This window comes from Natranaeroarchaeum sulfidigenes, from assembly GCF_017094485.1.
GTDB classification, from domain to species: Archaea; Halobacteriota; Halobacteria; order Halobacteriales; family Natronoarchaeaceae; genus Natranaeroarchaeum; species Natranaeroarchaeum sulfidigenes.
The window spans coordinates 1,508,570-1,564,795 of record NZ_CP064786.1 but is presented as its reverse complement, the minus strand read 5'-3'; the positions used below and the strand labels follow the sequence as shown (position 1 = coordinate 1,564,795).

The 56,226-nt window shown below is 52.1% G+C and carries 57 protein-coding genes and 2 pseudogenes (2 of these 59 only partly in view); 16 read left to right on the top strand and 43 right to left on the bottom strand.

All coding sequences use genetic code 11. From position 1 onward, the window contains the following. A protein-coding gene (locus AArcS_RS08230) for an ATP-binding protein (RefSeq protein WP_238476930.1) crosses the window boundary here: on the top strand, positions 1 to 989 show its end. The gene continues 2,494 nt to the left of window position 1, outside the view; the window shows 989 of its 3,483 coding nt (coding positions 2,495-3,483); its start codon lies off the left edge, out of view; it ends in the stop codon at positions 987 to 989. Positions 990 to 1,143: 154 nt separating this feature from the next. Beyond that, the gene (locus AArcS_RS08225) at positions 1,144 to 1,512 is read left to right on the top strand and encodes a hypothetical protein (RefSeq protein WP_238476929.1); all 369 of its coding nucleotides are present in this window, start codon (positions 1,144 to 1,146) and stop codon (positions 1,510 to 1,512) included. 236 nt (positions 1,513 to 1,748) lie between these two features. Here the strand turns inward: AArcS_RS08225 and AArcS_RS08220 are convergent, their stop codons facing one another. Together AArcS_RS08220 and AArcS_RS08215 are read right to left on the bottom strand one after the other, a co-directional pair. Continuing rightward, a complete protein-coding gene (locus AArcS_RS08220; protein WP_238476928.1) occupies positions 1,749 to 2,165 on the bottom strand; it encodes a PIN domain-containing protein in 417 nt (138 codons plus the stop codon). Between the two features lie 9 nt (positions 2,166 to 2,174). Continuing rightward, complete coding sequence (locus AArcS_RS08215; protein ID WP_238476926.1) at positions 2,175 to 2,405, bottom strand: AF_0619 family ribbon-helix-helix protein; 231 nt, start codon at positions 2,403 to 2,405, stop codon at positions 2,175 to 2,177. Between the two features lie 387 nt (positions 2,406 to 2,792). Here AArcS_RS08215 and AArcS_RS08210 point away from each other — a divergent pair, with 387 nt between their 5' ends. Both AArcS_RS08210 and AArcS_RS08205 read left to right on the top strand, forming a co-directional pair. After that, on the top strand, positions 2,793 to 4,886 hold the full coding sequence (locus AArcS_RS08210) for an Eco57I restriction-modification methylase domain-containing protein (protein ID WP_238476925.1): 2,094 nt from the start codon (positions 2,793 to 2,795) through the stop codon (positions 4,884 to 4,886). A 68-nt stretch (positions 4,887 to 4,954) separates the two neighbouring features. Then, positions 4,955 to 5,101, top strand: coding sequence for a hypothetical protein (locus AArcS_RS08205; protein ID WP_238476924.1), 147 nt, complete (start codon positions 4,955 to 4,957; stop codon positions 5,099 to 5,101). Between the two features lie 177 nt (positions 5,102 to 5,278). Here AArcS_RS08205 and AArcS_RS08200 read toward each other — a convergent pair. From AArcS_RS08200 to AArcS_RS08170, 8 genes and pseudogenes are all read right to left on the bottom strand, one after another. Further along, positions 5,279 to 5,649 (bottom strand): annotated as a pseudogene (locus AArcS_RS08200) (MarR family transcriptional regulator). Positions 5,650 to 5,886: 237 nt separating this feature from the next. Then, positions 5,887 to 6,321 (bottom strand): DUF6653 family protein, encoded by a 435-nt coding sequence (locus AArcS_RS08195; protein ID WP_238476922.1) that lies wholly within the window; start codon positions 6,319 to 6,321, stop codon positions 5,887 to 5,889. Positions 6,322 to 6,480: 159 nt separating this feature from the next. Continuing rightward, complete coding sequence (locus AArcS_RS08190) at positions 6,481 to 6,996, bottom strand: DUF7437 domain-containing protein (protein ID WP_238476921.1); 516 nt, start codon at positions 6,994 to 6,996, stop codon at positions 6,481 to 6,483. Between the two features lie 76 nt (positions 6,997 to 7,072). Next, a complete protein-coding gene (locus tag AArcS_RS15950) occupies positions 7,073 to 7,540 on the bottom strand; it encodes a DUF5793 family protein (RefSeq protein ID WP_375139598.1) in 468 nt (155 codons plus the stop codon). A 669-nt stretch (positions 7,541 to 8,209) separates the two neighbouring features. Further along, the gene (locus AArcS_RS08185; protein WP_238476920.1) at positions 8,210 to 8,395 is read right to left on the bottom strand and encodes a hypothetical protein; all 186 of its coding nucleotides are present in this window, start codon (positions 8,393 to 8,395) and stop codon (positions 8,210 to 8,212) included. Beyond that, positions 8,392 to 8,742 (bottom strand): HalOD1 output domain-containing protein, encoded by a 351-nt coding sequence (locus tag AArcS_RS08180; RefSeq protein ID WP_238476919.1) that lies wholly within the window; start codon positions 8,740 to 8,742, stop codon positions 8,392 to 8,394. The genes AArcS_RS08185 and AArcS_RS08180 overlap by 4 nt, the downstream gene beginning before the upstream one ends. A gap of 82 nt (positions 8,743 to 8,824) precedes the next feature. After that, positions 8,825 to 9,469 (bottom strand): helix-turn-helix domain-containing protein, encoded by a 645-nt coding sequence (locus AArcS_RS08175; RefSeq protein ID WP_375139655.1) that lies wholly within the window; start codon positions 9,467 to 9,469, stop codon positions 8,825 to 8,827. Positions 9,470 to 9,621: 152 nt separating this feature from the next. Next, positions 9,622 to 10,263 carry a helix-turn-helix domain-containing protein gene (locus AArcS_RS08170; protein ID WP_238476916.1) on the bottom strand — a complete coding sequence of 214 codons (642 nt, stop codon included), beginning with the start codon at positions 10,261 to 10,263 and terminating at the stop codon, positions 9,622 to 9,624. A 188-nt stretch (positions 10,264 to 10,451) separates the two neighbouring features. Here AArcS_RS08170 and AArcS_RS08165 point away from each other — a divergent pair, with 188 nt between their 5' ends. Then, positions 10,452 to 11,108, top strand: a complete 657-nt coding sequence (locus AArcS_RS08165) for a helix-turn-helix domain-containing protein (RefSeq protein ID WP_238476915.1) — start codon at positions 10,452 to 10,454, stop codon at positions 11,106 to 11,108. A gap of 67 nt (positions 11,109 to 11,175) precedes the next feature. Continuing rightward, a complete protein-coding gene (locus AArcS_RS08160; RefSeq protein WP_238476914.1) occupies positions 11,176 to 11,583 on the top strand; it encodes a DUF7344 domain-containing protein in 408 nt (135 codons plus the stop codon). Positions 11,584 to 11,770: 187 nt separating this feature from the next. Here AArcS_RS08160 and AArcS_RS08155 read toward each other — a convergent pair whose 3' ends face one another. After that, positions 11,771 to 12,076, bottom strand: a complete 306-nt coding sequence (locus tag AArcS_RS08155; RefSeq protein WP_238476913.1) for a HalOD1 output domain-containing protein — start codon at positions 12,074 to 12,076, stop codon at positions 11,771 to 11,773. Between the two features lie 280 nt (positions 12,077 to 12,356). Next, positions 12,357 to 12,500: a rubrerythrin-like domain-containing protein gene (locus AArcS_RS15945; protein ID WP_375139654.1), complete on the bottom strand. Its 144-nt coding sequence runs from the start codon at positions 12,498 to 12,500 to the stop codon at positions 12,357 to 12,359. Between the two features lie 501 nt (positions 12,501 to 13,001). On the opposite strand from AArcS_RS15945, the gene AArcS_RS16000 reads away from it, so the two are divergent. Both AArcS_RS16000 and AArcS_RS08150 read left to right on the top strand, forming a co-directional pair. Then, complete coding sequence (locus AArcS_RS16000) at positions 13,002 to 13,154, top strand: DUF7837 family putative zinc-binding protein (RefSeq protein WP_445668768.1); 153 nt, start codon at positions 13,002 to 13,004, stop codon at positions 13,152 to 13,154. Positions 13,155 to 13,208: 54 nt separating this feature from the next. Then, positions 13,209 to 13,622, top strand: coding sequence for a TRAM domain-containing protein (locus AArcS_RS08150; RefSeq protein WP_238476912.1), 414 nt, complete (start codon positions 13,209 to 13,211; stop codon positions 13,620 to 13,622). A gap of 24 nt (positions 13,623 to 13,646) precedes the next feature. Here the strand turns inward: AArcS_RS08150 and AArcS_RS08145 are convergent, their stop codons facing one another. From AArcS_RS08145 to AArcS_RS08135, 3 genes are all read right to left on the bottom strand, one after another. Continuing rightward, positions 13,647 to 14,255, bottom strand: coding sequence for a hypothetical protein (locus tag AArcS_RS08145; protein ID WP_238476911.1), 609 nt, complete (start codon positions 14,253 to 14,255; stop codon positions 13,647 to 13,649). Positions 14,256 to 14,257: 2 nt separating this feature from the next. Continuing rightward, positions 14,258 to 14,566, bottom strand: coding sequence for a DUF8065 family protein (locus AArcS_RS08140; protein ID WP_238476910.1), 309 nt, complete (start codon positions 14,564 to 14,566; stop codon positions 14,258 to 14,260). 270 nt (positions 14,567 to 14,836) lie between these two features. Continuing rightward, positions 14,837 to 14,998, bottom strand: coding sequence for a hydrogenase maturation nickel metallochaperone HypA (locus tag AArcS_RS08135; RefSeq protein ID WP_238476909.1), 162 nt, complete (start codon positions 14,996 to 14,998; stop codon positions 14,837 to 14,839). A 729-nt stretch (positions 14,999 to 15,727) separates the two neighbouring features. On the opposite strand from AArcS_RS08135, the pseudogene AArcS_RS08130 reads away from it, so the two are divergent. Next, positions 15,728 to 16,854 (top strand): annotated as a pseudogene (locus AArcS_RS08130) (tyrosine-type recombinase/integrase). Here the strand turns inward: AArcS_RS08130 and AArcS_RS08120 are convergent. Continuing rightward, positions 16,851 to 18,230, bottom strand: a complete 1,380-nt coding sequence (locus AArcS_RS08120) for a tyrosine-type recombinase/integrase (protein WP_238476902.1) — start codon at positions 18,228 to 18,230, stop codon at positions 16,851 to 16,853. The pseudogene AArcS_RS08130 and the gene AArcS_RS08120 sit on opposite strands and share 4 nt — an antisense overlap. 438 nt (positions 18,231 to 18,668) lie before the next feature. Between AArcS_RS08120 and AArcS_RS08115 the strand changes: the two genes are divergently transcribed. Beyond that, complete coding sequence (locus tag AArcS_RS08115; RefSeq protein WP_238476901.1) at positions 18,669 to 19,304, top strand: HNH endonuclease; 636 nt, start codon at positions 18,669 to 18,671, stop codon at positions 19,302 to 19,304. Positions 19,305 to 19,588: 284 nt separating this feature from the next. Here AArcS_RS08115 and AArcS_RS08110 read toward each other — a convergent pair whose 3' ends face one another. The 7 genes from AArcS_RS08110 to xseA all read right to left on the bottom strand — a co-directional run bounded on the left by AArcS_RS08110 (position 19,589) and on the right by xseA (position 26,572). Then, on the bottom strand, positions 19,589 to 21,853 hold the full coding sequence (locus tag AArcS_RS08110) for an HsdM family class I SAM-dependent methyltransferase (protein ID WP_238476900.1): 2,265 nt from the start codon (positions 21,851 to 21,853) through the stop codon (positions 19,589 to 19,591). Between the two features lie 81 nt (positions 21,854 to 21,934). Beyond that, complete coding sequence (locus tag AArcS_RS08105; protein WP_238476899.1) at positions 21,935 to 22,270, bottom strand: hypothetical protein; 336 nt, start codon at positions 22,268 to 22,270, stop codon at positions 21,935 to 21,937. Positions 22,271 to 22,805: 535 nt separating this feature from the next. Next, the gene (locus tag AArcS_RS08100) at positions 22,806 to 23,378 is read right to left on the bottom strand and encodes a hypothetical protein (protein ID WP_238476897.1); all 573 of its coding nucleotides are present in this window, start codon (positions 23,376 to 23,378) and stop codon (positions 22,806 to 22,808) included. Beyond that, positions 23,375 to 23,740 carry a ribbon-helix-helix domain-containing protein gene (locus tag AArcS_RS08095; protein ID WP_238476895.1) on the bottom strand — a complete coding sequence of 122 codons (366 nt, stop codon included), beginning with the start codon at positions 23,738 to 23,740 and terminating at the stop codon, positions 23,375 to 23,377. The genes AArcS_RS08100 and AArcS_RS08095 overlap by 4 nt, the downstream gene beginning before the upstream one ends. A 219-nt stretch (positions 23,741 to 23,959) precedes the next feature. Next, positions 23,960 to 24,877, bottom strand: a complete 918-nt coding sequence (locus tag AArcS_RS08090) for a metallophosphoesterase (RefSeq protein ID WP_259372663.1) — start codon at positions 24,875 to 24,877, stop codon at positions 23,960 to 23,962. Between the two features lie 55 nt (positions 24,878 to 24,932). Beyond that, the gene (locus AArcS_RS08085) at positions 24,933 to 25,148 is read right to left on the bottom strand and encodes an exodeoxyribonuclease VII small subunit (protein WP_238476893.1); all 216 of its coding nucleotides are present in this window, start codon (positions 25,146 to 25,148) and stop codon (positions 24,933 to 24,935) included. Positions 25,149 to 25,195: 47 nt separating this feature from the next. Then, on the bottom strand, positions 25,196 to 26,572 hold the full coding sequence (gene xseA, locus AArcS_RS08080; RefSeq protein WP_238476892.1) for an exodeoxyribonuclease VII large subunit: 1,377 nt from the start codon (positions 26,570 to 26,572) through the stop codon (positions 25,196 to 25,198). A 137-nt stretch (positions 26,573 to 26,709) separates the two neighbouring features. Here xseA and AArcS_RS08075 point away from each other — a divergent pair, with 137 nt between their 5' ends. Then, a complete protein-coding gene (locus AArcS_RS08075) occupies positions 26,710 to 26,856 on the top strand; it encodes a hypothetical protein (protein ID WP_238476891.1) in 147 nt (48 codons plus the stop codon). A 181-nt stretch (positions 26,857 to 27,037) separates the two neighbouring features. On the opposite strand, the gene AArcS_RS08070 is transcribed toward AArcS_RS08075, so the two are convergent. The 3 genes from AArcS_RS08070 to AArcS_RS08060 all read right to left on the bottom strand — a co-directional run bounded on the left by AArcS_RS08070 (position 27,038) and on the right by AArcS_RS08060 (position 28,289). Next, positions 27,038 to 27,550, bottom strand: coding sequence for a PIN domain-containing protein (locus tag AArcS_RS08070; protein WP_238476890.1), 513 nt, complete (start codon positions 27,548 to 27,550; stop codon positions 27,038 to 27,040). Continuing rightward, complete coding sequence (locus AArcS_RS08065) at positions 27,551 to 27,853, bottom strand: hypothetical protein (protein WP_238476889.1); 303 nt, start codon at positions 27,851 to 27,853, stop codon at positions 27,551 to 27,553. A 130-nt stretch (positions 27,854 to 27,983) separates the two neighbouring features. Then, positions 27,984 to 28,289 (bottom strand): hypothetical protein, encoded by a 306-nt coding sequence (locus AArcS_RS08060; RefSeq protein ID WP_238476888.1) that lies wholly within the window; start codon positions 28,287 to 28,289, stop codon positions 27,984 to 27,986. 241 nt (positions 28,290 to 28,530) lie between these two features. Here AArcS_RS08060 and AArcS_RS08055 point away from each other — a divergent pair, with 241 nt between their 5' ends. Continuing rightward, positions 28,531 to 29,730: a homing endonuclease associated repeat-containing protein gene (locus tag AArcS_RS08055; RefSeq protein WP_238476887.1), complete on the top strand. Its 1,200-nt coding sequence runs from the start codon at positions 28,531 to 28,533 to the stop codon at positions 29,728 to 29,730. Between the two features lie 68 nt (positions 29,731 to 29,798). On the opposite strand, the gene queC is transcribed toward AArcS_RS08055, so the two are convergent. The 4 genes from queC to AArcS_RS08035 form a co-directional block, all read right to left on the bottom strand. Then, on the bottom strand, positions 29,799 to 30,488 hold the full coding sequence (gene queC / locus AArcS_RS08050) for a 7-cyano-7-deazaguanine synthase QueC (RefSeq protein WP_238476885.1): 690 nt from the start codon (positions 30,486 to 30,488) through the stop codon (positions 29,799 to 29,801). A 111-nt stretch (positions 30,489 to 30,599) separates the two neighbouring features. Continuing rightward, positions 30,600 to 31,376, bottom strand: a complete 777-nt coding sequence (locus AArcS_RS08045) for a 7-carboxy-7-deazaguanine synthase QueE (RefSeq protein ID WP_238476883.1) — start codon at positions 31,374 to 31,376, stop codon at positions 30,600 to 30,602. Further along, positions 31,376 to 31,837 (bottom strand): 6-pyruvoyl trahydropterin synthase family protein, encoded by a 462-nt coding sequence (locus tag AArcS_RS08040; protein ID WP_238476882.1) that lies wholly within the window; start codon positions 31,835 to 31,837, stop codon positions 31,376 to 31,378. The genes AArcS_RS08045 and AArcS_RS08040 overlap by 1 nt, the downstream gene beginning before the upstream one ends. Positions 31,838 to 32,214: 377 nt before the next feature. Next, positions 32,215 to 32,442, bottom strand: coding sequence for a DUF7344 domain-containing protein (locus AArcS_RS08035; protein WP_238476881.1), 228 nt, complete (start codon positions 32,440 to 32,442; stop codon positions 32,215 to 32,217). A 570-nt stretch (positions 32,443 to 33,012) separates the two neighbouring features. Between AArcS_RS08035 and AArcS_RS15940 the strand changes: the two genes are divergently transcribed. The 4 genes from AArcS_RS15940 to AArcS_RS08020 all read left to right on the top strand — a co-directional run bounded on the left by AArcS_RS15940 (position 33,013) and on the right by AArcS_RS08020 (position 36,408). Further along, the gene (locus tag AArcS_RS15940; RefSeq protein WP_375139597.1) at positions 33,013 to 33,954 is read left to right on the top strand and encodes a transcription initiation factor IIB; all 942 of its coding nucleotides are present in this window, start codon (positions 33,013 to 33,015) and stop codon (positions 33,952 to 33,954) included. 134 nt (positions 33,955 to 34,088) lie between these two features. Then, positions 34,089 to 35,303 carry a DUF8098 family protein gene (locus AArcS_RS08030; RefSeq protein ID WP_238476880.1) on the top strand — a complete coding sequence of 405 codons (1,215 nt, stop codon included), beginning with the start codon at positions 34,089 to 34,091 and terminating at the stop codon, positions 35,301 to 35,303. After that, positions 35,293 to 35,967, top strand: coding sequence for a DUF8169 family protein (locus AArcS_RS08025; protein WP_238476879.1), 675 nt, complete (start codon positions 35,293 to 35,295; stop codon positions 35,965 to 35,967). Before AArcS_RS08030 ends, AArcS_RS08025 begins: the two co-directional genes overlap by 11 nt. Before the next feature lie 24 nt (positions 35,968 to 35,991). Then, complete coding sequence (locus AArcS_RS08020; protein ID WP_238476878.1) at positions 35,992 to 36,408, top strand: hypothetical protein; 417 nt, start codon at positions 35,992 to 35,994, stop codon at positions 36,406 to 36,408. Positions 36,409 to 36,583: 175 nt separating this feature from the next. Here AArcS_RS08020 and AArcS_RS08015 read toward each other — a convergent pair whose 3' ends face one another. The 13 genes from AArcS_RS08015 to AArcS_RS07955 form a co-directional block, all read right to left on the bottom strand. Beyond that, complete coding sequence (locus tag AArcS_RS08015) at positions 36,584 to 37,309, bottom strand: Nmad3 family putative nucleotide modification protein (protein WP_238476877.1); 726 nt, start codon at positions 37,307 to 37,309, stop codon at positions 36,584 to 36,586. Next, positions 37,309 to 38,199, bottom strand: coding sequence for a hypothetical protein (locus tag AArcS_RS08010; protein ID WP_238476876.1), 891 nt, complete (start codon positions 38,197 to 38,199; stop codon positions 37,309 to 37,311). Before AArcS_RS08010 ends, AArcS_RS08015 begins: the two co-directional genes overlap by 1 nt. Before the next feature lie 270 nt (positions 38,200 to 38,469). Beyond that, positions 38,470 to 39,111, bottom strand: a complete 642-nt coding sequence (locus AArcS_RS08005; protein ID WP_238476875.1) for a vWA domain-containing protein — start codon at positions 39,109 to 39,111, stop codon at positions 38,470 to 38,472. 26 nt (positions 39,112 to 39,137) lie between these two features. Continuing rightward, positions 39,138 to 39,734: an IS6 family transposase gene (locus tag AArcS_RS08000; RefSeq protein ID WP_238479991.1), complete on the bottom strand. Its 597-nt coding sequence runs from the start codon at positions 39,732 to 39,734 to the stop codon at positions 39,138 to 39,140. A 152-nt stretch (positions 39,735 to 39,886) separates the two neighbouring features. After that, positions 39,887 to 40,450, bottom strand: a complete 564-nt coding sequence (locus AArcS_RS07995; protein WP_238476873.1) for a GIY-YIG nuclease family protein — start codon at positions 40,448 to 40,450, stop codon at positions 39,887 to 39,889. 483 nt (positions 40,451 to 40,933) lie between these two features. Further along, a complete protein-coding gene (locus AArcS_RS07990; protein ID WP_238476872.1) occupies positions 40,934 to 43,966 on the bottom strand; it encodes a DUF262 domain-containing protein in 3,033 nt (1,010 codons plus the stop codon). A gap of 226 nt (positions 43,967 to 44,192) precedes the next feature. Beyond that, positions 44,193 to 44,636, bottom strand: coding sequence for a phospholipase D-like domain-containing protein (locus AArcS_RS07985; protein ID WP_238479956.1), 444 nt, complete (start codon positions 44,634 to 44,636; stop codon positions 44,193 to 44,195). Beyond that, a complete protein-coding gene (locus AArcS_RS07980) occupies positions 44,608 to 48,693 on the bottom strand; it encodes a DEAD/DEAH box helicase (protein ID WP_238479955.1) in 4,086 nt (1,361 codons plus the stop codon). Before AArcS_RS07980 ends, AArcS_RS07985 begins: the two co-directional genes overlap by 29 nt. A 148-nt stretch (positions 48,694 to 48,841) precedes the next feature. Continuing rightward, positions 48,842 to 49,537: a hypothetical protein gene (locus tag AArcS_RS07975; RefSeq protein ID WP_238479954.1), complete on the bottom strand. Its 696-nt coding sequence runs from the start codon at positions 49,535 to 49,537 to the stop codon at positions 48,842 to 48,844. After that, entirely contained in the window at positions 49,527 to 52,424 is a 2,898-nt protein-coding gene (locus AArcS_RS07970; protein WP_238479953.1) for an ATP-binding protein, read from the bottom strand. The genes AArcS_RS07975 and AArcS_RS07970 overlap by 11 nt, the downstream gene beginning before the upstream one ends. Next, the gene (locus AArcS_RS07965; RefSeq protein ID WP_238479952.1) at positions 52,421 to 53,254 is read right to left on the bottom strand and encodes a hypothetical protein; all 834 of its coding nucleotides are present in this window, start codon (positions 53,252 to 53,254) and stop codon (positions 52,421 to 52,423) included. The genes AArcS_RS07970 and AArcS_RS07965 overlap by 4 nt, the downstream gene beginning before the upstream one ends. Next, positions 53,251 to 54,168: a hypothetical protein gene (locus tag AArcS_RS07960; RefSeq protein WP_238479951.1), complete on the bottom strand. Its 918-nt coding sequence runs from the start codon at positions 54,166 to 54,168 to the stop codon at positions 53,251 to 53,253. Before AArcS_RS07960 ends, AArcS_RS07965 begins: the two co-directional genes overlap by 4 nt. Further along, on the bottom strand, positions 54,165 to 56,226 hold the 3' end of the coding sequence (locus AArcS_RS07955; RefSeq protein WP_238479950.1) for a DEAD/DEAH box helicase. Its footprint extends 2,645 nt past the window's final position; 2,062 of the gene's 4,707 nt are visible here — the last part of the coding sequence; the start codon falls outside the window, past its right edge; the stop codon is at positions 54,165 to 54,167. The genes AArcS_RS07960 and AArcS_RS07955 overlap by 4 nt, the downstream gene beginning before the upstream one ends.

Genomic DNA, 56,226 nt, shown 5'->3' with positions numbered 1-56,226 from the left:
AACAGAAGGGGTTCGCTCTTGAGAAGTTGTCGAGCGGGACGCGCGTCCAAGTGTTGCTGGCTGTCCGGTTAGCTTTTGTAGAGCAGCAAGAGCAGGGTGCTAAGCTGCCTATCCTTCTTGACGAGACACTGGCGAATACGGATGATTTGCGTGCGGAAGTGATCATTGAGTCGCTTATTGAGTTGGCGAAAGAGGGCAGACAGATCTTCTACTTCACTGCCCAAGGTGATGAGGTGGCGAAATGGCGTGTAGCGCTAGAAGAGACATCTGATGTGGAGTGGACGACGATCGATCTGGCTGAAGTGCAAGATTTGAGTGAATCAGTTCAGGTTCCGACAGTCGACAGCATTGAGAGTCTTACTCCGAGCCCGGCCGAGCCGGATGCGGACGATCACGAGTCTTACGGCGATGTGCTTGGCGTGGAGCCATTCAATCCGTACGATGGGGCTGGGACGGCCCACCTGTGGTACGTAGTGGAGGACATCGAGGTGCTGTATGACCTCCTGGAACTCGGGATTGAACGAGTTGGGCAATTGCAGAACCTGCTTGAGCGAGACCGATCTGGCTTCGTGCCGGCAGAGCCTAAGACACTCGATGAAGTTCAGCAGAATATCGCAGCGCTTGAAGAGTTTGCTCAGGCGTGGCAGATCGGTCGAGGCGATCCAGTCGATCGATCTGTACTCGAAGTCGCTGACGGAGTAAGTGATACGTACATCGAGCGTGTTTCAGAGCTCGCTGAAGAACTCGGTGGTGATGCGGAACAACTCGTCGAGGCGTTGTATTCAGGTGACGTAGATCGGTTCCGGCGTAACAAAGCTGAAGAGCTTGAGGACTACTTACAGGCTCACGGGTATATTGTTTCGAGGGAACCGTTAGCAGACGACGATATCCGTATCCGCATGATCGAGCGGTTGGTGGAAGCGGGTGTTGACCGAGATGACGCAGCTGGAAGAGCTGCCGAGTTGCTCGAAAGAGTGACAGAAAAATAGAACGCATCTGAAGGAGTGCAGCACCAACTTCGTTTGTTTCAGTCCACTACCAGTGATTCAGCCGTTAGGTAGCCCTGCAAATTGAACGAATCGATACTCAGCCCATCGCGTAACCTTGGATAAACACTTATATCCGCTATTTAATCTTCCTAACATGAAGCGACGCTCTCTCCTGGCTGGTGTTACTACGGGAATGGCTGGTTTCGCTGGCTGTGTTGATCCAGACTCACCAACCCGTAGCGTCACTATATTCAACCGAACACCGGATCCTATTGAAGTGTCTATCTGCATCGTTAGTACTAACGACGATGATGTGGTGGTCTCAGGTACCGAGACGGTTGATCCAGACGGCTCAGAAACCTTCGGGCCATTTCCGAAAAGGGATGTCGTAGAGGGAACTCAACTATATATACAACTCAATAACGAGGAAAGAGAACCTATTGAGGTTGATTTTAGCATTGGATATGTTGACCTTGCCATTGATGACGACGGAAACATTGATGTCAACTATGCAGAGATATGACGTTCATCACCTTCACATTTAGGTAGCGTTAGAATGATTATTTGGTATGAGGCGTAGATCCCTACTTGGAACAACACTCCTCCCACTCAATTGGAGGCTTGCAGAAATCTAAACTGGCAAGTTGGGGTAGTGAGTGTTCATTGTCTCACCTGTATTGACCGACTTCAGTCCTGTACTGATTGATCGACGATTGTCTTCATAGACAGTCGGAGAATCCGTGGGGTTGCTGTCCCGGGCTAGCGTGTATCGAATGAGTCGAGTACGTCGCTCGTTGAATAGACCGCAACCAGCCCCTGCTCGTCGAAATCGGAATCGTCACTCCAGATGGCCGAATCACAGCCGATCGCACACGCCAGGTACAGTACGTCGTCAGGGTCGGTATCGCCGATTGCTTCGTCTGCGCTCTCGATAGCCGGATAGAACTCGCTGGCAGGCACAACATCGATATACTGGAACAGAAGGTCGATGAACTGTGAGACTCGATCTGGTTCCATTCCGGACTTCTCGACGATCAGTTCCTGGTAGTTTTCGATCTCGTCGTGGACGAACGCGGGAGTCAGCAGGTCAGGTTCAAGCGTAACGATGAGCTCCCGTGTTTTCGAATCAGCGATGAGCGCGGAGATGACGACATTGGCGTCGATGACCAGCTTCATTCGTCGTCTCTACACCGATTCCTCGTCAACGTGCTTGCGCCCACTTTCGTTGATCTTTTGAGCGATTTCTTGCACATCGCTCTCAGTGAGGTCGCTCTCGCTGGTGAGTTCGTCCATCACTTCCAGCGTATCGACTTTCTCCTGGATAGCCTGCCGGGTGACCTCACTCCAGTTGATTTCCGGGTGGTTTTCCATGCGCTCTTTGAGGTCGTCGTCCACGTTGACGGTGATACTAGGCATATAGATTCCTATGGGTACACAGATTACTGTGTCTTTCGGTGTGTCTCGGATCGGCCGATTATTTTCTCTTCTAACGACTCCACGAAAACCGAAATCCGAGCTCCGGACCCGCATGAAGACGCTGGGTTTCAACGTCGCCCCATCCAAGGCTTACCCTTTTAAACGACCAGTAAAATATACTGTTTTACCTATATGGTACGCGCAAATTCGGGAACTGAGTCAGTCAGTCGGTTACGACTGCCGACTGGTGATTGCTACGGCTCTCAAGACGCTGACCCGGTGCCCGTAACGCAGACTACGACGGTCGGGGAACGTGTCACGCCGCCTCGTGCTGACGCACCGAGTGACAGTGATTGGGTGCATGTGCCGGATCGGTTTGACGAGCATATGCATGATGCTCTCGTCGAGAGGCTTGAGACGGCAGCCGATGCCGTTACCGGTGCGATCGATACTGGTGTTCCTGAGTCACTACGCGAAGCAATTACAGAGTGGTGTGCACTCCACGGGGTTGATGATCCACCTGCTGAGCACACTCAAACGATCATTGCTCGGCAAGCCGTGTTAAACGTCCTCCTTAAAGCAACACTCTACGAGTGGCATCATCAGTACGATGACCTTCCACAGCTTGCTACCGACACACGAGCGGCACTGCGACGAGCGGCGGAGCAAACAGGAAATCCAGCGTTTGACGAATACTTCCTCGATGAGATTGTCTGGCTCGCTGACGACGCCGATCTCGAACCGGTACTCGACGCTCGTGACTGGTTGCTAGATTCAGGCGAACCGGCTGAAGCTATCGGCCGACTCTATGCGGACCTGATGTCGACCGATGACCGGCAAATGCTCGGCCAGTTTCGAACGCCTCCGTCCATTAGTTCGCTCATGCGGACGTGGGCAGCCAGTGGGGATGACAACGTGCTCGACCCGGGGATGGGTGCAGGTGTGCTTTCGGGCCCGTTCCATCCACTATGGGATGTGAGCACGGAGCCATCTCACGTTAACGGGATTGATCGGAGTCGTCTCTCACGTCTTATGGGGACCACCGCACTCACACTGTACCGGCAGGCGCACGACACGCAGGTGACTGACTTTCTTGAACTCTCCGTAGATGATCTGGACCGAGATGTCGACGCGATTGTCTGCAACCCGCCGTATGTGAAAGGAGATGTACTGGAAGACACCTACAAGAATCGAGTCAATACGCAAATGGAGAGGATTACGGGACTCGATATCAGTGCTCGATCACCGCTGTACACGTATTTTATGTACCACGCTCGGTCGTTCCTTGCGCCTGGAGACTGCGCAGCTTTTCTGACACCAGATAGTTTCATGGCTACTGATTACGGTGAATCACTCAAACAGTTCTTGTTAGACGAGTTTAGCATTACTGCTTTCGTGCAGTTTGACACTGAAGGAGACTCGGTGTTTGAGGACGCCCAAGTCACGGCCCTCCTGAGCTTCATCGAAGCTAAAACGACGGATACTGCGGGCGGAATGACGCGGTTCATTCGCGTCGATAAGTCGATTGAGGCGAGTACTCTGCGACACGCACTACGGAACGGTGAACAAGGCGAAACCGAGTGGGGATACATCAATCATGTGCAGCAAGGAGAACTCGCTCCTGAGAACAACTGGACAGCACGACTCGCGCCCAGTGATATCGACACAAGTGGGCTCACGCCGCTCGGTGAGTTCGTTAGCATCGACCGAGGTAAATCAACCGGGGACGTTGAAGTATTCTGTCTCAGCCAGAGCGATGTCGATGCGTATGGTATTCCCGACCAAGATCTGTCTCGACTCATCAGACGGCCACAGGTCACAGAAGGATATGATATCTGTGAAAGCGACTGGGAGGAATTACGGGCATCTGAGAAAGAAGCGTGGTTACTTGATCCGGACGAACTCCCAACGGTTCCAGAGTCAGACCTAGCCTTCAAGCGACAGGTGGAGAATGGGACAGTCGCAGTGCCAAATGACGAAGCTGACAGAGCGAATACCGTCGCGTACCTACAGAACGCGATAACTGAGCGGGACCTTGCCGGGACTACAGTACTCCAAAACCGGCCATACTGGTATCGACCTCGGAGACAATCATCACCTCGCGTTCTTGTCCCAGATGCTGATCGGGATGGATTCGCTTTCCTGCTAAACGAGACGACCGCGAGGCACATCCATAATTTCCGAGGGTTCTACGACGTAGCGGTGAGCGAAACTGAGTTGAAGGCGTTACTCGCGTACCTAAATAGCCCCATTGGCCAGCGAGTAATCCAGACACAGACTCAACCGCAACAAGGCGGTTATGAAAAACTCAGTATCAGCGCACTCGAATCACTCCCTGTAATCGACCCAACATCACTAGACAACTCAACTGTGGCAGCCCTCGCTGACTTATTCGATGAATTACGGGAGAATGCTAGAAAAGACCGGAATTGCGAGGTAGTGTTGAACCGACTCGATGGCCTGCTGCAACGAGTGATGTGACCCCTACTACTCATGCAATATCGATTCAGTCAGTTAGATTCATACGGATGACTCACTTAGCATTCGGTATGTCTACTGAATTCGCTCGGGAGCCCACCCAGCATGATGGGGACGATGACCCCCACGTCCCGGTGGAGGTTCTCGAAGCGATTGAGAATCTTGCAGAGGATAACACCGCTAGTAAGGAAGAAATCGAATCTGTTCTCAAGTTTTAACCAACAAGCTCAACAGACGTTGGAGATGATTACAGATTTTGAATCTGTCGAAGATCTTGAAGCATATCTTGAGACCCATAATTCGCTAACTGCCGATGACTTGGATGAGCTTCTATACCGGTAGATCATCACGGTAGACGACATCACCGCGCTCGAAGATCGGTGTCTCTTCGTCGGTCACTGTTCGTCCTCGACGCTCGGTGTGGCTTCTGCGGTGCATGCTCACGCCAAGACTCTTTCTCCTCCGCACCCAACTGGTCGTTGAACAGAGCCGTTGTTCGTTCATACCCGCTGTATCTGTCAAGCCGCTCAGCGTCGTCAGTCACCGCCCAGTATGTCGCCTTGTGTTCGATCAGACTGCGGTCCTTCAACCGTGAGAGTGCGGTGCTAACTGCACCCTCGTCAACGCTGAGGTGGGAGGCGATTTCGCGCGCCTTGAACGCCCGGTCCTGATTGGCAACGAGAAACCCAAGCACCTGATCCGGGACCGAAAGATCAGCGAGTTCGTTTTCGCTCGTGTTCTCGAAGGTATCACGATCGATTGACATTGTTGAGTGGGGGTACGTCAGCCACTGTGAAGAGTGTTAGGAGTGAAAGCTACGAAAGCCTTGAAAGATACAAGTCACTGTCGGCACAAGCGGTTTGAGAACCGTAGCCATCGAAGAACCGGTCTCAACTACTGTGATCGGGAGTATAATCAAGTAGGATATCAAGTGCCAGTCCAACGAACTCTGTATCCGCTTTTTCGACGCGATCCTCAGATTGATCGCTGGTGCGTATTCTTCCTACGAATTGACTTCTTCGTAGTACTCGATGATCTCTTTCAAACACCACTGGTTGAGGCCTATCGATGCGAGCGTGCAAACCAACGTTGGGACAGGCTTGCGTTTGTACGCCGCGTAGAGACCATACATCCCGATTGGAATACTCGCGGTGTTTAGAATCTGGGGATAGTCGAAACCGATGAAGCGGTGCCCGTCATTAGTCCAGCGTTCTTCAGCACGGACGACCTTGTACATCCAGTCATCCAACTCTTCACTTGGTTCGGGGAATAGCACCGGATTGATGAGTAAAAACAGGAGAGTGAGTCCCAACAACTTCCATTGCCGATGGTAGAGTGCGCCCACGGCCACGAACGCTGCGGCCATTCGACTCCATCCGCTCTTCGGATTAGAGTGTCTTCCCCACATATTCGTTATCTCCGCCACCTCTTTGAGCATATCAACTATCTCCAAAGAGAGACGTTCTACTATCACATTAGTATCCCGGCACGACGTTCAGTAAACACTCTCCACTTAACCGCTAATTCACCGGCTTCAAGCCGAAACATCCGAAGTCTCCGTGCTGAACTCATCCGCTCTGTTGCGTTCCATACCGGGTCAATCCACGACGATGGGGCGAAGCGCGTCCAGAATGACGCCTGCTTCTACGGGTGCGAGTTCTTGTTCACGAGCCATAATCTGGTGTGTGACTGTCCCGTCGGCGTACTCACAGGCATAGTCGAGTGCGACGGCGAGACCATCAAGCCCGTGCCGATCGATGTACGTATCGATGTCGTCATCACGAAGCCGACGGGCAATTGCTTCGACTAGCTCCGACGTAATTCGTCGTTCTGCATCGCCTTCGACCAGCTGGAGATCGATTTCGTGCGCCGTATACTCTGCTGGCCGGCCGTCATTTGACTGGTCGATGAATCCTGCGGCTTCGAGATCGTCGACATACTCGTACACCGTGCGCTCCGGGAGATCAAGCGTCTCAACAATATCCTGAACCGTCGTTTCCGCGTGATGGTTGACATAGGTGTAGATCCATGCTTTACGGGCGTTTCCGAAGAGCTCGAACGCCTCGCCACCAGTATCGAGTGGGGTCCCCCAGTTTGCTTCTCCCGTCACCATTCTAGTAGCGAATTGCACGCAAATTGCAATCAGTCTTGTTGAGACAGAGTTGTCACTACCACGACGGTAGCTGCTGTCACAACTCGATATGTCCTGGGACCACACTCCGTTCTCGGAGCAGCTCGTTTTCTGCGTTGTAGACGATGAATATCCGTTTCTCAAACGAGGTAGCGATGGTCCCCTCACACTGCAATTCGACCGTGTATTTGCGGTCATTACCAGTCCGAGCAGCGTACTGGCGAACCGCGGACACGAACCGTTCAATTACCGAAGCGCTGACAACCGCTTCAAGCAACAGATCCCCTGTCAGCCGGTCACTTATCGTGAGAATTCCATCCTCAACAGCAGCTCGGGAGGAGGACCGATCACGGAAATACAGATCAAGGTCAGAGGGACGATACGTCGATCCGTCCCCCGGCTGAAAGCGTTCTGCCAGGTCGTCGGAAGTCAGTGTAATATGGAGACGTAGACACGGTTGGCTCGGCGTACTGCCGTTGTCAAGCCATCCCGTATTTGTGAGTTCAACCGTCGTCTGGTCACGCATCACAGATATGTCAGACAGTACGTGGGGAGTGATAATGAAAATGCCGTCCAAAGAAGTCTCCGCCGGAGATCTTGACTAGCCTGAGTCGGTTCTGTTGAAATCATCAAGAACCGCTCTGTTGAAACCCTCAATTGGTGGCACGTTTCGCGCGCCGTGCGAGATACAGAGGATGAAGTCAGCAGTCGGTCGGTGTTGGTTTCGCATAGATCCAAATGAACCAACCGATCAGTGGCTTTGCGTATCGACCGCTGGGGGCTCTACTAGTTCTGCTAGATATTCAGGTAGTCGTGTGAGCCAAGCGCCTTCAGCACCGGAACAGGTCCAGGTACTCGTCATGATCGTCATCGATCTGTTCGAGAAACCGACGCACCTCGTCGAATTTCGTTCCTCGTCGTATGTCTTCAAACCTGTCGAACTCGACGAACCCCTCATTCGATAACTCGGGAAGCAGTACGTGTGGAGTTCGCAACAGACCGTGAGGTGCTCCTCGGGTCCAAGTATCTCTCCGCCACAAAGTATCGGATCTGCAGGTCTGGAATCATCTCTCAGTAACACACATAAGACTCGCCACTGTTGGGCTGAGAGTACGTGTTCGATTCGGTCACTGGTACGGCACTTGTCATCCACGGTTCGATACCCTATTACCGATCCGGTCTTCCTCGCAGTTGTTCACTCCGAATGGTCGTTCTTTTCGACTTCGGTGACGATCACGTCCCAGTCAGGATGTTCGACTCCGTTCCGGCATTCGAATCCTCCTTCTACATCGATTCCATTCTCATAGGCCCTGAGAAGGAGCGCTTTTAGCTCGTCGTTCAGTTCCGCTTTCGACGTGACCGGAGTCTCCTCAGACGTCATCTTCTCGCGTTCCTCCCGGAATTTTCCGCTGCTGGTTCGTGCCCTGGTGCGACAGTGACAACGCCGTAGCTGTACACGGTTATCATGTGGTCCTCGTGGGTGAACGTGACGTGGATATCCCCCTCCGTCCCGTTTCGAACACGGACGAACGCATTCAACGCCTCTGGGTCAACAGTAGAACGCAGCGGGTCAAGTTCAACCGGATCAGCGTCCATCACGTCCGCCAGCGTTGCGATAACAGCCGTGCTTGGGGGAGTCTTCTCTTGATTAAACTGGGTACGAACAATACCAGTTTCCTGCTGATACTCGACCGCTTCTACTCCAACCCCGGCTACCATCGTGCTCATATCTACCCGTTCTAGCGGCCTGAATCGGTTTAGCAAGCCTACTGATTATACAGGAGGTTTAAATAAAGAACCGCCAGAAGGATCATGACGAACTAACGAGAGTCGCTCCAATGAGGCGACGATGCCCGCGGCGGAGTCGTGAGGACAGCGATTGCTGGGTAATGCCGAGATCGTCTGCGATCTCTTCGAGCGACGCCTCACGGGGCGTGTCGAAGTAGCCACGCTCGTAGGCCAATACCAGTGCCTCGCGTTGGGTTTCGGTTAACTCGTAGCCCTCCCCTTGGATTGGAAGCATGGCGTGGACAGCGGTGATCTCTATCGGGATGTCGTTTTCCTGGCAGTACTCTCGAAACGCAGCGATTGCTTCCTGACTTTCGCCGCGCACCTCGAATCGCCACTCGTCTCTCGTTCCGATCCCAGTGAGCACGACGACGTTGGCCTTGGCCAGCGCACTCAGGACGCCGAAGTATTCTTGCTCCCACTCTGCACGCATGAGATACTCGTCCTCGACGCTATCGACCAGTCGAATGCCCGTCACGCCAGCGTGTGGTTCGAACGCGGCTTCGATGTCCTCAGTTTCTGCACCACGCACCCAGAAGTACGGGATGATCAGCGTCTCGTGTGGGATCAGTCGTTCCAGTTCAACCGTCACTCCCGGCAAGTTCTCGAACACAGTTCCCAGTGGAAACTCCGCTGTCGGACTCGTAAACTCCATTACGGTCGCCATGCAGAATCCTTCGTCTGGCACATGAATAGTCGCAAGGGGTGGTGTACCATGGATCCGAAAGCGAATTGTCGCATCTGTACTGTCGGAGGCGTCTCTTAGGCGTTGATTCCCGAGTGGAATGGTTGGGTGAATCTATGGGTAATCACGTAGTTCTACGAAGTGATGAGAGTCTCACTGATGAGGCGTCGATGACCGCGTCGGAGTCGAGAAGACAGTGACTGCTGGGTAATACCGAACTCAGCAGCGATTTCTTCGAGTGATGACTCCCGTGGCGTATCGAAGTAGCCACGCTCGTAGGCCAATACCAGAGCCTCTCGCTGGGTTTCGGTCAACTCGAAGCTATCTCCCTGGATCGGGAGCAAAGCGTGGACCATCGAAATATCGATTGAAACATCATTTTGTTGGCAGTGAGTTCGAAACTCAGCGATTGCTTCTTGAGTGTCCCCTCGTACCTCGAAGCGCCACCCGTCAACTGTTCCGACCCCCGAGAGAACGGTCAGGTTCGTCTCTGACAGCGCAGTCAACAGCCCATCGTATTCTCGCACCCACTCCGCGCGCATGAGATACTCGTGTTCAACCCTATCGACCAGTCGGATGTCCGTCACGCCAGCGTGTGGGTCGAATTCGGTTTCGATCTTCTCGGTTTCCGCGCCACGCACCCAGTAGTACGGGATTGTCAGCATCTCGTGTGGAATGAGCCGCTCCAACTCGACCGTCACTCCCGGTAAATTCTCGAAAATACTTCCCAGCGGAAACTCCTCGGCTGGGACTGTGAATTCCATCTCAGTTGCCATGCGAGAACGTTCACGTCGGGGACGGATAACTGACCATGGTGTACCATGGTCTAACTCTATGAAAAATACAGCAGATGGATGGTATAGTGTATTGTGCAAGTGGGAAGATATGTAGAACACCATCGGACATGGTGCACCATGCCTCCATCTTTTGTACGGCCCAGCGCAACCTAGACCCATAAGCGAGTATGAGTGTGATTACGGAAGTCCGAATACCGCCCGATGACTTCGAACTCGGGCAGATTCTCAGTCTCGATGAGGCGTCGGCTATCGAACTCGAAACGCTCGTCCCGAGTGGTGATGCCACCGTCCCGCTCTTCTGGGTCTACGAACCGGTCGAAGACGGGTTTCTCGATGCTGTCGAACGCTATCCAACTGTCAACCGCGTAACTGAGATGGAAGTGTTCGGAGATCGAACGTTGTTCAGGCTGGACTGGGATGCGAGTCAGGACCATCTCTTTCAATGCATCATGAACCACGAGGGGCAGATATTGAGCGCGACTGGAACGTCAGAAGGATGGGATTTCGAGATTCGATTCCCTCACCGTGAGGCCTTGTCTCAGGCTCAAGCCTGTTGTGAGGATGCGCACATATCCCTGGAACTCATTCGGGTGTACAATCCTACGGATCCAGGCGCTGGTCCGTGGTACGGCCTGAGCGAGCCACAACGAGAAGCGCTCATGCTTGCTGTTCGGATGGGATACTACGACATTCCACGAGGCTGCACGACCGAGGAGCTCGCGGACGAACTCGGGATTTCCGATCAAGCCGTGACCGAACGGCTGCGTCGTGCCATCGGTGCGTTCGTCAGGCATACATTGCTTACCCCCGAGCCCGAGGAATAAGCAAATCGGCTGATCCCTTTGTACACCATGGAACAGAGCCAGGGAGTTGGCGCTCCGCTATGGAAGTATGGATGAGAATCTAGAGCCGGGGGCACGTGATCTCCAACAGACCGACGATCTTTTCAGCTCAACGGAACGGGAGAGACCAATCTCCCCCGATAGGCTTCTGTCGGCAGTAGCGAACGAACATCGACGGGCAATCCTCAACTCTCTGACTACCGCATCGGATAAGACACTGGAACACGATGCACTCGTAGACCGGGTTGCAGACAGGGTTGGAGACGAAAACGCTGAGCGAGCATCCGATGAACATCGCCAACGCATCCGGATCGCCCTTCACCATACCCATCTCCCAAAACTGGAGGAGCTCCGGATAATCGACTACGAGACCGAGACGGGACTCGTCCAGTTTGTTGGCGGTGAACTGGAACAAGATCTCCTGACGCTGGTCAAGTCATACGACGGCTACGAGTGACAGAATACCGAACCGGCTTCCCCTTCGAACGACTTATTTTCACTAGTATGTCTTCTGAATATATTGAATAGTCAGCAAAGAATGCCCCAGATCAGAGAATCCTAGCGAACGCAATCCATCGCTCTACTGGTTCCAAGCGCATCTCAATGTAGTATTCGGTTTTTGCGCATACCACTCAGTCTGAAAATTAGATCGGAGTGGATTCGAAGACTGGTTCCGGGTCGGTGGGTCGAGTGCCATCACAAACTCGGATGCGGCCATCGGCACGGATGAACACGTTCCAGTTCTCGACTCGAAAACTGAGGAGAGCATCACCATTGTTTGCTCCGTCGTGCTCCTCGAACAGACTGTTGAGGGCGTCCCCGTCAACGAATTCATACAGCGGCGGAAGTTCGAGCGGGTCAACCCCGCCCGCTTCTGCCAGAGCATCAATGATGACTTCCGCGGGAGATCGACCACTCTCGGGACTGTACTGGGCATCAACGACTGGCATGCAACTACGATAGATCGTTAGTTCCCCCTGCTCCATACTTCACATCGGTACTGAGGGGCCATCAAGGCTCCGTGTGATAAATTCACAATATCATCCGCGGCTCTGGTGGTAGCGAACGTTTTCAAGAGCCACCTCTTGGAGCACTCTTCCGCGAGATACGCGCTGCGAGCTCAGCACTGATTATTCGAACTGCCCGGCTTCTGTCAGGAATGACGTGACCGACTCAGAGGCTGTCTGCAGCAGAGCGGTCTCATTCATTCCGTGTCCAATCTACCTCTCGTTAGTCGTGGGGAACAGTGGTGTTTTGCAGGACTCCGCCACAGTCGGGGCACCGACTCATGTACTCGGACGCTTCGACACCGTCTCCGCACTCTTGGCATACGTACAGCGTTGTCTGGGTGGATGTGGGATTAGGTTTGACCATCATCAACCATATGATCTAAAGACGGATAAGAGACGTTGTTGGTAGCTGCGACACTCAATGCAGTAGGAATGCGTGGTGTGCACTCCTTTGTGTACCTGCGTGTGATAAATTACCGCTCTGCATGTTACACCGAGGTTCTGATGGATTCCAGATAGGTTGTCACTCGTCGCAGTATGTGTGTTCCCTGTACTGGCCGATCCGGTCTGATCAAATCCGAGAATAACTCCGTGGAAGACTCGCGCCCTGTCTTCAGTACGGATTTTGTATCAATCACGAATGATTTCAACAGATCCCCTGAGTCTCTTGCACACGACTCTCACTTCCATCGAACGGTCGATCCATTGGATTTGTCCTGAAATGTGCGGGGCGTTGCTCCACCTACCTGTCTATCCAATACAAGTAACTAAATCCGTCTTTGCAAAGACACCAAACCACTAAGTTCAAACATACGAAATCATTACTCGGAAGGATCCAGTCACACGCTCCTTCCATTCCCTTTGAATGAATACAGACGAAGCAACTCTCGGTCGCTGTCCGGACTGTGGTGAGCCGATCCATAGAGCGCGACTGCTTGTCGAGTACGAGAAAGACGATGGCACCGTAGGGATTTGGGCCGAGTGCACGAGTTGTGATACAGTTGTCGCGCCTGAGTAAGTCAAACGCCAAAGTCAAGTATTCTATCCCCTCATATCGATTCAGGACCTGCTGATGGAAATCTCCGAGCAACTACATTGTCTGTTTACCAGTACTGTTGAAGACGACGGCGAGTCGTACACTGTGGAGATTCCGACGCAAGAGGTGCAGCTTGGATATCTCCAAGAAAACGAAACGTATCGTGTCGCCTTACTCCCCACCTCGTCGAGTGAGACATCCAACGAGAGCGACGCTCAATCAGCAGACGAATCTGAGCCACCAGCGCCACCGGTTAAAGAGGGCGAACAGCGCACTGTTGAAATCGAGAGTCTCGGTGATCAAGGCGACGGGCTCACGCGTGTTGAGCGGGGGTTCGTCGTAATCGTTCCCGATACCGAGCGCGGTGAACGCGTTACCGTGGAGATCACCGAGGTAAAGGAGACAGTTGCCTTCGCGGAGGTGCTCAAACGAGTGAGCTACTACGAGTAATATAGTTTCTTTATTTAAGAGTATTTACGGAAGTAAACCGTTCCGGAGATACTGCGAGCAATCGACCGGAATCGATTCCCACGCTGCCTGAATCGCTTGATACGCCGTCCAGCCTTCTCCTCGAAGCATCTCGCCACAGGCCTGACAAAACTCTGCTACAGTACACTCTCCCTCGTCTAGTAACAGATACAGCAAAAACGTGGGAGCAACCGCTTTCCCAGTTGTCTCTTCAGCGTCACTGAATACTCGATTAATAGCCCGACGCCCGTGCTTATCCATCAAAATAGCGAACCGATACAGCCCCGTATTCTGTTCGATTTCCGTCTTCACGGACTTCTCCCCAGCATCTTCTCCATGTGGTCGAGGAACACACGGAACCGTCGTGAACGACGTATCCTCGTCGTCGAACGGCTCAAGTGCCTTCTTGCTCCCATCGTGAACCCACCGCTCTCTCGTCCCTTCAGGTGCGTACTCAGACATCTCCCGATCGTGGCGCTTGAGCTCGTGATAACACACGTTAGTCGTCGTCAGCTGTAGGTTGTCTATAATTCGAGGCCAGAGACTCGTGTTTGCTACAGCGATCACTGCGTCTGTATCAACGATAACTGGATGGCGGACATCATCGTCGACCATCTTCACTTCTGGAAAACTCCAGTCGTATCGAGCTCCGCAGCCTCCTCGAAGGCCTCCCGCTCCCGCTCAATTTCTTCCAACGCGTCCCCCAGGAGGATCTCTGCAACGTCTTCAGAAAGCTCTCCCTCCTTGTATCGCTGATGGAGGGTTATCTTCTCCTCGTCCGAGAGGACTTCTCGAAGTTTCTCTTGGAGCCCCTGTCGAGCAAGCTCACTGATGTTGATCCCACCAAGACGCATCTGATCGACAATCTGAGACGCCTTCTTCTCAGTTTCTCCCCGAAACTGGATTTTGTCGTTGTTTGTGGCCATCTTACCCTATCTTCTCCCTCCGTAGTATTAGATGTTGTGACGCGCCATCCATGTCAATACAAAATCTCCGATCTGGAATAACACAACATTTCAGAAAGGACCATGAATAAAGAAACTGTATTACGGTCTACTGTGAGGCAGAGGAGATTCTGTGGGTGCTCGCTGATCACGTCGGTGCGGAGGCTCATGCAACCAGACTGGATGGGATCACCAAGCAGCTCTGGGAATTGCAACACGAGATTGGGGATCTGAAAGCCGATATTGACGAACCTACTCGATGAACTCCCAGTGTTGGCGCTCGACACCGAATCCGCCACACTCGGGACAGACATGATACTGGATATCGAATTCAGCCCCACAGTTGCCACACATGTAGGGCTCTCCCTCGGACGACCTGTAGACGTAGTGTTTTAACCGCCCGGTCAGACTCACGTTCCGACACATTCAGGACTCCTACAAATTCATTTCGACTGTTCAACTAATCGCGGTTATAAGATCACTCAGAGTAGTCAGTTCTGTCCAATCACTCAGAAGGTAATCGGAGTCTCGTACTGAAGAAGCCCGAGTACCATCTCACAAAACACCATGACCACTCCCAGAGGCGGGCCCCGCGATGGAGCACCGCCAGCTTTCACACCCATCCAAGCTGCATTCTCTCTAAACTGATGTGATCAGCTGAAACTGTCTTTCTTGTCAGTCTTCGATTTGTGTCTGGTCGATTTCGATCTCACCCTCGTGGATCTTCGGGTCAAGTCCTGCCAATCGAACTTGCCTGGCGGACAATCGTCTGGGTGATTTATATACATAGAAGCCAAAACAGTGATTATCGCAGGTCAGACCCACCGATTTCGGCGGTAATAGTCAAGGATGCTTCGAGGTTGTTTCGCCCGGTCAGGGCGGCCTCTCACGTCAATGACCTGGGTTCGAATCCCAGTCGGAGCACTTCCACCCTTCTCCCGTCCGGTAGTTTTCAGCCGTGAGTTACAAGTGATTAACTCATGCTCAAGGTCAATGCGGTTCAGAAGACGCGTCAAAGTCGCCGCCCTCTTGCGATCCGGGTGAAATTAAAGGCAACGAAGTTAACGGGGAAAAATCCATCGCCGTCTTGCGATCAGCGAAATCGATGGGCAACGAACCGGGTTCCAAATCGGAGGGCAGGCAATGAATAACGACGACCAGGCAACTACCCCCCTCGAAGGGGTCACTGTCGTCACGGAAAACTCAGAAGAATTACTTAATGAACGACAACTCGTTGACTACCGAACGCAGCGAGAACACTGTCTCGAATGGCTGCTGGTATTCGGCAAAGACCCAAAGCACGCTGAAGGGTATGCGAAGACAACGGTGAAGAACCGGGCGTATCGAATGGACCAGTTCTACCGCTGGGTCTGGCAAGAAGAAGGAGGGTACACGTCCAGCGTCACGCTTGCTCACGCCGACGGATACCTGACCCACCTCGCCCGACAGGAGAACTCGAACGCTCACAAGAGCGCCTGTCGCAAGGCGGTGATGATGCTGTATAAATGGCGTCAGCACGAGCGTGGCGGCGAGGAGTGGGATCCGGAGATTACGTTTTCGCGGAAAAACCAGTCGACAACCCCGCGAGACTACGTTACCCGAGAGGAACGCCCAAAGATCCGGGACGCAGCACTCGAATACGGTAGTGTACCCAAGCGCGAGAGCGTGTACGGTGATGACCGCGATCGCTGGCGAGCATATCTTGCTCAGCGATTCGAGAAACCGAAAGAGGAACTCACCGAGGAAGACTGGGAGCGGGCGAACAGCTGGAAGATCCCAAGTCTGGTCAGCGTGAGTCTGGACGGGGGGCTGCGCCCGATCGAAGTCGAACGTGCCCGTACATCGTGGGTGGATCTAGAGAACGGGGTGTTGCGAATCCCGCGTGAGGAGTCATCGAAAAACGTCGAGAACTGGATCGTGAGTCTTCGGGACCAAACCATCGAGATGCTGGAGTACTGGCTCGAACAGCGGAAGGTGATCGACAAGTACGATGATACTGACGCGCTGTGGCTGACGAGGCGGGGAACCCGTATCAATCGGCGTCGCTTCGGTCGGTACTGCATACGCTGTGTGAGTACGCGGACATCTCTGTCGAGAACCGACAGATGAGCTGGTACTCTATCAGGCACTCGGTTGGAACCTATATGGCCCGTGAAGAGGGTCTCGCAGCAGCGCAAACCCAGCTCCGGCACCGGAGCCCTGAGACGACGATGAAGTACGATCAGGCACCCGTAGAGGACCGCAAAAACGCACTGGATCGGATGGGCTAGTCGTCCGAAGTCGACGAGCGATCATCCGGCGATTCTTGGTCCGACAAGATTTTGCGAGTGATATCGACTTTTGCTTCGCTCGTATTATCGATGAAGGCGTCGATGTGTACATCTCCCCCTCCAGCGTCAGTCACAACTTTATCCGCGTCGCTTGATGATCTCGATACCTGCTCGCTGGTGTTGTCTGCATTGTCGTCCGCGTATGGGTTATACTCGGGATCTTCAGCAGCTCGCTTTGCCTTCCGACGGCTCTTGTTGAGAGTTTGTTGTCTTTCTTCGGCAGCCGAATCACCGTATGTAGAGACGGTAGTCTCGAACGTTTCGTGCCGAAGTTGATCGTTCACTTGCGCCAGACTGCCGTCCGATTTCATATGTCTGCCCAGGGTGTGCCGGAGACTGTACCATCTCACTTCGCGGTCCTCAGTCGGTATGTCGGCTTCCTCACAGAGCTTCCGTACGATATTACACAGGCTCCCTGACTGGTACGGGTTCCCCTCTCTGTTGAGCCAGAGTTTATTGGATCCATCATACTTTGCGAGGTGTCGTCGCTCTCGTACCCAGCGACTCATCCACTCACACGATTCGTCAGACAATGACACCTCAAACTTCTCTCGCTCTTTTGCAGCCTTCTCGCGCGGGATCTTCAAAATCTGCTGATCTGGTTTATACCAGCTGACCTCTGCTTCTTCGACTTCGGCCGGGAGTAGGCCAGCGTCGTATCCAACACTGGTGAGTGAAGAGATTTTACTGCTCTGGTCTGCGCGCTGCCAATCCTTTCGCACGACATCTTCTTTTGGTTTGCTAAGTCGCTGTGCAACGAGGCCGTTGATCCTGTCGCGTTCTTCCGGTGGGGTGTCGTAGTAGGACGGAAGTTTATGGTACGATTGCGCTGCTTCCAACAACAACCCCATCTCCTCGTATGATAATTCAGCAGCTGACGTGTGATTCCCGTCTGTAAAATTGACTCTCGGCCGCCACTCAAAGTCCAGAGGCCCCTCATGGTATCTCCAACTGAAATACTTTCTCAGCGCGTCTGAGAACTTTCTTTTCGAGGCAGACGAGTAATCCTCGTCATTCTCTTTTTGTATCTCATCGCGTGCCAATAGCAACAGCAGTTCGTCTGCTTGGTCGGGGGTGAGACAGGCCTTGTCGTCTGGTTCGAAGTACTCGATCGCAGCCCTATGGAGCTGGTCGAGACGACGATAGTAATTATCAGCATTCGATTCCGCCACCGGTTCGTGCTTGAGCGGGGATTTCCCCTTCTCTCTCATCCAATCATACCACTCTTGCCGCTCTTTTTCGACGTGATCGGCGTCCTCTCCGACCATTCCTTCCAATGCGTCTGTTATTTCCTTGCTTCCGTTTTCTGTATCCATAATCGATACAAATGATTTTAATTAACGGTTACGTATAAACCCTCGCGCTAGAATACCAAGATTCTCGCCATTAGAGGGCAATAAATGGACATATGTGTGCCCACAGTATGAACTCCCGGCTGACAGCACGACTGTATCGCCGTTCAGGTCTACACTCCACTAACAGAGGTCTCTTTTTAGGTTGCCTTCCCCAGAGTGATGGCTCAGGATGGGCTAGTTGTATGTACAACCAGTCAAAATAACCCGTTACGGAAGACGACCGACTCGAAAGAGCGGACACGATGAGTAGGAGGGATGACTATGGGTGCATGTCAAAACTGTGGATCGCAAGTGACGGTGAGATTTGTACACCATTTGAGTATAACCCCGACGGTACGCACGGAAGTCGATAGTGCATATCATGGCAAAAATGCCAAACGATAAAATAGCTCAAGACTCATGACGGGAAAAACGCCCGACAGCGGTAGGCACGCTTACACTGAGAATGAAGATGTTCAGGACGATGATCCCGCGACAGTTCGTGAGTTTCTTGACGAGGTGGATGTCGATCCTGCCGCCCTGGAGAGTGTTGACGATCTGCAGGAGGTCGTTGAGCTGGACATCTTTACGGAGGAAGAGGAGACGATCGATCCAGACGATGTCGATCTTGAGGAAGTCCTCGATGCCCCCGTAACTGTCGAAGAAAACCGGACTCAAACGGGGGTCGTCCGCCAATCAACGCAGGACTACCCTCCTGATTGGGATCGGCGTCGACAGCGAGTGTACAGCCGTGACGACTACCAGTGTGAAAACTGCCGTCGCCGAGGGGGGCCGTATGGTGATGTCGAATTACACGCTCATCACATCGTTCCGAAATCACGTGGTGGGGTTCACCGCTTCGAGAATCTCGTTACGTTGTGTGAACCATGTCACGATGCCGTTCACTCGGGAAATGCGGTCGCACCGACAGCGATTACGGAAGCCGAAGCCGAACCGTCTACTTTCGCGGAAGTGCTCGCTGGGATCAAATCTGCGAAAACGGCGTACCGCCGATGGAAGCGGATGTACCGAAAGTTCTCCCGACTAGGCCCATAACTCACGATAGTTCCGATTCAGTTGTACTGACGACCTCGTCGAGAAGGGATACCGCGTCGAAGCGTCGGTCAATAGCAACCTTCGACGTGTTGATATGACTGAACATCACGTTTTCGGTGAAACATACTCGACAACCGTGGACGTGACCGAGGGGTGACCTATCGCCCTCAAGTGGGCTGGTCTATAACCTGAATTCCCGGTACTGGTCGTTAGATTGCTTGGTCAAGATTGTGGACGATACACGCAAGAGGAGGACCGGAACACTGGATTGAATGGCCAGTCGCTTAGAGTATGGAATCGGCCAACGCAGCGTCAATTCGGTCAACGGTGTTTCCGTCGTCAGACCCAGGTTCCGATAGCTCGTCAAACAAAGCTGCGAGATCGGCTATGACATCTGGATCCAGTATTCGCGGGTCAATGACCTGCACATCGCCGAGTGATCCGGACGTGATTCGATAGGCACCACTTGGCCGGGTCTCCGCGTGGTATCGAAGCAACTCTTCGCCAACGGTGCTGTTCAGGAATGCGGCCAGTGCTTTGATTTCGTTTTGAGTCAGTGATGGGTCAGGGTAGATTCCGTTCCCGTTGTTCAGGATCAGCGCGGACGAGTGGTTGAGAATCGTATCGAATCCGTCACGCGAGAGTGTTGGCATGACAATCTGAGGTGAGTCCCGGCGATCAACTCGGTACCATGGCGCTCTGTTCTGAAGTTTCGTCGAAGTGATGTCCGGAACCGCCTCGTGTAGGTAGTCATACACGCCAGCAGAGCGTTGCACAGGTTCGTCCCTCGACAGATTGGCCACTCCCCACGTTCCCCGCGTCTCTTTTGCCTCAACAAGTTCCGCGGGAACTTCGTCAAGATCATCGAGATATAGTAACCAGGCCTCCCGGTTGGCTTCCCGATGGGCTCGCCAATCGTTGCTGCGGTATTCGTATCCGGTTACCGTCGATACTTTTCGGATGAGCGGCTGCAAATGCTGGTTGTCAATTCCATACTCCTCAACTTCGGCTTGGGACAAGCAAAAAAACCCGTTGTCTCCGGTTGAGATCCCGCGCGTGACATCGGCAATCTCAGAGAGTGGAGTCAGGTTAGTTGTGTCCACAGTGAGCGTCTTAAGTTGTTGAGACCAGTCCTCCTCGGGTTGTAACTCTGGTTGCTCAACGTGGATTACGTGTCCCCAGTCCCGAGTTCCCGGGGTATCTGTTTGTAGTTCGCGGTGCCATCCGGTGTTTTCTACGTCCTCGATGGAAATGAGGCGAGTTGTTCCAGCGGGTTCAGTTTGGCTTGAGGCTTCGAGGAACAACAGGAGTGCCGTCGTATCAGCTGTGTCGAACACTGATTCCTTCTTCGGATCGTAGAGCGCGAGACCGTGAATACGGAAGCGATCCAATAAGTAACGTTTGATCGCCTCACCGTACTGGCGATGGAGGACGTGATGCGGGACGATGATAGCCATACGGTCGCCGGGTGAAAGACACGCACCGGCATGGTAGATGAAGTACCCGTGCAACGGGGTTTTGCCGGGAATTTCGAAGCCAGCTAACCGTTCTGCCTGCTCGTTTAGAGTTGCTCGATACTCTGTCGACAACTCGTTGTATCGTACGTAGGGAGGGTTGCAGACAATCGCATCGACCGTCTCCGACACCTGTTGTGGTGCAATGGAGAGGTAATCTGTGGTCTGAGTCGTGTGCTCCTGTCCGACGAGAGTAAGCGTGACAGTTCCCATGAGTCGGGAGAGTGGCGAGCGATCGATGCCGTGCACGTGATCGGGGTCACTATGCAGCATCCAGCCGGGGAATCCGGGAGAGGATAATGCTGCCGAACCCATTCCAGGGTCAAGCACGGTGTCTCCGCTGGTGGTTGCCCACCTCCGCATCACCCGTCCAATCGATTGTGGTGTGCGGTACTGCCCGAGAGTATCTCGCCCGTCATTCGATAGCAGTGCTTCGTACAGCCGTCCGATGACTACTGCGGGCTTTGTCGAGTTTACCAGTCGATGCCGTTGGGCCACGACTGCCTGTTTGTGTGCTTCATCTGCAAGGTGCACTACTTCATCGAGTACGTTTTGATCGAAGCCCGGACACTCCGTCTTATCTTTTGCTTGCTGGAACGCCTCTTGCAGATCGGATCCAAGCGAGGGAAGCTCGCCGCGGTCGTGATACCACTCGTAGAGTGACGCCTTGAGCCAGAGGCTGAACACCGCTTGTCGTGCGATAATAGTTCGTCGCTCACACTGATCAATCGAGTTAAGCCCGTGGGAATCACACCAAGCAGCCAGTTCGTCTTGACAGTCACTCGCTATGTTTCCGTCCAGTCGAGAAACAATCGTGTGGGCTGTCGTCGTGATCACTTCGAGGAGCTCTTCATCGAAGTTTTCTTCAGCGTTATCTCCGTGGAGTTCCGTGGTTTCGTGTTCGATTATGCCTTCAGGCGGGGCCACGTACTGACATAGATCGGTAATCGAGTCGGGAGTCGGGGCGCCATAGGTTTCCCCAGTCGATACCGAGAGATTCCAACAGTTTGACTGTTCTGATACTTCACGTGACATCTATTTAATATTATTTGATGGCTCTGCTACTTAAAAGGGTAAGCCCTCAGAAGTAGTGGAATCTTCAAAAAGAGGCGAGTATTATCGTTCGAGCTGTTCCGGCGGGGGGAGTTCCGCCTTCGCTGCGAGTTCGCTCCTATATCGCTCGATGCGCTCAATCATTGCCTTCTCCCCGTCTTCTGGCTGTGATACCGCCTGCTGAATCTGAACTAATGCCATCCGGATAGCGTAGTTGTACTCGCTATCATCCAACAGATTATTCTCTGCAATGTTGATGTTCGTCCCGATGTGATCGAGACCCTGGTCGGTTTCGGTCAATGCTTCTCGTCCAAGCTGCTCGACTTCTTCGAGTACAGCTATCCGTTTGTCTTTGATACGGTCATTACCCCCGCCGTCACCATTCATATTGTCCGTCATTGCAAACCTGTAAAATAACCACCTACTTAAAAAGGTAAGCCCTGGAATAAGACTTATAATACTCTGATCAAATTCCGCATCTTCTCAGGTAATCGGGCTTATTTCACCCTGAGCATTAATCCGGCTGCCGTCTTCCATTTATTTTCGTATAGGTCCAGATCTGTTTCGCCCGAGAGGTTAGTTCTCTCTACGGTAAGGTCAACGAATATTTCATTGATGATGACGCTACGACGCCACCGGCAGGGATTTCTGAATGTTTCATTACTATTCCTGTGTCCATTGGGTATATCGCTCTCGCACTGACTGGATTCCCGCACATCACGAACGAACGGGGCCTGAGCTAACAGAGTATGCTGAGCGGCTCGCCGAAGAACAGCTTGGCTGCCGCCCGACTAATGACTCGACGTGATTGACGAGAAAACGCACGAGAGCAGGTTATTCAACGCCGGATCACGGCTTGACAGACAGCTGTTTCGTCGTCGATCTAGCGTACGTCAAGCAGAATCCTTCTTTCCATTAATCGCTTGCAGCCGGTCTACTCTTCGAGGATTTGGAGCAATTGCGTGACGTAGGGACTGTTCCCCCAACTCCGATGTGAGCTGATCACCGTAATGAGTGTCCGAGCCTCCGCGTGAGCCATATGCCCGTTCCGGGCATAGTCACAAATGAGCCGCGGCGTCGGGACGATACGCGGCCCCTGGAGTACAGCATGAATCAGTGGGAAGTTCGTCCCACCGAACTCGTCGGTGAGTAACCCGTCGACGGCGAGCGCATTCGCAAGGATGATGCCATCGGTTTCGCCATCGTCGAGGCCGAACGTCGGACGGGCGTCCGGGGTGTCGTCGCGCTCATACGGATCCCGAACCGTGTAGTGGTTGCTGGCGGCGAGGACGTTGTTCGCAGCAGCGGCGTGTATATCCTGATACTGTGCAATGTCGCGGAGTTCTTCGATTACTTCCGGTGGTACGAACACGTCACAAGAGGTAAGCAGGTACTGGAACGGGTCCGGGGTGTCGTTAGTGTCGGACGCCGTGTCCGCACGAGGAACAGCGAGACTGACCAGCGCACTGGTGTCGCCCACGACGGTTCGCAGTCGTGATCCGCTCATCGATCGTCGTCTACGGTGTCGACCGTGATCGCATCGCCATCATAGACGTCGACATCATCGGGCGCGTCGATATTGAGCGGTTCGTCTTCGAGGTCGGCTTTGAGGAGACGGAGTCGCTGAGCAGTCTCGGCGCCGACCAACTGCTTGACCGTTTCGAACTCAAGCTGGCCGTCGTAGTACTTCGTGGCGACCAGCTCCTGGAACGTCTCGCTGTCAGCGGTCTCTTCGATATACTCGCGGATAGCTTCGACGAGCAGATCCGTCCGATCTTTGTCGAAGAGATCGGCAATCGCGTCAAGCCGGTCAACGAGGTACTCCGGCGACTGAAAATGGACCCGTCGTGGGTCATCGCTCGTGCTCATCTTATGTGCATGTTCTGCACATAGATGAATAACTGTTTCGGCGTCTGCACATGGCTTGCACACCGATAGCGTGGATTCCAGTTCTGGGGACGATTTATCATGAAGCTACATGTTTGTACTGCTGATCTTGTTCGAAGCATGACTGATTGATCGGCTTTAGGCCCGCTCCCAGCTCCCATTCACTATCGTCGGTAAATCAGACGGTTCTGAGTCAAATGTTTATTCCACTTCTGAAAAGAACGTACACGACGCCGACTCGTCCTCTTTCCGTACCACAACTCCCACGTCGTCAGGCGTTTCGACAATGACACCTTCACCACCGATCGAGCCCTGGTTTTTCCGGATGACGTTGCCACAGATCACGTTCCCATCGCGGGTGGGCTTTCTCTGTCGGGTATGTCCGACAATTTGTTGTGGAGCATCGTCGGACAGGTACTGGTAGTCGAGCCAGAGAACACCCGCACCTGGACCACGTCCTGATGTCCCACCGGTTCCAAACACCGCCGGATATTGATCGACGAGTTCCTGTTGTACCTGCGCCCATTCGTTCTCGTCCATTGCAGCAAGTAACATCCGTGCAGCATCCTGCAGTGACTGATTGAGTGACGAGACATCGATCGGATCGTTCGAACCCGCGTGAGTATACGTGTACTCGTACCCCTCGAACGCTACAGAGATGCGCCCCTCGCGGATTGCAGTATAATACATTCGGCTGACCGATGGGGGCTGGTTCCCGACGTACCAGTGCGGCCAGTGAAGCACATCGGGAAGCACCAATGCCATTTCGTGGTTCCCAAGGTGATACCGGACGTGTCCAGGTGGTGCCTCAGACTGGAGTCGCCATACTAGGTCGAGACATTCGTCGCTGGCAGGCCCGCGGTCAACCATATCGCCATTGAACACAAGAACATACTCGTCATCGCAGGCCCAGTGGAGTCGACCCTGATCATCAGCTTCGACGATGGGATCGAACTCATCAACTTCTCCGACAGCCAACAGTGCACTGCGAGCACTCTCCAAATAGCCGTGGATATCACTAATTTGGACGATCGTCGGAGGACCTTCTGATGCTGAGCTTCTGAGATCGGCAACGCTGTCAACGTGATGCGAACCATCTGTTGCTACCGTGGGTCCCATCGATTACGCCACAGTGTAAGCAGTCTATCAAAATATATTCTCGGTCCCCAACTACTCAGTGGTCTTCGGCCGTGCTACCAGCATCGTCTATTTCGATTAATTCCCCATCATCCACATCCAGTGCCTTCCGCAACGCAACAAGATGGTCATCCGCCTCCTCGCGGAGTTCCTTGGCGGTTTCCAGCCCAACTTCGCCGTCTTCAAGTGTCTCAGCAATCTCTTCGAGACGGTCGATCCGCGACTCGATATCGACATCCTCGTATGCAGCCATGGCGGGAAGATGATAGTCCAGCAACTTGGCTATGTGGATTTCAGCATTCAAATCAACAACAGCACAACCAACGCGGCCCCAAGGAGTAATAGCCCGATCAGAATAGCAACGACGATGCGGAGACGCCGTGCTTCGGCCGTCCCAGCTTCGATCTTGGCGTCCGCCTCCATCTCTCGATACGCGTTGTCGATTCGAGAATCCAGTGCTGAGAGTTCCTGGTCGACGTGATGCTGGTAGGCTCTGTCGATCCGTGCTTCAAGATCACCGACACGCCCTTGGACAGCCTGAGCCGTTACAGCATCCGTTTCGGCAGCATGTTCGATGTCTCGTACTGCTGTGTCAATTCGCTGGTCGAGTGTCGTCAACCGAGTCTCGACGATGGCGGTGTATGCTGATGCAATGCGCTGATCGAGATCGGTAAGTCGTTGCTGTGTCGCCGTCTGTGCTGCAATTTGTTGCTCAAGCGCTGAATACGCGGTCTCGATACGGTGCTGGTACTCGACAAGTCGCTCCTCAACAAGTGCTGCATACGCACTCTCCACACGGCGTTCTACTTGCGTGACGGACTGTCGAACCGAGTCCATATTCGGCGTCGTCGCCACACCCGCATCGGTCGGCGTCATCGCTCGCCGATCGGCGACGGCTTCCGCGAGCGTCTCATCGTCTTCGTGGCCGATCGCAACCACAACGGGAGTCGACGCATCAGCGATTGCACGGACGACCGGTTCTTCGTTGAAACACCAGAGGTCAGCATCGGACCCGCCACCACGCGTGACGACGATTATATCGACCGAAGAGTCGCGTTCGAGCCGTTGAATTGCGCCGACAAGCGATGGAACAGCGTTCTCTCCCTGGACCGTCGCGCCACAGAGTTGGATCGTTACCCCCGGTGCGCGGGCTCGAACGCTACTCACGAAGTCTTCCCGTGCGGACCCAGAAAGCGACGTTACGACACCGATACACTCCGGATACTCCGGAAGCGGACGCTTCCGCTCCTCGGCGAGCAATCCCTCCGATTCCAGTTGGGATCGCAGTTGTTCAAGTTCCTGTGTGCGCGCGGAATCACCAGCCGGCCAGTAATCTGCCACGACTAGTTGCGTGTTCCCTCGTTCTGCATGAAAATCAACCGAGGCACGGACGATCGCTGCGGCTCCCTCTTCGAGTGGCTGCTCGAAGGTTGCAACTGATTGGGACCACGCGATACACGAAATCACGGCCTCGTCGTCGATATCCCGCAGCTCGAAAAAGGTCCCAAAATCGTACGAGTTGACGTCCGAAATTTCTCCGTAGACATACGTGGGAAACCGATCGATGGCGTCTGTCAGGACTGCGTCGAGTTCAGCGTTGAGTCGCGCGACTGACCAAGCACTCCCTTCCAACGCGTCGACATCGAAATCGATCGACTCCTCGTCTGTCCCAGCCATTGTAGGATTGGTTCTGACACAGTCGATATAGTTCTGACGAGACACTTGTCCCTCAGGCAAGACGAGCTCAGGAGTAACAATAGGTCATCCGATACACGTCCTCGCATTCATATTACAAGCCGAATCCAACACCACTGATGCCAGAGCACACTCGCCTCGAACGGATCATCATCGCTGTAGCACTCACTGAATTTTCCGCACAGCACGAACAAACGGACCCTGAACTAGCGGAGTATGCCGAGCGGCTCGCCGAAGAACGGCTCGACTGGCGCACAGCGAAATAACGGTCGAGTGGAAGAAGTGACGAGAGTTCGAGGTCAGAGATATCGGTAGCAGATGGTGGCTCATGGGAGTGAACCGTGTAGCGTGCGTGTTCGGATATCGATTCCAACGACATTCACAGAACATTCCATCATCGTGATCTTCGACGTAGGGGACCGAGAACAGAGGACGATAGGATCGGTGTCAGTGCTCCTCGAACAACGATCGGGCCCGTTGCACGTAGCTGTTCGTGCCCCAGCTACGGGCATCGCTGATTGTATCGAGAAGTAGCTGTGCATCGACTGCTGATAGCTGTTCAGTTCGGACGAGCATCGAGAGGAGCGTTGGCGTAGTGACGAGCCGTGTGTCAGCAAGCGAGGCGTGAATCAAGCCAAGCTGGTTGAACTCGTCACAGAGGAAAAGCGCAGCATCGAGGTCGTTTGCGAGAGTGACGGCCGCGTTCTCGCCATCGTCAAGCGGAAACTCGGCGTCAAGCGCAACTGACCGTGTCTCGTACGCTTCGGTTCGATCGAGGGCTATAGATGCAGCACGACCGTGCGCGTCATCATACGAGGCGATCTCGTTGAGCTCCTCAAGGACTTTTGTTGGGACGACGACCTCGTAATTGGCGAGACAGAGCGCGAGCGGATCAGGATCACTGTCAGCAACGATTCCGAGACTGACGAGTGCGGAGGCATCGGCAACGAGCGTCGACATCTATGCGTCAGCAACCTCGTCGATGAAGTCCTCGTCTAACTGCTGTTTCAATACACGAAGATTTGCTGCCTCTTCAGCACCAACGAGTGATTTGAGTTGCTCGACGGTGATCTCGTCGTCGTAGTAGGCCGCGGCGATCTCCTGGGTCAGCGCGTCATCGTGCGTGGCTTCTTGTAGATACTCCCGGAGCGCGGTCACGAGGATGTTCGTCCGATCTTCACCGAGCACCTCCGCGAGGGCGTCGGTCCGGTCGATGAGCCGGTGTGGTGCCCGGAACTGGACGCGCTTCTTATCGCCACTCATAATGTGTACATTGTGAGCCAGCTTACTTAGCCCTTGTCGTGTGTACAACGTGAGCCAACGGGGCCGGGCTGTGGCGGGTGTCAGTCGGACACAAAATATATCGAATACACATGATTTGAGCGAGCGTGGATCACGACCCCTCAGCATCGTCCTGCCGCTGTCGATCTTCCTGAGTATAGCCGCCCATGCGACCGTCCTGTCGAGCCCTACTTACACTTTGTGCTGTTGATCGGTAGGCTTCTTCAGCCCCTTCGCCACTGTGGCTCATGTTCAATGACTTGTTCCTGTCCATCCCCATCTGATCAGCTGTCAAGGCGGCATTCTGATTTGCGCCGATGAACAAGAACTCCCAGTCGTCTTTCTCGCGTCGGGTCTCAACTCGCTCACGGACTGCATCCTGTGGCGTTTCAGACGCGTTTTCTTTTCCATCAGTCAACACGACTTCGACGACGAGGGAGTCTGGCCCTCAAAATTAACAGAACATTGCGAAGAAAACGGAATCAAGCGTTACACGTACTCACCTGGCGAATTAGCGTTCGAAAAACGTCTTGACTGACAGGAAACGCGAGTTTCACCGATTTCAGTGCATCGTGAGTGCCTGATCGATTCTGTGCGGGTTCAAGCCCGACAGCTTATAATGGGTTGATGATGAACAAACCAACCGAACTGGGGGCTGTATGAACGATCTCGTGGATTGTCCTGTGGATACGTGCTCGTTCGGCGGATCAGTCCTAGTAGTGGCTGACCACATAGCTGAGACTAACAACGAGGCTCACACGTGGGATGCGCTCGGTCACGCAAACGCCGACGAGTTCTGCTACACCGTCCACTTTGAGGAAGGGCAGCGATTACAGAACAAAGCTGAGGAAGCGAGAAATCTCGGCGAGTACGAGATAGCCATCGAGACAATGGAAAGAGCGCTTCGGCATTTCCAGCGTGCAAACGTATTCGAGTACGACACTTCGTCTGCTGAAAGTCGGTGCCAAGAGGTGCAGAGAACGCTCAATGAGATCGAAACCGATGAACAAGAGCAGGTGATCGACGAACTTGTCGACGAAGCTGAGAACGCTATTGACACTGGTGACAAGGCTCACTTCGACGGCAACACAGAGGCTGCAGCACAGGCATACGAAACGGCGGTCAACGCGTTAGAGGAGGCCCGTAGGTCAGCGACCCAGTCGGCACCCGATCGAATACCGAAGATCAATCAAGAACTGAACTGCATCCGTGTACGTCAACAGAGCCTTGATCTCTCCACGTCTCATCAGAGGGTCCGCGAACTCGCAGCAGATGCACGTGATCACGCAGCAGCAGGCAACGGTGCATTCCAGAACTCGGAATACGAGACTGCGTTGGAAGAGTACGAAAAAGCAAGAGATCGGTACGAATCGCTAGCTGATGCTCTTCAGGAGTTCTCATTTGACGACCCAACAAACGACTCGTCAGAATGTGATGTTTGTCGCCATCGGTTTGACAACAGACTCGACGACTGGCAGATTGAGTTTGATGCATCGCTACAGGTCTGTCCGTCGTGCGCGAGATTTGGCCCGGGTGGGAATTTGCCGAGCCCACAAGATGTGGCAACTGAGCTTCGAACAGTCATGGAAAACATCGAGCGTATCCGAGACGGTGACATCGGGTTGACCTGGTCGTCTGGCTCAAACGCACAACCGGACGAGACCGACGACAACGATACGGAGGCGGGTAGTCGGGATAGGCGACAGATGCTTGTACAACTGGTTGGGCTGTACCAGCAACTCGGTAGCCCTCCGACTGCAGAGGAGATTGATGGACACACTAATTTTGGTTTTCTCGCGTATCGAGATGAATTTGGAAGTATCTCAGATGCGCTTCGGGAAGCAGGGTTCGACAGTTGAGGAGCGATTATTGGCGGGAAGCGATCACAAAGTTTGCGTTGTTTCCTCCCCGACTCATAGAGCAGTGATTACGAGAACTGCGGCCGCTCTGCGTACTGAATTGGGTCTCGTGCGCCAGCATTCCGGAACGCCTCTAGACGGAACGCACAGGCGTCACACGTCCCGCAGGCCGGTTCGTTGTCACGGTAGCACGACCACGTGATGTCGTAGGGCACATCAAGCTCTAATCCCCGTTCCGCAATCTCGGTTTTCGACCACTCGACAAATGGCGCTTTCAGGTCAATCTGCGTTTCTGGTTTGGTCCCTACGTCGATCACGTTCTGGAACGCCTCGAAGAATTCCGGCCGGCAGTCCGGATACCCGGAGAAGTCCTCCGAGTGGGCACCAATAAACACGGCCGAGGAGTCGGTTGCTTCCGCGTACGATGTTGCCATCGACAGCAAGTTCGAGTTCCGAAATGGAACGTACGATGTTGGGATATCGTCACTCTCAAGATCAGCGTCAGCCACGTCCATGTCTTCGTCAGTCAGGCTTGATGCGCCGATTTGAGCGAGATGGCCCGTTTCTATATGCAGGAAGTCAGCTGCGTCAACCTCCTCAGCGAGGGCCTTCGCACATTCGAATTCTTTGTCTTCCGTTTGCTGCCCATACGACGTATGGAGCAAATACGGCTCGTAGCCCTGCTCCATCGCCTCGTAGACGGCAGTCGCACTGTCCATCCCGCCCGAAACCAGAATTACTGCACTCTCAGTACTCATGTTTTGTCACACTCCGCGATCGGTTGTTCTGCTGTACTCCGCGACGAACTCCGATAGTCACGCCAGATTTCGAGGGCCGCAGCGTCTCGATCGATCCGTCCTGAATCGTGGTCATGTTCCTGGAGCATCGTTCCACAGATCCACGTGAAGTCGTGGCGTGTATCGAAATCCGTACTCCATGGCAATCTCTGCCACCTCGCTACGCGTGCCGTCGAGTTGTTCGCGCGTCATCCCTTCCGGCATCAACAACACGTCATCATCCGCTACAGTAGATGTCGTCTCCGCTCGTACCCGATCAATCAGGGCCGTGATTTCCGGCAGGTCACTCTCACCCGTCACGACGAATTTCAACTGCGTCTCGTAGGTATCGATCAGTTGTGATAAGGCGTCCATATCGATCCGCTCTTGCTCGTGTTTCTCTTCCCATTCTCCCTCACCTTTCGGGTCACGCTCAGGCGTCGGAGTACTGCTCGCCAATTTCGGACTGATACTCGCCAGATCGATCGGTGCATCCCGGTAAATCGTCCCGTTGGTCTCTACAGTCGTATGATATCCCTCCGCTGCAAGTCGTTCTAATAGCTCCACCGACTCGTCGTGAATCAATGGTTCACCACCCGTAAGGACGACGTGGCTTGCTTGCTCGTGGGATTGGACTTGCTCGACGATCGACTCAACGTCACGCCATGCCCCGGTCGGTTCCCAGGACGTGTGATACGAGTCACAGAACCAACACCGCAGATTACATCCGGAGGTGCGCACGAACACTGACGGCACGCCCGCAAGCGTCCCTTCCCCCTGCAGCGAGTAGAACACCTCGTTGATCGGGAGTCCCTCACCAGCTCCCTCAGCATCGAATTCGGACTCCTCCGTGTCACTCGCCACCGGCATCAGTACGTTGCACAGAGCTCCCCGGTTTCACGCACCGATACCGACACGTCCGAGACTGTGTCCGGGAACGCCTCCAGCATCTCCTCTTCGAGCAACACGCTCATCACCTCCGCTGTCGGTGGATATTCAAGCACGACAACGGAGTCTCCATCACCGGCTTCCTCGAACGCCTCAATGAGCGGGTCGCCGTCCTCAACGAGGAACCGATGATCCCACGCATCAATAACATCCGTCACATCACCCTTGTCCACAACCCACCCTTCTTCAGTGAGTTCGCCTGTTACTTTGATGGTGATTTCGTAATTATGGCCGTGGGGCCGCGAGCACTTCCCATCATGATGCAAAATTCGATGGCCAGTACTGATCCGGATTGGCTTCTCTTCGCCAATTATCAGAGTTCGTTGGCCTGCCTCTTGCACAGAATCCGACCGAGACTCATGTTCCGATAAACTCTCGGGCATACTTGAAGAATATCTTGGGAATACATAAGCTTTGAGTTTAGTTCCACACACTCCCCCTGTTCAGACACCCAAGTAATGATCTGTCTCAGTATCTCTGGAATTTTACAGAGCTTGTATGCAGCAAATACTCACACGAGGTCAACCCTACCAACAACGATAGAATTAAACTATGGCTCGATAACGATAATCACCGTTTCCGCCTTACCGTCCACTTCGATTGTTCGTCGTCATTTTCTGCACAATTCAGACGGACGGAAACAACACTGGCGAAGGCTCATTCCCTAAAGCGAAACCGTGGATGATATGAGCGGCAGTCGAGCCATACCCCACCTTGCGCGGTTAGAATCGTCTCATAGTGTAGATTCCTATGACTTCGCTCACCCTTCCTCCTGGTACACGAACTGCTCAAGGACTGATACAGCATCCTCGAAATATGGACCGGATTCGACAATGTCCGTTTCCCTATCCCAGTGGATAATTCCGTTCTCGTCGAGGACAGGTAAGTGACAATGATATATCTCTATAAATTCTGACTGCTCCTGCATGCGCTTACATATTTCATTTAATTTAATCTCATCAGCTGCGCTCCTATCGGAGATCTCCATGATCAGCCAGTGTCTTTTGGGAGAGCTAAGAGTGTCGAAGATGGTTTTTAAACTGATTTCTTCCTCCCGATTATTTTCACATTGTCCCATCGTGTCACCCACACAGGAGTTCCTTTGTTTATAAATGGATAACAGACATTCTGGCTGTGTTTCTTTTATCAATAGTTATTGAAGAGGAAATGAGTGAGAACTCTCAGATGAGACGTACCCGGACCCCAAGGTGACTATCGATAGGCGAGGAAAGCAAAAGGAAGGGAGACTCTCCGAGTTATCAATTTAAGTATCAGGTGCTATCCTGATAGAACAGGAGTAACCTGTGACATTCGGTAAGTGGCAGTGAGAAATCTGCTTCCCAGAGTTAGCGCCGAAAAATATAATACACCAAAGTAATAAAGTACAAACAGTAGCTGACCGGTATTACCGCACCGGTATGGATTGTTGGGATCGCCTTCGAAAACCACCAGCGTAAACACAGCCCGTTCACGACAGCCGGTAGCAACTGGTCTTTCGTGTAGTTCGGCCAGTGGTACCTATCAGCGGCTGCACTGCGCTCATTGCTCACCGAAACCCATGTCTTCTCGCCAACAATCCATAGCACGGCGTGTCGCCTTCGAAAACAAAACGACTGGGGAATCATCAGCCAACAAGGTCGATCAAACTCCTGCTGAAGATTTTGATACCACATCCAGCTGCAGCGAATGCGACGCGAAGACGTTCACTCGTAGTCCTGCAGGCGAATGGTACTGTGACTCTTGTGGGGCCATTCACACGCAAACTGAACTCAAACATAGTGAACCGGGGTGGACACCCCGGGAACAGCGGCGCACCGGGCCAACACAATCTATCAGTCGGTTCAGCGTCGGAACCCGGGTCGGCAATGATAGTTCGGAAACTGCTTTCTGGAGTCGGTATAACAAACGGCTGAATCATAAAAACCGGACACTCCGACACGGCCTCAAAGAGCTTCGCGCACTCACAAGTTCCCTGGAGGCAAACGATACCCTCACCGAGCAGTCGGCGTTCCTCTTCCGGCGTGTTGCTGACGATGGGTTCCTGGTCGGTCACTCGGTAGAGTCGATGGGAGCTGCTTGTCTTCACGTAACTGCCCGAGAACACCACGTTCCGTTTCCCCTCAAGCAAATCGCCGACGAGTCCCCTGTCTCCCTCGAGAAAATAAAAAATGCAGTCAGTAGACTGTTAAAGGAGTACGACCTTCAGGTGGCCCCTCCAGAGCCATCGGTATTTCTCCCTCGTTTTGCATCTGAGGCGGGTCTCTCCAGCGAGACACGCCAGTGTGCATACCATATCGCCCGCGCTATGGCCGAAGATGGAAAACACATCGGACAGAGTCCTACAGGAGTTGCTGCGGCAATCCTCTACGGTGCTGCTAAACAATGTGGAGAAGAGGTTGTGCAAGAAGATCTCGCCTCGGTAGCGTTTGTGAGCGTTGTAACGTTGTCACGTCAGTGGCAGACCGTCAAGAGTTATTTAGACGGGGTGGAGAACGCCTAATTCCCTATCAAGGCTCATCCCACGGTTGAAATTGTGTTACAGATACCGATGGCGGACACGAAGACGATAACTACACTATCAAGATATATTACCGAGGAAGTCCCTCGTACTATCACGCCATTCCGAGATTATCGATGGTACAATTAACATCCGCAGAACAGGACGTCGTCGACGAACTACTCACGTGCATCGCGGAAGCGATGGCACAACTCGACGACGTCGACCCTACATACGCGAACAAGACGAAGCTGCAGAAATTACTGTACCTAGCCATCGATGAGTTCGACCTTCCCGTCACATATAGCTGGTATCTTGCTGGTGCTGTTCTCCCGGGAGATTCCGGAACTCCCACCGGCCTGAAATCAGCCTTCGATAAGCTCCCGGAAACCGAGACACCGACAATCAAAGAGTCCAGTGACGGTTCGCCTCTCTGTGACAATGTAGAGGCCGAAGCCGCCACTAACGTGGAGTCTTCTGGAACCATAGATGACGTATCTGCCTCAGACGACGAATTCTTCGCTTCTGATATTGAAACACGCTTCACTGATTTATCGACGCAAGTTAATGAGGACACAACGTCGGCCGATATCGATCCGATCCTCTTCACTGACACAGAAACAGACGACACTAAAAGCTCTCCGAATAGAAATAATGATATCGACGACAAGCACGGAGATATTGTCGATTTTTATATCTCCGTAATCCCAGAAGTGTGGCACCAGCATACGATGCGGTTCCTACAAAATTTCTATCTCGATCATGCTCCTCCGAAGTACCGCGACCTCTACGTCCAGAGCACTCATCTTCGTACACATTTACGGGATATTGAAACGACCGTTGCTGACCAAATTGAAGGGAATGCGCCCGATCAACCAATCGGGGAGTTGGTGAAGACGGCTGAACTCGAAATATCTGATCTCCACTGTACGATTCGGTCTTTAGAGACGTTATCGGCAACGTTCGACGGGGTCGTTCATGGGACCGACCTCATCGAAGACGGACTGATGATGTTGGCCCAGCATTCACCTGATGAATTCGAACAAGAACATGTGGCTGCAGTCCGTTCGATGCAGGATTTCTTCTACTACTACGTGTGGCGGTATCCCTGTCTCATCATTTCACAAGAGACAGCGACAGGGCCAGCCAAGGATGACCTCCGTTCGAACCGGCAACAGCGACTTACTGAGTTCGAATCCGAACTCAAGCAAAATATCGAGCGATTCGAGCAGGAACTTGAGAACGCTGGGTTGAAACCCGACTACACGGATTACCCGGCGAGCGATGACGAGATCGAGGAAAGAATCACTGCGCTCGCTGATCACTATATCAGTTCTGATCATGGCCAGTGAGGACAGCCCCGAGTCGGTCTTTGTTGATACCTGTATCTTGGTGAGTTTCGTGCAGCGAGAGTGGGAACGGAACCGTTCGACGGCGATTCTCGAATCTGACAAAGTCGACGTAGTGGTCAGTCCAAACGTCCTGAACGAATTTAACGACGTTGTCGAGCGTCGTCGAGATATATATGAGGACCTGATCGACTTTCTGCTTGAAAACGAGGGGCAAATCGAAGACTATGATCCCGGTGAGAGACGAGTCTATATCGGACAGAACGATGCAACTCACGTTCGGAACATCCAGATGACACTGGCATCACTCGATAATCGCCAGGAAGTCCTCCGCCGTCTTCGTCGGTTCGTCAGAGCGGCCGGCAAACGTGCCGACCACCTCGAATCGTCGTTAGAGGATTCTACGGTCGATCCGCTAGCACCGTTCAGCCTCGAGCTTGCACTCGGTAGAATCATAAATAATGGCGCTGATGTACGGATCGTGACGGATGCCGCCGGTTGGACTGCCGAGGGTGGGTCAGGAATATTCGCTACACTTGATGGTGATGACATACTTGAGTACACAGAGGAAATTGTTGATCTTCTCGCTGATGAACAAGGCTCTGATTGGGTCATTGATATCGTTCTTCCAAAGGAGGTCGAAGCATCGTATCAGTCGATGTCATAGATTAAATAACCAGCTTTGTTGAAGATGTCCAGAGGTCCAGCAGACGCGACGGCGGGACTCTTCGAGCGGGCCGTCGTGAATACGTTGATGGCGTCGGTTATCATCCCATTCCTCCAGCTCTTCCTCCTCTCGCTTGTTGACGCCATACACGATGCACCAGTAAACGAGGAAGTGACAACTTATCTATATTCTGGCGTTATCGTACTTAGTTTCATACCTATCCTCACCACGATTGGTGCCACCCTCTTCGCGTACGCCATTGCGGGACTCCCAGGTGTCTTTGGGTACTACTTAGTTGCTATCGGGATATCCGGGCTACTCGGAGCCAACCTCACAGGCGCACTCATCCTTTTCACTGGACTCGTGATTCTCCTGATTGCATCTGCTGTCAAGGTGTATCAGAATCGTAGCCGGCGACCCCGAGGCGGAATGTACAGGTAACCTTCTATCCCGCCACAAGATATTCAGCTCTGTTGAAATACTCGGCGGATGAGAGAATCGGCATACTAAATATAGAGGATGAGTTCACCACAGCCCGTCCGACCAAATATAGAGATAGTCGTCGTAATCTTCAGATAAGACGAGCGTGCTGGCAGTAATCTTCGCTATGTTGTTTTCACATGTATATCCCCGCCACGCGTTCCAGTGAGTCGATGAACTCCGCTTTGCCGATATCAGCGGCTATCACGGGCTTGATGCCTCCTAGATACTCAGTGGAGGGTTCCCACGCGTCAAGCCATTCCTTCGTGAAGTAGTAGTTCGAAGCGTCGGGCCGGCCACCACTCAGCTTCACCGCCTCATCCAACAGCCCGCCTGGTCTCTTTCCCTGGACGATCACGAGATCTTCGAGGTGCCTCCGATCCCTGCACCTCAAGTAGCGTTTGATGTGAGCATTCTGCCGGTTTCGCTCGACTTCGGTTGAGATCTGTTCCTCGTTGAGCGAGTTGAAATCCACGACCCGATCAACGACGAAATAGCCAATCAGGTAGCGGTGCTTCGGTCTCCTCTGTCCGGGAGGGGTGAGTCCGGAGTAGAACCCGATGATATCGTCGGGTGCAAGCGTAAGCAATTTGCTTCGGGACTTCCCGGGGTCGCCGAAGGTGAGGGCTTCGAAGTTGGGGTCGTAGTGGATTGGGACGTTATCGAATGCCGCCGTCTCCTCGCCATCGTAAACCACGTACGAGAGGTACTTATCGTGGCCTTCGCTCGCGTACGTCGCAGTTTCCGTGGTTTCGTACTGCTCGGGAATCGGAATATACTCGAATTGACCATCGTCGAAGATGGGAGGACAGTTGGACGCGTTCTGTGAGTCGGCGGCGATTCCGACCAACACCAACGACATCACTGCCCCCCAGGAACCGCCTCAAAGCGGCTCAAGATATCGTCGAGCCCCTTCGATACCGGGCTACCGACATTAAACTCATCCTCGGGCTTGATGGCGAAGGTTGGTTCCGTCCAGCCAAGCCAATAGTCAGACTCGGAGACGCATTTCACGTGGAATTCACTGTTGTCGACGTGGTCATACGGGTTCAGGCCTCCAGAGGTGTTGCCACACCCACATTTGGGTTCACCACTGCCGTCTCCATGCTGGTGCTTATTTGGCGGATATCGGACGTTGCCATCGTCATCAACGTGACAGTCACCACGATTCTCTGCGATTTTCGGTCGGTCTGATACGTGGGTCAGGCGGTTCGCCACCGCTTCTCCGTCGTGCGCCCTTCGGAGGTACGCGCCGTAATCCTCCATACTATCGAAGCCGTGCGTGACCATTGCTACACTGGTCAGCCAATTACGATGAGATCCGACCCCAGGCCGCTTGTCATTCCCAGACTTGCTCCTAGAGGAAGACGGCAGGATGTACACGGGACACTTTGGCCGGCGGACTCCGTTCTCATCCGAATCGTGGAACAGCCTCTGAAAGGGGTGGTCCGGGTTGGGTGAGTTGTCGCCCTCTGGCTCACCGCGCATTCCTTTCTTACAGGTTGCAAGGCTCCACAGACCACCGAAGAAACTCGGCGCACTCCCGGTCTGGACAAGGCCTTCGCCAGAGCGATAGCGGATCGTTCTGGCAATGTAGACACGTCCATGAGGGACTGGTGACTCAAACTCGGCAACTTGATTTTCGTACCGTTCGATACATCTCCCCATCCAGTCACGCAGGTCGGAGATGCTCTCTATATCGGTGGGATCAGTTGGTGAGGATCCAACGGAATAATGTAAATCCTGGCCCATCTTTAGAAGCTAGTATTTTTTCCGAATACTTAGTATTTTTGTCAATCCTGAACGTGCAAAACTTGACTCGGAGTACCTTTCGATAGAGAAAGACGCAATAGATGCGCTCGATATTCAGCATGGTCGACAAATTCATTATTTATTAAGGATATCAACAGATCCGAATGCCCTCAAACTTCCACGGAATTAGAAGTTAATTGGCGGTTCATTTTGATCTGATATTGATTGAGGACCTAGTCTGGTTGATTGCCTAAATCAGTCGGTGTTATACTACTGCTCGTAATCTCTCGCCTGGTCTTGCTTCTGACGGTCTGTCTGTTCAAACCCTCCTGTCGTACCCTCTTCACGTGCCTGTCGAATTCGTTCTGAGGTAGACTCATAAGCTGCCCTCGTTCCTTCACTACTGTGTGCCATGTCCAGCGAACGGTCGGTGTCTATGCCCATGCTGCTCGCCGTAAGGGCGGCATCTTGGTTTGCACCGATGAAGAGAAATTCCCAGTCCAACTCCTCTCGCCGAGATTCAACCTGCCTTCGGACCATCGATTGCGGTGTTTCGGACGCGTTCTCTTTTCCATCAGTCAATACAACAACAATCACGTTGTCGGGACGAGCATCCGGATACAATGACGAAATCCGATCACTCATCTCAGTTAAAACAGTCGAGATCGCATCGTGCAACGCCGTCCGACCACTTGGTGTATAATTTCCGCTGTCAAGTTTCGGTGCTTCTTCGACCAGACGCGCCTGATAAACACACTCAACGTTCGTATTGAAATCATACAGCGTAACCGTTGTCGTTCCCTGCTCATCCCGCTGCTCTTCAAGGAACGAATTGAACCCCCCGATCGTATCCTCCTCTATTGCCGACATTGACCCCGACGAATCGAGTACGAAAGTAACGTGAGTCTTCATAGTGCACCCTCCAAGGGTGGTCGTGTTCAGATAAGCTGATTCCATGCGAAGGCGAACGATCTGAGCCAGTTGTCAGCAGTTTCTGGTTCGGTGTGACTAAAGCTATTACTAAACGAAGAAGTTCGTCGTTTTACCTCTCGAAAAACACGTTCGACACTATTCCGATTTCCTCGTTTTTCGTATCTGAAATCGAGGCCGTGTGGTGAGCAGGCTATTTGGAGCGAGCTTGCGCCATCGACGAGAAACACCGCGTCTTCGACATCGTGTTTCTCCCGTACTGTGGCAAGAAACGATTGAGCGAGAACGGTTGTAGTGGTTGATTCAAGCTCTGTATGGAGTAATTCTTTTGTTTCCGGATCAACAGCAGCATACAGCCAGTACTGCTGTCCATTGAGTCGGATCACGGTTTCATCAACCGCAACGTGATCCGGGCTTTGACCAGCTTCGGGCTGTAGATCTGCCTTGTGAACCCAGCTGTGCACGGTCGATCGAGCCCGTTTGACACCAAATACTTCGAGAATAGAAACGGTATTCGAAAGTGATAGTCCAGCAAGATGGAGCTGAATACCAAGCTTCATCAGCAGCTCCGGTGTCGCTTCGCGTTCAACAAACTCTAAGTCAATCTATTCAATACTACCGGTGAGGCGGGCGTTTTCGGGCATAGAACACTTTGAAAACGCATCGCCTCACCTTTCAATCCTTATCTGAACACCGCCCCAAGGGTGGTCCTTACGCATAAATGTGAAATTCGCTTTCTACGGAATAAGAGGGCACATCATTCGGTATAATCTTGAAGATCAGACTGGTCCTCTGGTTGCTTCACACCGAGGAATTCGTCGATATTATTTCGCAAAATCCGTTGGTGCTCGTAGAGAGTACGCTTCGTATTGTCGCTGTGGCCAGCCAGCTTGATCTTGTCGACCATCCGTGAGATATGATCTATCTTTTGTTTAGTTCGGTTATAGGGCTGGGATCGAAATTCACGCTCTTCTTCATCAATGAGATGTACAACGCCATCCGGGTTTTCGAACCCGATAGGCGACGATCCATTTGGCGTTTCAAGATCACTCTTGAAATTCAGGTACGGTGAATAGTAGTCGAGGAGGAAGTCTTCCGCACGGTCGTATGACTCCGCTTCCCACCAATGGAAGTGGCTAATATCCCAGATATCCAAGCGACCATAGCTGGCTACGCTTGAGTCTTGACGGATGAAGTGCTGGCGAAGTCGACTTCGAAGGTCGCTGCTTTTCCCTGCATAAGCTGCGTTCCCATCAAGATCAAACAGGCAGTACACTCCCTGTGTATCTACCGGAATCTCTCTCAGTTTATCCGAGAGCATCGGTCGAACAAGACGAAGCCTGAGTTAAAAATTGATGGGTGATCTCTCAGTTGAAACATACCAATTTGATCGCGGTCAATACTGGATACAGAATATAAATCTATTTTATTGACATAGGTCACGTCAATATATCAATGGACGGCAGTGAGAAGACGCGGAACAACAATGACTGAGCTGAATTCAGGTGACTTGGACGTTTCGAGTTAGTCAATTAATCCTGCAGATTAAGCTAAACGATACTATCTTTATGTTAACGAGAAACACGTAAGATGTCGGCAACTGTCAAATCTGATACGAACCAAGATAAGATATCTTCGAAAATGGCAGATATTGACGAAAATGCAACCATTACACCCATTTAGAAAATAACGTATCCTCAGACGACTGCTAAGCCTGGTTTCTTGATTCTGAAGCAGTGATGGAGCAATACAATGAATCTAAGTTACTTCGATAAATAAAACCATATACTATTTATTATATCCCCTATCGGTTCAGCGATTCATATATTTGTTCAAATGCATCATCCCTATCGATATCCTCTCTCGGAATATCTCTTGTGCGGAAATTTAGTGAGTCGAGTGTCTCTTCAACAAGATGGGCTTTTCTCTCTGCTAATCTCTTCCAGTTCCACTTTTGATTGAACACATGAACAGTAGGATACTCATTTGCTACGTCTGAAAGATCTCCTTCTCGCTTTATTTTGAGCAGTATTGATTCAACAAGATTTGTCCGAAAGTCTCCGTAAGCAACTTTAAGTGGCTGGTTATCGTCAGTTCTCCCAGCTTTGTTTTCGTTATCTCCCTCATTTTCTATCATCTTTTGAAAGATTAACCTCTGGTCATCAATGATGGGTTCCATATTTTCCCAGTTAACTTCATAGAATGACTCGTGCTCATCCTCATCAATATCAAAGTGTTGAAGGAAATCAGCAGCTGTATCAAATCTATCCTCTAACCCTTCTGGTTCAATCAGGTCCCAATCCATTATTGGGTCCTCTTCTGTATTGTCTTTCACCCATCCCTTACTTTTTCCAAATATATCTGATACTTGATATAGCAAGAATTCCAATTCGCCATCGGACAATTCTCCCAATTCCGAAAATTCCACAATTAGCCTCACGAATTCCTCTTCAGTTGCTTCAATATTATCGAGGTTGGCAAGGAACTCCCCCATATCATCTAAGTCCTTATAAGAAGAAAGATAGTAGAATGCTAGCTTAAGTGAAAATGGACTGTTCTTTATTCTGTTGTTGACTGTACCATTGATTAACATTCTATTACCTGCATCCTCGATGAATCGCTCAGTAATTCTACTAAAAATGAGATCCCCTTCGTCGTCCAAGTTGCACTGATCAATATCATCACCCGATAACCAATTCGGCAGGATACCTTCTGATTCGATAGCCTCGTCCCCTAAATCGCGGTCCTCTATCGAGCCATTACTATTACCAGCATCTTCCCTCGGATGGCTCAAGAAGTATTCTAGCCACGCTTTTTCATTATCACTATCCGAGAGTTTTGGTGTTTGAGGAAGGATATGCTCTTCCTGTAGCTCCTCCTGCCGCAGCTTAATCGACGACTCCGTCGATCGTCGGCCTGCATCCTCGGCGTTGCGCATATTCTCCCGCGAGATTCGCAATAGAAGCGGTTGGAGGTTTGGCCACGCTGATTTGTACAAGAGAGCTTGCTCTAATTCTGCCCGAGATATCTGCTCCAGCTTGGTTGAGTGAAGAAGAAGTTCGGTGAGAAGGTCGGTGTCTACGGAGCTAAACGAATCCGACTCGGAATACCCGAGATGGTCACGAATGTCGTTTGGTATCTTCTTTCTATTATAATTCACACACGAAGTAGTAAATGTAGTATCGATGGCCGTAGCACGCGCATTTGTTAGCGAATAGCGCAGCATGATGTTTTCCGTAACATCAAGCATAGTTACAAGTACCGAAGGGTCAACATCTGAGTCCCCACTAGCCAACTCGTTATAAAGTAGTAACTGGAATGGGACCCATTGTTCACCGGTTAGTCTCTGGAGATACTGGGATATACGTGCGTGTAGTTCATTTAATTCTTCCGAGGAGACGTCATCGTCATCAGCTTGGAAGTATTGGTTATCGAGTTGCTTATGTTTAGTAAGATCGATGTATCTCTGAGAGCTTTCCTCTAAATGACTTATAAATCGTTCACCTTCTTCCTTATCCTCAATTCTCGAGGGCATGTAAGCACTCGGCCGCTCTGAAATGCTAAACGCGTCAAGGACTCGTTTTCCAACCTTAGATTTATTATCGGGTTTCTCGCTAGTGGCGATAAGATAATCAATCAGATATTCCTCGGTATCGACGGTGTGATCGCTTAGCAATCTATTGATTTCTTCCCAAGAATCCACTTCGTCGGCTTCGAATCCGAATTGTGCCACGATGCGAGCGCGTATTTTCTCCGATACTGTTAGATTCTTTCCAGTCTCATTAAGCGATTGAAATATCTGTACTTTGGTTTCAGGTTTCACACTGGTTGTAAGTCTGACCTGTATAACCTGGAATCCGCGCATCAAAATAATAGCGAGATTGAGCATTGCATAGATACGCTGCATGTGCTGGTCCTCATTGAGGCTAATAACTTCCGATAGGAACCGATCAATTGCCTCGTCGTAGTAATTTTTGGCCTTAAAAAGCCTGTTGTGCGAGCCCCTATGTGCGTAGTACTTCGTATCGCTCAACTCAAGACCAAGTCTTTCGAGGTTATCTTCATCAATAGTCTCTGTATCTCTCCCCAACTTTTCAAAGATAGTACTGATTTTAATTCCCTGTCCGGAAGGCTCACGCATCTCATTCGCTATACTCAAGATCCGGGTTGCACTATCATCGAATATAATTCTGAAGTAATCATGATCATGACCGCGCATTTTGATTGAGAGTTTATTAGAACGTCCTTCAGATCCAGAATCTTCATAGATACATCGGCTAATAATCTGCTTTCGTAGAAATTCTGCAAATGTTTCTTCTGCATCATTAAGATTCTTGGATTCTTTTTCTATCTTTCTTCGCAATGTATTGAGTATGATAGAGGTAGTTGCTAGCCGCTGTTGTCCATCAATAACTTGGAATGAACTTGAAGAATCATCCTCTTCCGCAATATAAATCGTCCCAAGAAAACTTTCTGTGAGTGCATTTCGTTTATTGCTTGCAGAGTTAATTGTTTCAGCCTGATTCCGAAGACTATACCAGAACTGTTCATGATTTTCAACATCCCATGAGTAGTCCCTTTGGAATTTTGGTATCTTGAGGATAGAATTTGTCATTAACTTTCCGAAGAATGATCTAGAGATTTTCATCAGATCTTCATCAAGACGCTTCGCTAAGTCTCGATAATCAAGGCTCTCTAAATTTTGGATCCCATTTTCTCGAATTTCTGTTTGGATATCAATGCTGTAACTTTCGGAGTCTTCGTCAGACTCAAGGTCTATAATATGGCTTGCAATATCGGGGAGACTGTCCTCTGAATCTGCGTTTTCAGCTGACATTGTTCATAAACTCCGTCTAATCAGCAGGTGTTAAATCTATCGGAGGGTAGAATAGCCCATCAAAATTTTGAAAAATCCCCGGCCATAGAGGTGATTGAATAACGGATTCACGTCTGTATTCAGTATGATTCCTGAAATATATTGCTATGCAACCCACCTGACAGAACTGAATGAGAATATAAGAATTTTTTATGGAGATGTATTTCGTACGAATTATACAATCACACTAAAGATATACATCGAGTTCCTCTTCGACATATATAACCGCATTATCGTACTCGTTTTCGATAACTTCGCAGACTTCACGATTGAGGGTCAAACCACCGCGGGTGATATTCGCAGAGCCGATATATGCGTATTCATCACAAACGACGACTTTGGCGTGAAGGTCTTCTATCTCGAGCATCGTGACACCGTCTGGAAGTCGTTCTCGGACAAAGTCATTGTGGTCCTCCCCTTCGCGGACGATGAACGTCACGTCGGTATCGGGGAGTTCGGAGATTGCATCTAGCATATTCATGCGACGATCTTCTATATGCTCGTTCACTGGGAATCGAAGTTCGACGTCGCTTAGCCATGGCGAGACGACGATGGTCCGTGGGGCGTGCAACAGTGTGTACCCAATGAAGTAGCTCAGGCTGTCAGAAGTCAAGGAAAATGCTTGTACCATTGATCTCACCTCCTGGGGGGAGTTCCTGGTCGAACATTTCGTCAGCTGCATCGGTTGCAGGAACGGTTGTGGTCAAATGCTCTCGAAGAGCTTCTAGAACAACGTAGCTAAGCGTCTCACTCTGCTCACCTGCTTCAATACAGTCCGTTATGTGGAGGTTCTCGACACAACCGTCTATGTCTGGCGAATGGAACGCCGCCTTCACACGATCCGAGTCGGAGATATTGGTCTCGTGCTGCTCGACGGCATCAGTCGGGAACTCGTCTTCCCCGTTGATTTGTGCAGCCGCAACGATGTGTTTGAGGTCGTACGCGTCTCTCACAGCGATGTCTTCGTCAGTTGCGAACTGATGAGCGTGGTCGACGGTCGATACTATCTCTCCCGTAACACGGTCGATGACATCGTCAAACGCTATTGGCAGATACTCTACAACGATGGACCGTATCGTCTCCTCATTTGGATCGTCGGTCGGAAGCCGACCGACGAATTCTGCCCGGGACCATAGCCGTTCACCGATCACCTGCTCGTTGTACAGTAAACGGTTCATCGATTCGAGAACGCTTCCGGGGTCAGACTGAATTTCATCGTAGACGAGATCGACGATACCCTGTCCACCCTCAGTGCGCTCGAAAACATATACCTCGCCGACACCCTCGTCGAACCCGTAGAATACACGTTGGTTACTAACGCTACTGACATCCGTCACGAACTGTAGGAAGAAGTGGGCGGCAGTGTGATAGGCAAGATACTCGAAATCTGTGTCATCGAGGTCTTTGTACCGCTCAACGTACTCTCGGACTTCATCCTCAATGCTGTCTAAGAAGGTATCCATGTCGTAGACGAGCCCCCGGGTTCGTGTCGTATATCCGAGCGGCGTCTCGGGACTCTGTAGCTCTTGGGAGAATCTGTCTGTATCTTTGTCGTAGGCTACTCCGATTTCATCCCCGTAATATCGGCCGGGCGTAATCTCGAGAGTCACACTCTCAAGCGAAACTTTTGCCTCAAGGTCAGCCAGTGTGAGATCACCTGTCTGTTCGATGGGCGTGCGATTAGTTACGGTCGTGTCAACATGGGGTTCGGAGTGAATCTTACCGTACTCACGTTGCTCGTGTCGGAGACAACGGTCGATATCGCTGGGAAGAACCTGAAAACACTCTGGACAATACTGAACGATTTCCATAGCGCTATCTCCGGAGAGGTCCTGAACTTCCGACAATTGGAGCGTGTCCGGAACGAGCACACCCTCCTGCTCCTCACCAGAAACATGCTTGGTGTAATCCATCACAACACCGTCTTCAGTGACAGTCGTGTCTGGGAGGAAGACCTGCATTCGTCCGGACTCGGACTGATATTCCGAATGATACGGAGCATAGGTGCTGAGAATCTGGTCAATAGACTCCTCAGGTCGGTCCTGAGGGTCGTTTTCTCGGAACACCTTTACGAACTGTCCTGAACTCCCGAAGTAGTCTGGCGGAACGAACCAAACATCGTCATCGAGGCGCTCGTCAGTGGTCTGAAGGTACAGATCAAAGTAGTATGCTCCACGGAGCAAGTCCTTGATCCGATAGAGCGAGTTGTAAGGGGTATTCGCGTCAAGATACGATCGATACTCCTCTAGCGCGGAACGTAGGTGGTGAATCTGCTTTTCGAGTTGGTAGTACTCTTGCAGCCGATCGTCTTCGCTGAGTGTTTCGAGTTGATTGACGGCGTCATTCAGGGTGGACAGCTTCTCCTGGTTCACCTGTGGAATTGGCTCCTCAGCGGCTCTGTTAGCGTGATTCCGGAGCTCCATTAGTTTACCCAACAGTCCGAACAGGCGAGCGAGAAGCGATGAGAAGTGTGCCACCGTCTCGGCAGGGCTGACGTCCGGAAGTTCCTGTGCCTCTTCGCGTGTGTTGGCCAACTCTTCGTTCAGGGATTCGACGAGGTCATCGTACCCGCTCGCATCGTGCTTCTCTAACTTATGAACGAACCCAGAAACCTGACCATCGAATGTATTTACTACACGGAGAGTCTGCTCTTGGACTTCAAGAATATACGTCTCAATGGCGTCAGAGCCGCGAATGATCTCGCCGTCTTCCATCCCGAAGTACTCCTCGATATCCGATAGCTCCTCACTCTGCTCTTCCAGATATTCGTCGACCTCATCTCGAACGTCGTCTACGACTTGCTGGGAGAGGAGCTGATCGGCCGGAACGTCGAGGCCCAGCGCCTCGTCAAAGAACTCTTTCGGGTTAATGATCATTTCGTAGTACGCATCGTATTCCAAGTCCTCTCTTAGATAGTCTTCAAGAAACGTCCTGTGAGCTTCTACCGAAGATCTGAACCGTTTGGCGTCAATCTCCGAGACGTGGTTGAAGTAGCGGTTGAACCGATCATGCATCCACTCGACGACTCGGTTGTCCGTATTCAGCGGTGTTCGGATATCGGAGCCGAGGAACCGATCGGCTCGATAGAACATATTAGCGTCGCCAGTCAGGCTGGATAGGTACACGGCCACATGGGAATCCATACCCGGCTTTCGGGCCGCTCGACCGGCACGCTGGAGGAACGATGAGAGGTTCCACGGAGTACGATGTTGAGTGACGATTTTTATCTCTCCGACATCGATGCCGACTTCGAGGAAATTTGTGGACAACAGGATATCGCTGTCAGCTGCGTGATCCTTGTCGAAGCCTTGATCGGAATAAACGGGCAAGAACTGGAGCGGTTCGTCGATAAACCGTTGGCCCATACTGGAAGCAACCGAGTCCCAGTCTTCCTCGAAGAGACTCCGGCGATGGTACTGCCAGAGTTCGTTTGACCGGTCTGCGTCTCGAAGCTGGACCCGCTGTTGATTGATTTGGGAGATGCTGTCGATGAACGATAGCTGCTTGCTTCGGTTGCCTTCTGTATCCTCAAGCATCGTATGCCCGAGCAACATCGACTGCTGGATCGCCATCGAGGTGACGCCAGGCCCATCTTCGGGTGCCAGCATGAAGTAGTAGTGTTCGTAGTCGTCGTGACCGTCGTCGTAGTCAGACTCTGGAGGTTTGGTGGTCTCGATATCGCGTGAGGATAAGCCGAAGATTTGTCGTCCGAAACGTTCCGGATCGTCGATCGTCGCACTCGAACCGAGCCACAATAGTGGACTATCCGAGATATCGTCGACGTTCTGAATGATTTTCGCCGCGTGTGCGCCGCGCAGACCTGTATAGAGGTGGACCTCGTCCAAAACAATCGTATCGAAACTATCGACGAGAGGGTAGTGAGGCTTGTGTGCAAAGTTCTCGAGGGATTCGAGGGTCGTTAGTACAATGTCCGGTTGATGATTGAACACGAGGTCCTTACGAGAGAGCACCAGTTCTCGATCAGTGAAACGATGAGAAGAGTCATGCTCGCACTCTAAGACATACGATTTTGAGGTGTTATGAAGTTCGAATGCATGGGATTCATTTTCACCGCACCAGCAATTACAGAGTTTGAATCGTGGGCGCCCATTTGTCTTCTCGAAAAAACCCTCGGTACCAACGTCAGAGACTTCCCACGGCATTCCGCCAACATAACAGCCAACTGAAAGCTGATTATCGTGCTCTGTCCCGATTGCATGAACGTGCTCGAGAATTCGGCCAAGTTGGTCCTGGAGGAGCGCACGGCTCGGGTAGACGATGGCCACGGACTCCTGTCGCTCCTCACGTAGCAGTTGATAGAGAGGGCCGAGAAACGCCTCAGTCTTACCAAACCCCGTCGGCGCCGAAAAGACTGCACCCTTCGAGTCGTTTTCTGTCCGTCGACGTTCATCCAGTTCGTCAACTGTTTGCCAACTGTTAATTTGGAAGTCCAACGGATCAAACCCGAATACGTCAATAATCGATTGGACAAACTGATCGTCACCGGTATATGTACTTGTGTCTCGCCGGTCCTGCCTCTGACGTTCGTATTTAATCGCTTTTGTTACATGTGGGGGCTCCTCGTGGTCAGCGTATCTAATTTGCTTGTTTTCAAGCATCGCCTCGAGGAGCGGTCGTACGTTATCCTCTATCCGCCCCGGTTTCGTATTGCGGTCAATGTATTGCATTCTGACGTTCAATTATGACTGCTGTCCCACGGAGGCTCCTAATACATTTCCCTCTGGACTGAGGAACTGCACATCCATGGTTTGTTTCCGTATTTTGTGACCGATTCAATGAGTATGTATCGGGGTGTCCCTACTGACAGATGTAGGGCTACGAGAGTTTCAATTCAACATGGTCTGCGAGGTCGGACTCAGCAAGCTGTCGTCGTTCCTCCTCTGTGAGTTCATCTAATCGCAAGCGGTCCTTGTCGAGAAGTCGTCTAACGAGTGGCCGAAGCTCAGTATCGTCGTAAGCCCCGAACAGTTGGTCTTTCAGGTCTTCGAAGATCGCCGCCATATCGTTGCCGTACTCTCTGGCTTCCTGTCGATGCTCTTCAAACGTGTCGTTCGTCTCTATATATACTTGTGACTTCCACTCCCAGCCGTTCAATAGGGATTCCAGTGTGCTAAGTTGAGACTGGTCAACACGTTCGACACGTTCGTTCAGCCTCCGCATCGCGCTGATGGTGTCCTGCCTATCGATCCGTAATTGCTGGATTTGATTGGTCACCTGGGTTTCCGATTGTTCGACCGTCTTTGCGAGTGAATCGAGTTCTTTGTCAACTTCATCGTATCGGCCAGCCTCTAATTTTTCAACCGTTTCTTGAACAGCAGTCTTCGCATCCTCATCGATATCGATTGATTCGTTGAAGAACGCCTTTGTAAGTGCTCGTTGCAGTAACGTCTCTTCCATCGTCTGTGCAAGTTCCTCCAGCCGTTCTTCGAGGTGTTGCTGTCTATACCGGTAATACATTCCCTGGAGGTGTTCCTCAAACGTGAGTTCATCGGCTGATTCGTCACTCTGCATAATACTGAGCCACCTCCTTGAATTCGTACCCGATATCTTGAGAACCGTTTGTCGATCGTAACGGCACTGCTTGGTAGCGTTCGTAGACCGTGGAGTTATCCAATTTGATACTCGCTAGTACTGCCCGTATCGATTTGAAAGTACTTGGACTATACAGAGAGTTTGCCGCCTTCGCTGCCTCAACCACAGCATCGATGTCTGACTGTTCCAGCTGATTGAATTGCTTGAGCGGTTCCATGACGTCAGGGTCTACCTCGTAGGTACCGAGTTTTGAGACAATTCGATCGAACTCGTCCATGGAAATGTCACTGAGATTTGACTCGATATCATCGACGGTGTCTTGTTGGTATCGACTCGAGATTTCTTCAAGGCCTCGGCGTGCATCATACGCGGTATCTGCTAATTCTCGTATTTTTGTCCCATCTTTGAAACGGACTCTGTTATCGACGTTCTTGATATACGTCCGTCCGAGGCCCCCGAGAACCGTATGAGGAGTTTGGTGGTTGAGCCATTGGCTAATTTGATACTGGTCAAGGTTGGAACCACTAATACCAAACAGCTCACCGACCATTTCTTCGAGGTGAGACGCATTTTCGACGAGTCGTTTGAGTGCTCTGACCTGACTATGTTCGAGTTCTGAGTCGAGCCATGTGCGGATATCAGAATCGATTGCATACTCCCCGTCGCCGAAGCGGTCGCAAAGTGTTTCGGCCGAGAGAGGCTTCCAAGGAGAGTCCAGAACGATAACGTAACTATATGCTGCTAAGATGAAGTCAGTAAAATCGTACTGCGAGTGTTTCGTATAGAGGGCGTTGCTTGACTCTAGATTCGTATTACGGATTTGTGCCCGCCATTCCTTGGCGTAGCCAGTAAGCTGTGTTCCGGTCGTCGACAAGAGTTCGTCGTAGCCAGCATTTCTCGGGTTCTTGTCTCGTTCGATCCCGAACCTGAGGACGCTGCGGAGTTCTGAGAGTCTAAATTCGTTCGGATCGATAACGATCTGATCGTCGTCGGGGGTGTCTTCGGTAATCGAGAACACAAATGGCCGCTTTTGGCTACTGAGGTTGTACTCTAGCGACGTTCCCTCATAGAGAATATGACCGTCAGTCAACTTCTCAACCGCGTCTTCTAAACCGCGTTCCAAATACTGTGCGGTCCGTTTGTAATCACGTGGAGCGTTCCGCCAAGATTCGATCAGCGGTGCTTGTTCCTTGAATTCTTCCTCGACAGGATCTGTCTGCGAGATGGATTTAGATGAATCCCCATCATTTTCGCTATCGTTATCATCGTCACTGGCTCTCTCCGGTGAGGAGCTTATATCGATGTCGGACGTTGGGATACGGATTTCATCTACTCTGGCTTCGACGGGACCCGGAAGATCAGCTGTTCCATCTCCCGAGTCAACAAGTCCGAATGCCTTAGCGAAACGTCGGTCGACAATGACCATTTCGTTGTTATCGTCTGGTATTCCATACCAGCGCGCCAGTCGGCCGAAGTCTTCTGCATCCTCGTACACTGCGTCGGCGACGCCGATCCGGTTCACCAACGGTTGTAGCGACTTGGCGTTCGAAGGGACAGTAATCTTCCCCTCGTAATAGGCACTGAGCACATCGAACACGGTCATAATGTACTCCCGAGGAGAAGGTGTCCCCTGGTGTTCCTCCATGCCGATGAAAATCCGCTTAAGGAAGTGTTCATTGAACGGGAAGAGATCTCGAAACTCCTCATCACAGAGGCCACACTGATCACATCGCGTACCGGAGGGGGCCGGTTTCAGTTTAAAAGTCCCATCCTCACGTTCGTACTGAACGCTGTCGTCGAGCGACTTGAAGTAGCCGAGGTACGGTCGTACGAAGTCCACTGCACTGTCTTGATCCAAAAAGAGAACACCTTGGTCGCCTTTGTTCGTCTGGTAGAACTCGTAACGGGATTCGGCCGTTTGCGTATGCAGTGGATCGGTAGAATCACGCGTTCCGGCGATGATGAAATCCCAGGTGTTCTCTGTAGAGTCGCTCTCGATGAAGCTAGCTAGTTTGTTGGCCTCCATTGCCGTAATCGAGAAGTCCTCAAAAACGATGACTGGTCGAGTATCCGTAAATTCCGACCCGATACTCTTGAGAACAGACGATAGTGACGCAGTTTCGTACCGTTCCCTGACGACCCGCCAAATTTCTTCGTTGTACTTTTCAACGGCTTCATCTATGGATGTGTCAGTGAAGATTTGTAGGAACTCGTTCTGTCGATATTCCTGCTCGGTGACGAACTTAATCTCGGTAGCGTATTTCCCTCTCTCCACGAACAACCGCAGCTTGTCCCTTATGAACTCGGAAATCTTGTTTTCCTGCTTTTCAGTTACACCGACATCGTAACCTCGCTGTCGCAGATTTAAAATCGAATTAGATACGGCACTGTTCGCAACGACTTGGGGAACGGACTCGATGTCATCTCGAAGACGCTTAAAATCGGCTGCACCCTCCATTTCCTCACCGAACTGTTCGTGATAAAACTCTGGGAGTCGTTCAGATAGCAAGGACATCAAATCGTCTTCTTTGTCGACGTGCAGAATCGGCCGTCCATCGTCCTTTAACCTGTGTGAGAGATATGCACAGAGTTCAGACTTCCCCGTGCCGACTTCACCTTCGATCACGACAGCGAAGTTCTTCAGTTTGTCTTCGTCAAACTGATCGTAAACCTCCTCTTCAGAAACCGTCTCGATTTCACCAGCCGATTCCTGGAAAACTTCGATTCGGCGATGAGTGAAATCGAATAACTCTCGGTTCTGTGACCGAACAGCAGCTACCTTGCTGAACAATTGTTGGAGCGTCTGGTTATCGACCTCCTGGAGATGTGGACAGTACAACTCGGGCGCGGTAGCGGTCTTACTCATTCGGACATCACCTCGATAGTGTTCGCTTCAGCATCGATACCGTCACGTCGGGGGGTACGGGCGAGTGAGACGGCTCCGGCGTCCCCGTACTCTACCAAGCTGATGGTCCCGTCCCGAACGAGGTTGTAGAGAATGCGACTGAGGGACGCAGGTAGTTCACCACTGCTCGTTCTAGTGATAGGGAAGAGGTTCTTCCGGAGCCAATCTAGGTACTTTTCTATCTCAATCCGACCGTTTGATCCTCGTTCTTCGATTGCGAGCTGGATTGACGTTTCGACGATGTCAGGGTCTGGATAAACAGTATGCTCTCGTCCAGAAGCCTTGTGCACCAACCCGAGATACGCAATGATACGCGTCCAGTTAACGAACTTGTTTTTGTTCAGATCAATCTCTCCTTGCTGCGACATCGGAATATAGTTTTTTTCGTTACGGTGCCACTCGTTAATCGAGTCGTACAACACGGAGTCGTCGTTTTTGAAATACTGGATGTCCTTCTCAAGTAAATATTGGTAGTTCAACAGCACGACGGCTTGTTTCCCCCAGTCACCAGGCGTGCACTCTTGAGCGAGGTTATGGAGAACTGCCATTCGAAATTCGAGAGCGTCACTTTCTATTTCCCATGGAATATCAGCGGCATAGTACTCGCCGTCTTCCTGTCCAAGAAGGCGGACATAACGGAGACCGTCCGTCGCTTGTTGTACCGCATCCCTGTCGAGACCGGTATCGTGTCGAACAGTTAGTCGTGTGCCGTTACCTCTGCAAACGGACTCGTACACCGGACGTAGCACTCCCGGCGTCTGTAGTGCGTTGAGAATGTAGCCTTCGCTCATAGTTCGTACCTCGTTAGCCACTCTGCGTAGCGGTGATCAATAGGCGATGCTTCTGGGTCGAGATTCTTCGCTGCTTGGCGGGCTTCTCGGATCGAAGGATGTCGTCGAGCAGCCGCGGGATCGAACGTACTCCCCTCTGAAATCACAACTTTGTTCAGCGAGGACGCAATATCGCGTGCAGTATCACGATCCCACTCGATACGCCGTCGAAGCCATCGGACCAGTTCCGGCAATCCCTCTTCAGCGTCAAGTGGGACTGTTCCGAACTCTTCAGGACGACTGAACACACTTGTCAGAGGATCATACAGTGGCAGGTACGGCGCCTCGGGAAGGACCTCGAACAGTTCGGTTGCCTTCGATAGCGATTCGCCCGTGACGAACCGATACAGGTTTGCGTTGTCTTGGACAAATAGATTCTTCGTGTTCGTTAACGGCAGCTCCCAGCCGTACTCCTGGTACGCTGCCTCGAACTCTTCGTACACGGAGCCGTACGTTCCCAACATTTCGACGAATGGGTCCTGATATAGCGGTCGTTTGGCACCTTGTGGCTGAAACTGTTTGCTGTCAGTGAGTGCAAACAGCATCGAATCGCTCCTCGTGTACCGATCAATTAGATACTTGATCGTGTACGGCGTTTCCTCTTCGTAGTAGTCGTTCGTAATCACTCCAAAGTCAGGGCTATCGTCGGGAATATCCAGCGAGTTGCTGATCACGTGGTAGTCATAGTCCAGCTCGAAGTGACGGTCGCCTCGGCCGAACTGGCACCATGACGTTGGATAGGTGAAGTCGTCAACGCCGAGGTAGCAAAGCGCCGGCAGCGCTCGGAGGAGGCCCCACCGAGAGTTCTCTCTGGGGTCATACATATACGCCACCTCAGACTCTTGAACTTCGCTGATGAGTCGGTCTCGAATCATGCGGTGCCACCAATGATTGCCCCCAGCGTTCGCCGGTCCAAGAGGTCGTTATCGAGGTAGAACGCCGGAGTTCGGGCCAATAGCAGGCATTCGTCACAGTAGTCGGTACAGCGTTCACAGGCAGCAACTTCCCGAACTCGCCGTTCGACAGCATCGAGCTGGTCGAGGACTTGCCACGTGATGCCGTTGCCCCCTTGCCGGGAGTCGACGATTCTGATCACGATCTCATCACCAGTCATCGATGCCTTCACGCGGAAGTCGTCACGGTCACATTCGGCGACGATGGCTATTGCCTTCTCCAGTGCCTGTTCAAGACTCACCATCGCTTGTGGCCACGAAACCGACTCGTGTGAGAGCGTCTCGTATCGGGTTTGGAATTCCGTACCATCGAGATTGATCGTGAGCCCCTGGGTAAAGTACTGTTGACCGACCGGACGGTACATCTCCTCTTCGACGTCGTCCATCCGATCACGCCAGGATCCGCCGGTCGAACCGCTCGCTTCGTCACGCTCGATTACAGCTTCGGAGCGAAGTACCTCCTTATCGCTACCTCGCGTGTGCCAACGCTCGAACGCGTACACGAAGTCAGTCACCTCAAGCTGTCCGTACGTCAACTGGGCATCTATCCCGAAGACCGACCGTTCTTCAGACACTCGTACGGCGTCATTGTCGGTTGGATCTTCGATATATGTCGACTGGAGTCCCCGTGTCGAATACCCTTTCTGGCCACCTCGGGCCGCAGTGCACTCGACAGAACTGACGCCGTGAATAGGCGTCTCTGCGAGATCGTCTCCACAGTGGGGACAAGAGTCCGTCTCGGGGTCGTAGCTCTGGAAGGGACGCTCGCACTCGTCGTTGTCACAGACTGCAACAATCGTCATGGATGTCGCCGTACCGTGAACATCGTCGACGATGTAGTCCGTTCCGTGAAGTGTAAGAACGGCACCAAGGTCGTTTTCTTCGCCGGGGAACATGTCGTAGAGGCGCCCTTCGCTCTCGAATTCGATACCATCGCTCGCACCGGTGAAGTTGACCGGGAACTGCTGTCCGAACGACCGGTAGTTAGCGAGGTAGCCCAGTCGTTGGAGCCATTGATCGAGGCGGTTGTTTTGGTCGGTGAACGCCTTGTTAGTCTCTCCTTCGGTAGAGACACCAGTCAGTTTGGAGAAGGTCTTATCCATCCGGTTGTCCAACGAAAGGGGACCATCTCTCTCAAATACCTGTTCGAAGATATCAATCCCGCGGTCCCCGAAGATATCGTGTACATGGTCGGTAACGACGTCACGCCGTTCCTCTAACAAGAACTCACGGAGAATATCCAGCTGCTCGGTCACCGTATTCACGAAGTTGACGAGATTCTCCTTGCTTTCGTCGACCGTGTACATCCGCTCGAAGACGTTACTCTCGTGTGGGTTCCGAGCAAGGTACGCGAACGTCTCAGTCACAACATGACCAGCCAATAGTTCGTCGAAATCGTACGGATCTGGAACTCTAACAGGCTCGAAATCCCCAAGGAATGTCTCAAGATTTCCGTAATAGTGACTGTCGACAGGATGGTTTCCACGGACGGCCGTTACGACAAGTGAGGAACTACCCCGAGTTCGGCCAGTTCGACCGCTTCGCTGAACGTAGTTTGTCAGCGTCGGCGGAATACCGACCTGTGCTACCGTATCGAGAGTCCCAATGTCAACGCCGAGTTCCATGGTAGGCGTCGCACTGACGATATTTACGTCCGGATCGTCCTTTCGGAACCCCTCTTCGATCGCGCCCCGGAGCGTATGCGGGATGTTCCCCTTGTGGATCCCGACTGAGATAAATTCGGGGTCGATCCCACCGCGTATTGGCGTGGTAATGTCGTGTGCCCAGTGGTCGAGTGCGTACTCCCACTCGCTCGAGACATCAGCGTAGCCTGGATCGGCGACGAGTTCGCCGTTGCGTTCACGGAACCGAGTATACGTCTGGACATTCGTTCCACAATGAGGACACGTCGAAAGACTGTCTCCATCGGCCGTGACGGGATACGACCGATAGCACTCGTCGCAGAACGAGGCCTCAGAA

What these genes read in the sequence shown, in the direction of transcription:
- AArcS_RS08110 (WP_238476900.1), bottom strand. Translation starts at nt 21,853, where the DNA reads ATGTCACGTGAAGTATCAGAACAGTCAAACTGTTGGAATCTCTCGGTA.
- AArcS_RS08185 (WP_238476920.1), bottom strand. Translation starts at nt 8,395, where the DNA reads ATGACGTCTGAGGAGACTCCGGTCACGTCGAAAGCGGAACTGAACGAC.
- AArcS_RS08025 (WP_238476879.1), top strand. Translation starts at nt 35,293, where the DNA reads ATGGCCAGTGAGGACAGCCCCGAGTCGGTCTTTGTTGATACCTGTATC.
- AArcS_RS08070 (WP_238476890.1), bottom strand. Translation starts at nt 27,550, where the DNA reads ATGTCGACGCTCGTTGCCGATGCCTCCGCACTCGTCAGTCTCGGAATC.
- AArcS_RS08160 (WP_238476914.1), top strand. Translation starts at nt 11,176, where the DNA reads ATGGATGAGAATCTAGAGCCGGGGGCACGTGATCTCCAACAGACCGAC.
- AArcS_RS08095 (WP_238476895.1), bottom strand. Translation starts at nt 23,740, where the DNA reads ATGAGCACGAGCGATGACCCACGACGGGTCCATTTTCAGTCGCCGGAG.
- AArcS_RS07995 (WP_238476873.1), bottom strand. Translation starts at nt 40,450, where the DNA reads ATGCTCTCGGATAAACTGAGAGAGATTCCGGTAGATACACAGGGAGTG.
- AArcS_RS08225 (WP_238476929.1), top strand. Translation starts at nt 1,144, where the DNA reads ATGAAGCGACGCTCTCTCCTGGCTGGTGTTACTACGGGAATGGCTGGT.
- AArcS_RS08150 (WP_238476912.1), top strand. Translation starts at nt 13,209, where the DNA reads ATGGAAATCTCCGAGCAACTACATTGTCTGTTTACCAGTACTGTTGAA.
- AArcS_RS08170 (WP_238476916.1), bottom strand. Translation starts at nt 10,263, where the DNA reads ATGGCAACTGAGATGGAATTCACAGTCCCAGCCGAGGAGTTTCCGCTG.
- AArcS_RS08040 (WP_238476882.1), bottom strand. Translation starts at nt 31,837, where the DNA reads ATGCCCGAGAGTTTATCGGAACATGAGTCTCGGTCGGATTCTGTGCAA.
- AArcS_RS08215 (WP_238476926.1), bottom strand. Translation starts at nt 2,405, where the DNA reads ATGCCTAGTATCACCGTCAACGTGGACGACGACCTCAAAGAGCGCATG.
- AArcS_RS07980 (WP_238479955.1), bottom strand. Translation starts at nt 48,693, where the DNA reads ATGCAATACATTGACCGCAATACGAAACCGGGGCGGATAGAGGATAAC.
- AArcS_RS08045 (WP_238476883.1), bottom strand. Translation starts at nt 31,376, where the DNA reads ATGCCGGTGGCGAGTGACACGGAGGAGTCCGAATTCGATGCTGAGGGA.
- AArcS_RS15945 (WP_375139654.1), bottom strand. Translation starts at nt 12,500, where the DNA reads ATGGTCAAACCTAATCCCACATCCACCCAGACAACGCTGTACGTATGC.
- AArcS_RS08005 (WP_238476875.1), bottom strand. Translation starts at nt 39,111, where the DNA reads ATGAAGACTCACGTTACTTTCGTACTCGATTCGTCGGGGTCAATGTCG.
- AArcS_RS07970 (WP_238479953.1), bottom strand. Translation starts at nt 52,424, where the DNA reads ATGAGTAAGACCGCTACCGCGCCCGAGTTGTACTGTCCACATCTCCAG.
- AArcS_RS08100 (WP_238476897.1), bottom strand. Translation starts at nt 23,378, where the DNA reads ATGAGCGGATCACGACTGCGAACCGTCGTGGGCGACACCAGTGCGCTG.
- AArcS_RS08015 (WP_238476877.1), bottom strand. Translation starts at nt 37,309, where the DNA reads ATGTCGTTGGTGTTGGTCGGAATCGCCGCCGACTCACAGAACGCGTCC.
- AArcS_RS08065 (WP_238476889.1), bottom strand. Translation starts at nt 27,853, where the DNA reads ATGAGTGGCGATAAGAAGCGCGTCCAGTTCCGGGCACCACACCGGCTC.
- AArcS_RS08190 (WP_238476921.1), bottom strand. Translation starts at nt 6,996, where the DNA reads ATGGTGACGGGAGAAGCAAACTGGGGGACCCCACTCGATACTGGTGGC.
- AArcS_RS08105 (WP_238476899.1), bottom strand. Translation starts at nt 22,270, where the DNA reads ATGACGGACAATATGAATGGTGACGGCGGGGGTAATGACCGTATCAAA.
- AArcS_RS08030 (WP_238476880.1), top strand. Translation starts at nt 34,089, where the DNA reads ATGGTACAATTAACATCCGCAGAACAGGACGTCGTCGACGAACTACTC.
- AArcS_RS08195 (WP_238476922.1), bottom strand. Translation starts at nt 6,321, where the DNA reads ATGCTCAAAGAGGTGGCGGAGATAACGAATATGTGGGGAAGACACTCT.
- AArcS_RS08220 (WP_238476928.1), bottom strand. Translation starts at nt 2,165, where the DNA reads ATGAAGCTGGTCATCGACGCCAATGTCGTCATCTCCGCGCTCATCGCT.
- AArcS_RS08155 (WP_238476913.1), bottom strand. Translation starts at nt 12,076, where the DNA reads ATGCCAGTCGTTGATGCCCAGTACAGTCCCGAGAGTGGTCGATCTCCC.
- AArcS_RS07960 (WP_238479951.1), bottom strand. Translation starts at nt 54,168, where the DNA reads ATGATTCGAGACCGACTCATCAGCGAAGTTCAAGAGTCTGAGGTGGCG.
- AArcS_RS08020 (WP_238476878.1), top strand. Translation starts at nt 35,992, where the DNA reads ATGTCCAGAGGTCCAGCAGACGCGACGGCGGGACTCTTCGAGCGGGCC.
- AArcS_RS08205 (WP_238476924.1), top strand. Translation starts at nt 4,955, where the DNA reads ATGTCTACTGAATTCGCTCGGGAGCCCACCCAGCATGATGGGGACGAT.
- AArcS_RS08090 (WP_259372663.1), bottom strand. Translation starts at nt 24,877, where the DNA reads ATGGGACCCACGGTAGCAACAGATGGTTCGCATCACGTTGACAGCGTT.
- AArcS_RS16000 (WP_445668768.1), top strand. Translation starts at nt 13,002, where the DNA reads ATGAATACAGACGAAGCAACTCTCGGTCGCTGTCCGGACTGTGGTGAG.
- AArcS_RS08145 (WP_238476911.1), bottom strand. Translation starts at nt 14,255, where the DNA reads ATGGTCGACGATGATGTCCGCCATCCAGTTATCGTTGATACAGACGCA.
- AArcS_RS08175 (WP_375139655.1), bottom strand. Translation starts at nt 9,469, where the DNA reads ATGGCGACCGTAATGGAGTTTACGAGTCCGACAGCGGAGTTTCCACTG.
- AArcS_RS07985 (WP_238479956.1), bottom strand. Translation starts at nt 44,636, where the DNA reads ATGGTACAAGCATTTTCCTTGACTTCTGACAGCCTGAGCTACTTCATT.
- AArcS_RS07975 (WP_238479954.1), bottom strand. Translation starts at nt 49,537, where the DNA reads ATGCAGAGTGACGAATCAGCCGATGAACTCACGTTTGAGGAACACCTC.
- AArcS_RS08055 (WP_238476887.1), top strand. Translation starts at nt 28,531, where the DNA reads ATGAACGATCTCGTGGATTGTCCTGTGGATACGTGCTCGTTCGGCGGA.
- AArcS_RS08165 (WP_238476915.1), top strand. Translation starts at nt 10,452, where the DNA reads ATGAGTGTGATTACGGAAGTCCGAATACCGCCCGATGACTTCGAACTC.
- AArcS_RS08035 (WP_238476881.1), bottom strand. Translation starts at nt 32,442, where the DNA reads ATGGAGATCTCCGATAGGAGCGCAGCTGATGAGATTAAATTAAATGAA.
- AArcS_RS08120 (WP_238476902.1), bottom strand. Translation starts at nt 18,230, where the DNA reads ATGGATACAGAAAACGGAAGCAAGGAAATAACAGACGCATTGGAAGGA.
- AArcS_RS08010 (WP_238476876.1), bottom strand. Translation starts at nt 38,199, where the DNA reads ATGGGCCAGGATTTACATTATTCCGTTGGATCCTCACCAACTGATCCC.
- AArcS_RS08115 (WP_238476901.1), top strand. Translation starts at nt 18,669, where the DNA reads ATGACGGGAAAAACGCCCGACAGCGGTAGGCACGCTTACACTGAGAAT.
- AArcS_RS08085 (WP_238476893.1), bottom strand. Translation starts at nt 25,148, where the DNA reads ATGGCTGCATACGAGGATGTCGATATCGAGTCGCGGATCGACCGTCTC.
- AArcS_RS08075 (WP_238476891.1), top strand. Translation starts at nt 26,710, where the DNA reads ATGCCAGAGCACACTCGCCTCGAACGGATCATCATCGCTGTAGCACTC.
- AArcS_RS15950 (WP_375139598.1), bottom strand. Translation starts at nt 7,540, where the DNA reads ATGCGTGACCAGACGACGGTTGAACTCACAAATACGGGATGGCTTGAC.
- AArcS_RS07965 (WP_238479952.1), bottom strand. Translation starts at nt 53,254, where the DNA reads ATGAGCGAAGGCTACATTCTCAACGCACTACAGACGCCGGGAGTGCTA.
- queC (WP_238476885.1), bottom strand. Translation starts at nt 30,488, where the DNA reads ATGAGTACTGAGAGTGCAGTAATTCTGGTTTCGGGCGGGATGGACAGT.
- AArcS_RS08140 (WP_238476910.1), bottom strand. Translation starts at nt 14,566, where the DNA reads ATGGCCACAAACAACGACAAAATCCAGTTTCGGGGAGAAACTGAGAAG.
- AArcS_RS08210 (WP_238476925.1), top strand. Translation starts at nt 2,793, where the DNA reads ATGCATGATGCTCTCGTCGAGAGGCTTGAGACGGCAGCCGATGCCGTT.
- AArcS_RS15940 (WP_375139597.1), top strand. Translation starts at nt 33,013, where the DNA reads ATGTCTTCTCGCCAACAATCCATAGCACGGCGTGTCGCCTTCGAAAAC.
- AArcS_RS08180 (WP_238476919.1), bottom strand. Translation starts at nt 8,742, where the DNA reads ATGAGCACGATGGTAGCCGGGGTTGGAGTAGAAGCGGTCGAGTATCAG.
- AArcS_RS07990 (WP_238476872.1), bottom strand. Translation starts at nt 43,966, where the DNA reads ATGTCAGCTGAAAACGCAGATTCAGAGGACAGTCTCCCCGATATTGCA.
- xseA (WP_238476892.1), bottom strand. Translation starts at nt 26,572, where the DNA reads ATGGCTGGGACAGACGAGGAGTCGATCGATTTCGATGTCGACGCGTTG.